General features: G+C 70.9%; 40 protein-coding genes (1 of these 40 running past the window's edge). 24 read left to right on the top strand and 16 right to left on the bottom strand.

Features of this window, described 5'->3' with window-relative positions; all coding sequences use genetic code 11:
- The 3 genes from ACFWYM_RS30750 to ACFWYM_RS30740 all read right to left on the bottom strand — a co-directional run.
- Positions 1 to 376 carry the 5' portion of an amidohydrolase gene (locus ACFWYM_RS30750; protein ID WP_384844566.1) on the bottom strand. Its footprint begins 1,508 nt before the window's first position, so 376 of the gene's 1,884 nt are visible here — the first part of the coding sequence; the start codon lies at positions 374 to 376; the stop codon falls past the left edge of the window.
- A gap of 97 nt (positions 377 to 473) precedes the next feature.
- Complete coding sequence (locus tag ACFWYM_RS30745) at positions 474 to 1,496, bottom strand: LacI family DNA-binding transcriptional regulator (protein ID WP_384844563.1); 1,023 nt, start codon at positions 1,494 to 1,496, stop codon at positions 474 to 476.
- 9 nt (positions 1,497 to 1,505) lie between these two features.
- The gene (locus tag ACFWYM_RS30740) at positions 1,506 to 1,943 is read right to left on the bottom strand and encodes a hypothetical protein (RefSeq protein ID WP_384844560.1); all 438 of its coding nucleotides are present in this window, start codon (positions 1,941 to 1,943) and stop codon (positions 1,506 to 1,508) included.
- A gap of 257 nt (positions 1,944 to 2,200) precedes the next feature.
- On the opposite strand from ACFWYM_RS30740, the gene acnA reads away from it, so the two are divergent.
- Complete coding sequence (acnA, locus tag ACFWYM_RS30735) at positions 2,201 to 4,915, top strand: aconitate hydratase AcnA (RefSeq protein ID WP_384844557.1); 2,715 nt, start codon at positions 2,201 to 2,203, stop codon at positions 4,913 to 4,915.
- An 89-nt stretch (positions 4,916 to 5,004) separates the two neighbouring features.
- Here the strand turns inward: acnA and ACFWYM_RS30730 are convergent, their stop codons facing one another.
- Positions 5,005 to 6,351, bottom strand: coding sequence for a flavin-containing monooxygenase (locus ACFWYM_RS30730; RefSeq protein WP_384844554.1), 1,347 nt, complete (start codon positions 6,349 to 6,351; stop codon positions 5,005 to 5,007).
- A gap of 115 nt (positions 6,352 to 6,466) precedes the next feature.
- On the opposite strand from ACFWYM_RS30730, the gene ACFWYM_RS30725 reads away from it, so the two are divergent.
- Positions 6,467 to 7,111, top strand: coding sequence for a MerR family transcriptional regulator (locus ACFWYM_RS30725; protein ID WP_384844551.1), 645 nt, complete (start codon positions 6,467 to 6,469; stop codon positions 7,109 to 7,111).
- A 10-nt stretch (positions 7,112 to 7,121) separates the two neighbouring features.
- Here ACFWYM_RS30725 and ACFWYM_RS30720 read toward each other — a convergent pair whose 3' ends face one another.
- Positions 7,122 to 7,925, bottom strand: coding sequence for a hypothetical protein (locus tag ACFWYM_RS30720; protein WP_384844548.1), 804 nt, complete (start codon positions 7,923 to 7,925; stop codon positions 7,122 to 7,124).
- Positions 7,926 to 8,053: 128 nt separating this feature from the next.
- The gene (locus ACFWYM_RS30715) at positions 8,054 to 8,443 is read right to left on the bottom strand and encodes a VOC family protein (RefSeq protein ID WP_384844546.1); all 390 of its coding nucleotides are present in this window, start codon (positions 8,441 to 8,443) and stop codon (positions 8,054 to 8,056) included.
- Between the two features lie 102 nt (positions 8,444 to 8,545).
- Here ACFWYM_RS30715 and ACFWYM_RS30710 point away from each other — a divergent pair, with 102 nt between their 5' ends.
- Positions 8,546 to 9,208, top strand: a complete 663-nt coding sequence (locus ACFWYM_RS30710) for a response regulator (protein WP_384844543.1) — start codon at positions 8,546 to 8,548, stop codon at positions 9,206 to 9,208.
- Between the two features lie 145 nt (positions 9,209 to 9,353).
- On the opposite strand, the gene ACFWYM_RS30705 is transcribed toward ACFWYM_RS30710, so the two are convergent.
- Complete coding sequence (locus ACFWYM_RS30705; RefSeq protein WP_384844540.1) at positions 9,354 to 13,223, bottom strand: GH92 family glycosyl hydrolase; 3,870 nt, start codon at positions 13,221 to 13,223, stop codon at positions 9,354 to 9,356.
- 199 nt (positions 13,224 to 13,422) lie between these two features.
- Here ACFWYM_RS30705 and ngcE (ACFWYM_RS30700) point away from each other — a divergent pair, with 199 nt between their 5' ends.
- From ngcE (ACFWYM_RS30700) to ACFWYM_RS30650, 11 genes are all read left to right on the top strand, one after another.
- Complete coding sequence (gene ngcE / locus ACFWYM_RS30700; RefSeq protein WP_384844537.1) at positions 13,423 to 15,978, top strand: N-acetylglucosamine/diacetylchitobiose ABC transporter substrate-binding protein; 2,556 nt, start codon at positions 13,423 to 13,425, stop codon at positions 15,976 to 15,978.
- Between the two features lie 437 nt (positions 15,979 to 16,415).
- Entirely contained in the window at positions 16,416 to 17,870 is a 1,455-nt protein-coding gene (gene ngcE, locus ACFWYM_RS30695) for an N-acetylglucosamine/diacetylchitobiose ABC transporter substrate-binding protein (protein WP_384844534.1), read from the top strand.
- A 41-nt stretch (positions 17,871 to 17,911) separates the two neighbouring features.
- On the top strand, positions 17,912 to 18,841 hold the full coding sequence (locus ACFWYM_RS30690) for a carbohydrate ABC transporter permease (protein WP_384844531.1): 930 nt from the start codon (positions 17,912 to 17,914) through the stop codon (positions 18,839 to 18,841).
- 14 nt (positions 18,842 to 18,855) lie between these two features.
- Positions 18,856 to 19,785 (top strand): carbohydrate ABC transporter permease, encoded by a 930-nt coding sequence (locus ACFWYM_RS30685; RefSeq protein ID WP_384844528.1) that lies wholly within the window; start codon positions 18,856 to 18,858, stop codon positions 19,783 to 19,785.
- A gap of 201 nt (positions 19,786 to 19,986) precedes the next feature.
- Positions 19,987 to 21,186, top strand: a complete 1,200-nt coding sequence (locus ACFWYM_RS30680; protein WP_384844525.1) for an ROK family transcriptional regulator — start codon at positions 19,987 to 19,989, stop codon at positions 21,184 to 21,186.
- Between the two features lie 121 nt (positions 21,187 to 21,307).
- Positions 21,308 to 22,393 carry a substrate-binding domain-containing protein gene (locus ACFWYM_RS30675; RefSeq protein ID WP_384844522.1) on the top strand — a complete coding sequence of 362 codons (1,086 nt, stop codon included), beginning with the start codon at positions 21,308 to 21,310 and terminating at the stop codon, positions 22,391 to 22,393.
- A gap of 246 nt (positions 22,394 to 22,639) precedes the next feature.
- Positions 22,640 to 23,428 carry an ATP-binding cassette domain-containing protein gene (locus ACFWYM_RS30670; protein WP_384844519.1) on the top strand — a complete coding sequence of 263 codons (789 nt, stop codon included), beginning with the start codon at positions 22,640 to 22,642 and terminating at the stop codon, positions 23,426 to 23,428.
- A 35-nt stretch (positions 23,429 to 23,463) separates the two neighbouring features.
- Positions 23,464 to 24,759, top strand: coding sequence for a sugar ABC transporter permease (locus tag ACFWYM_RS30665; RefSeq protein ID WP_384844724.1), 1,296 nt, complete (start codon positions 23,464 to 23,466; stop codon positions 24,757 to 24,759).
- Positions 24,760 to 25,031: 272 nt separating this feature from the next.
- The gene (gene dxs / locus ACFWYM_RS30660) at positions 25,032 to 26,963 is read left to right on the top strand and encodes a 1-deoxy-D-xylulose-5-phosphate synthase (RefSeq protein WP_384844516.1); all 1,932 of its coding nucleotides are present in this window, start codon (positions 25,032 to 25,034) and stop codon (positions 26,961 to 26,963) included.
- Positions 26,964 to 27,124: 161 nt separating this feature from the next.
- Complete coding sequence (locus ACFWYM_RS30655) at positions 27,125 to 28,618, top strand: amino acid permease (RefSeq protein WP_384844513.1); 1,494 nt, start codon at positions 27,125 to 27,127, stop codon at positions 28,616 to 28,618.
- 82 nt (positions 28,619 to 28,700) lie between these two features.
- Entirely contained in the window at positions 28,701 to 30,221 is a 1,521-nt protein-coding gene (locus tag ACFWYM_RS30650; protein WP_384844510.1) for an ArnT family glycosyltransferase, read from the top strand.
- A gap of 239 nt (positions 30,222 to 30,460) precedes the next feature.
- On the opposite strand, the gene ACFWYM_RS30645 is transcribed toward ACFWYM_RS30650, so the two are convergent.
- On the bottom strand, positions 30,461 to 30,874 hold the full coding sequence (locus tag ACFWYM_RS30645; protein WP_384844507.1) for an NTP pyrophosphohydrolase: 414 nt from the start codon (positions 30,872 to 30,874) through the stop codon (positions 30,461 to 30,463).
- Positions 30,875 to 31,019: 145 nt separating this feature from the next.
- Here ACFWYM_RS30645 and ACFWYM_RS30640 point away from each other — a divergent pair, with 145 nt between their 5' ends.
- Positions 31,020 to 32,144, top strand: a complete 1,125-nt coding sequence (locus ACFWYM_RS30640) for a hypothetical protein (protein ID WP_384844504.1) — start codon at positions 31,020 to 31,022, stop codon at positions 32,142 to 32,144.
- Between the two features lie 44 nt (positions 32,145 to 32,188).
- On the opposite strand, the gene ACFWYM_RS30635 is transcribed toward ACFWYM_RS30640, so the two are convergent.
- Positions 32,189 to 33,226 (bottom strand): LCP family protein, encoded by a 1,038-nt coding sequence (locus ACFWYM_RS30635; RefSeq protein ID WP_384844501.1) that lies wholly within the window; start codon positions 33,224 to 33,226, stop codon positions 32,189 to 32,191.
- Positions 33,227 to 33,491: 265 nt separating this feature from the next.
- Here ACFWYM_RS30635 and ACFWYM_RS30630 point away from each other — a divergent pair, with 265 nt between their 5' ends.
- The 6 genes from ACFWYM_RS30630 to ACFWYM_RS30605 all read left to right on the top strand — a co-directional run bounded on the left by ACFWYM_RS30630 (position 33,492) and on the right by ACFWYM_RS30605 (position 44,993).
- Complete coding sequence (locus ACFWYM_RS30630; protein ID WP_384844498.1) at positions 33,492 to 35,264, top strand: stealth family protein; 1,773 nt, start codon at positions 33,492 to 33,494, stop codon at positions 35,262 to 35,264.
- A gap of 8 nt (positions 35,265 to 35,272) precedes the next feature.
- Entirely contained in the window at positions 35,273 to 38,098 is a 2,826-nt protein-coding gene (locus tag ACFWYM_RS30625; protein ID WP_384844496.1) for a CDP-glycerol:glycerophosphate glycerophosphotransferase, read from the top strand.
- A gap of 10 nt (positions 38,099 to 38,108) precedes the next feature.
- Positions 38,109 to 39,644 carry a glycosyltransferase family 2 protein gene (locus ACFWYM_RS30620; RefSeq protein WP_384844493.1) on the top strand — a complete coding sequence of 512 codons (1,536 nt, stop codon included), beginning with the start codon at positions 38,109 to 38,111 and terminating at the stop codon, positions 39,642 to 39,644.
- 85 nt (positions 39,645 to 39,729) lie between these two features.
- Positions 39,730 to 42,462, top strand: a complete 2,733-nt coding sequence (locus tag ACFWYM_RS30615; protein WP_384844490.1) for a CDP-glycerol glycerophosphotransferase family protein — start codon at positions 39,730 to 39,732, stop codon at positions 42,460 to 42,462.
- Positions 42,463 to 42,482: 20 nt separating this feature from the next.
- A complete protein-coding gene (locus ACFWYM_RS30610; protein WP_384844487.1) occupies positions 42,483 to 44,072 on the top strand; it encodes a phosphodiester glycosidase family protein in 1,590 nt (529 codons plus the stop codon).
- A gap of 186 nt (positions 44,073 to 44,258) precedes the next feature.
- Entirely contained in the window at positions 44,259 to 44,993 is a 735-nt protein-coding gene (locus tag ACFWYM_RS30605) for a PIG-L deacetylase family protein (protein WP_384844484.1), read from the top strand.
- 89 nt (positions 44,994 to 45,082) lie between these two features.
- Here ACFWYM_RS30605 and ACFWYM_RS30600 read toward each other — a convergent pair whose 3' ends face one another.
- From ACFWYM_RS30600 to ACFWYM_RS30580, 5 genes are all read right to left on the bottom strand, one after another.
- A complete protein-coding gene (locus ACFWYM_RS30600) occupies positions 45,083 to 47,215 on the bottom strand; it encodes a 3-hydroxyacyl-CoA dehydrogenase NAD-binding domain-containing protein (RefSeq protein WP_384844481.1) in 2,133 nt (710 codons plus the stop codon).
- The gene (locus ACFWYM_RS30595; RefSeq protein WP_384844478.1) at positions 47,212 to 48,438 is read right to left on the bottom strand and encodes a thiolase family protein; all 1,227 of its coding nucleotides are present in this window, start codon (positions 48,436 to 48,438) and stop codon (positions 47,212 to 47,214) included. The genes ACFWYM_RS30600 and ACFWYM_RS30595 overlap by 4 nt, the downstream gene beginning before the upstream one ends.
- Before the next feature lie 254 nt (positions 48,439 to 48,692).
- Positions 48,693 to 49,970 (bottom strand): HRDC domain-containing protein, encoded by a 1,278-nt coding sequence (locus tag ACFWYM_RS30590; RefSeq protein ID WP_384844475.1) that lies wholly within the window; start codon positions 49,968 to 49,970, stop codon positions 48,693 to 48,695.
- Positions 49,971 to 50,048: 78 nt separating this feature from the next.
- Complete coding sequence (locus ACFWYM_RS30585) at positions 50,049 to 50,711, bottom strand: response regulator transcription factor (RefSeq protein WP_030687574.1); 663 nt, start codon at positions 50,709 to 50,711, stop codon at positions 50,049 to 50,051.
- A 211-nt stretch (positions 50,712 to 50,922) separates the two neighbouring features.
- On the bottom strand, positions 50,923 to 51,591 hold the full coding sequence (locus ACFWYM_RS30580; protein WP_384844472.1) for a DUF3000 domain-containing protein: 669 nt from the start codon (positions 51,589 to 51,591) through the stop codon (positions 50,923 to 50,925).
- 85 nt (positions 51,592 to 51,676) lie between these two features.
- On the opposite strand from ACFWYM_RS30580, the gene hemE reads away from it, so the two are divergent.
- Positions 51,677 to 52,750: a uroporphyrinogen decarboxylase gene (hemE, locus tag ACFWYM_RS30575; RefSeq protein ID WP_384844469.1), complete on the top strand. Its 1,074-nt coding sequence runs from the start codon at positions 51,677 to 51,679 to the stop codon at positions 52,748 to 52,750.
- 27 nt (positions 52,751 to 52,777) lie between these two features.
- On the opposite strand, the gene ACFWYM_RS30570 is transcribed toward hemE, so the two are convergent.
- Together ACFWYM_RS30570 and ACFWYM_RS30565 are read right to left on the bottom strand one after the other, a co-directional pair.
- Positions 52,778 to 54,163: an FAD-dependent oxidoreductase gene (locus ACFWYM_RS30570; RefSeq protein ID WP_384844466.1), complete on the bottom strand. Its 1,386-nt coding sequence runs from the start codon at positions 54,161 to 54,163 to the stop codon at positions 52,778 to 52,780.
- Between the two features lie 29 nt (positions 54,164 to 54,192).
- On the bottom strand, positions 54,193 to 55,203 hold the full coding sequence (locus tag ACFWYM_RS30565) for a DUF4349 domain-containing protein (protein ID WP_384844463.1): 1,011 nt from the start codon (positions 55,201 to 55,203) through the stop codon (positions 54,193 to 54,195).
- Between the two features lie 158 nt (positions 55,204 to 55,361).
- On the opposite strand from ACFWYM_RS30565, the gene hemG reads away from it, so the two are divergent.
- Positions 55,362 to 56,906 carry a protoporphyrinogen oxidase gene (hemG, locus tag ACFWYM_RS30560; protein WP_384844460.1) on the top strand — a complete coding sequence of 515 codons (1,545 nt, stop codon included), beginning with the start codon at positions 55,362 to 55,364 and terminating at the stop codon, positions 56,904 to 56,906.
- 4 nt (positions 56,907 to 56,910) lie between these two features.
- Positions 56,911 to 57,630, top strand: a complete 720-nt coding sequence (hemQ, locus tag ACFWYM_RS30555) for a hydrogen peroxide-dependent heme synthase (protein WP_384844457.1) — start codon at positions 56,911 to 56,913, stop codon at positions 57,628 to 57,630.
- Positions 57,631 to 57,671 lie beyond the last annotated feature (41 nt).

Genomic DNA, 57,671 nt, shown 5'->3' with positions numbered 1-57,671 from the left:
CGGTCTGTTCGGCGCCCGCGAGGGAGGGGCGCAGTGAGCGGCTCGCGGCGTCCATGGGGTGGGCGTGCCCGTCGTGGATCCCGCTCATCACGGTGCCGCCCTTGGCGTCCACCACCTCGGTGTCCCGCCCGGTCAGCCGGCGCACCTCCGCGCCGCCGACGCCGAGGATCCGCCCGTCCCTGCCGACGGCGACGGCCTCGGCGAGGGGCGCCCCGCGGACCCCGGTGAACACCCGGGCGTTGTGGACGACGAGCGCGGCGGACCGCCGCCCGTGCGGGGCCGAGGCCACGGCGGGGGCGCCCGCGACGGCGGCGAGACCGGTGGCGCCCGCGGCGGCGATGACGCCGCGCCGGGACAGGGGGGAGAGCGAACTCATGGGCACTCCAAGGGGGTTGGCTGTTGCCAGGGACCCTGGGTGAGTAACGGCTTAACCAGAAGCCGTCCCGGACGACGGAATCCGCAGCCCCCGGCCGCTACCGCCGCGAGGAAGCGCGCACCTTCAGGCCCGCGGGCACTGTGACCGGCCCCGTCGGCACCGCGGCCGTCCCCTCGGCCAGCGCGACCAGCAGCGCCACCGCCTCGCGGGCCGAGCGCTCCGGGGCGAGGGTCACCGTGGTGACCGGCGGGTCCGTGCGCTCGTACGCGGGATCCTCGCTCGCGCACACCAGGAGCAGCTCGTCGGGGACGCGCAGGCCGTGGCGGCGGGCGGCGGCGAGGAGTTGGTGGCCGCCCGGGTCGTACACGGCGTACACCGCGTCCGCCCCGGCGTCGAGCAGCCCGTCGAAGGCGTGGCCCGCCGCGTCGTCCCGGTCGAAGTCGACGACGAGCGCGGGCGCCCCCTGCTCGGCGCACCACTCCTCGTACGCGGCCCGGATCGCCCGGGCGTAGTGCTCGCCCCCGCTGCCCGCCTGGAGGACGATGCGCCGTGCGCCCGCCGCACGCAGGTGGCCGAGGACCTCCCGGGCCGTCGCGGTGTGGTCGTTGTCGACCCAGTGGTCGCCGGGGCGTGCGTCGCCGGGGGCGCCGTCGAAGACGAGGGGGACGCCGCGGGCGCGCAGGGCCCGCACCATCGGGTCGCCCGGCGGGCTGTCGATGACGAGCATCCCGTCGACGGCGAGGGTGTGCCAGGCGGCGTCCGCGACCCGGTCGGCGGGCAGCGTGGTGAGGGCGTAGCCGTGCGCGTGGGCGGCCGCGGTGGCGGCGGTGACGGCGCGCGAGAAGTAGGCGATCTCCGTGTAGTTCCAGGGCCCGGGGAAGGTGGTGACCGCGACGCCGAGGGTGCGGGTGGGGGCGGTGCGAGGGGCGCCGTAGCCGAGCGCGGTGGCGAGTTCGCGGACCCGCCGCCGGGTGGTCTCGCCGAGGCGTCCCGTGCCGTTCAGGGCGTGCGAGACGGTCGCGGTCGACACCTCGGCGGCGCGCGCGACATCGGCGATGGTCACGGGCGGCACGGCTGCGCGCCTCTCCGGCGGCACGGCTGCGCGCTTCTCTGGCGGCACGGCTGCACGCTACCGCGTGCGCAGATGCCCGAACCGCTCCTCGATGACCCCTTCCTCGTCCTGGACGCCGCCCGCCCTGATGTGGCCCGTGCCCCACGGAATGGCACAGGGCGAGGCGTGCTCGGGATCGGGGCAGGCGACGCGGGTGAGCCGGTCGCGCAGCTCCTCCATCTCCGCGTGCGTGACGACGACGCCCACCCGGATCTCGTGGTTCTCCCGCTCGCCCGGATCCTCGCCGGGATGCTCCACGCGCCACTGCTCGGGCAGCTCGTCATAGAACTCGGCGATCGACATCTCGCCCCCGCTCCACGCGGTCCCCGGCCCGGCGACCTTCAGCCCGTACGGCCGCCCCCGCTCCTCCAGGACACGGGTGCAGCCCTCGACGAGTCCGCGCAGTCCGTCCGGGGTGGCGAAGACGCCGAGATCGATTTCATAGAGATCTTCCACAGGGGTACCAACGACGACGGGGACCCTCGCGGTTCCGTGGTTCCGTTGCGGGGACGCCCGGGCACGCCTCGTCGCCCCGCGGCGTGATGTACTAGGGTTATCTCGACATCGAGATATCTGCCGAGGCGCACCGCAGCCACACGCATCCGTCGACCCTGAAGGTAAGGCAACCCTAACTAAGCCTTACCTTAGCGGATCGGCGGCGGGGCGTGGCGGCACGATGTGGTGGAACGCGCACATATATGAAGGAGACTGTCGTGTCGGCGAACAGCTTCGACGCCCGCAGCACGCTGCGCGTGGGCGACGAGTCGTACGAGATCTTCAGGCTGGACAAGGTCGAGGGCTCTGCTCGCCTTCCCTACAGCCTCAAGGTTCTGCTGGAGAACCTGCTCCGCACGGAGGACGGCGCGAACATCACCGCCGACCACATCCGTGCCCTCGGCAACTGGGACTCGCAGGCCCAGCCCTCCCAGGAGATCCAGTTCACGCCGGCCCGCGTGATCATGCAGGACTTCACCGGCGTCCCGTGCGTGGTGGACCTCGCCACCATGCGTGAGGCCGTGAAGGAGCTCGGCGGCGACCCGGCGAAGATCAACCCGCTGGCCCCGGCCGAGCTGGTCATCGATCACTCCGTCATCGCCGACAAGTTCGGCACCAAGGACGCGTTCGGCCAGAACGTGGAGCTGGAGTACGGCCGCAACAAGGAGCGCTACCAGTTCCTGCGCTGGGGCCAGACCGCGTTCGACGAGTTCAAGGTCGTCCCGCCCGGCACTGGCATCGTCCACCAGGTCAACATCGAGCACCTCGCTCGTACGGTCATGGTCCGGGGTGGCCAGGCGTACCCCGACACCCTCGTCGGCACCGACTCGCACACCACGATGGTCAACGGCCTGGGCGTCCTGGGCTGGGGCGTCGGCGGCATCGAGGCCGAGGCCGCGATGCTGGGCCAGCCGGTCTCGATGCTCATCCCGCGCGTGGTCGGCTTCAAGCTGACCGGTGAGCTGAAGCCGGGCACCACCGCCACGGACCTCGTGCTCACGATCACCGAGATGCTGCGCAAGCACGGCGTCGTCGGCAAGTTCGTCGAGTTCTACGGTGAGGGCGTCGCCGCCACCTCCCTCGCCAACCGCGCCACCATCGGCAACATGTCGCCCGAGTTCGGCTCGACGGCCGCCATCTTCCCGATCGACGGGGAGACGCTGAACTACCTGAAGCTGACCGGCCGCTCCGAGCAGCAGGTCGCGCTCGTCGAGGCGTACGCCAAGGAGCAGGGCCTCTGGCTGGACCCGGCCGCCGAGCCCGACTTCTCCGAGAAGCTGGAGCTGGACCTCTCCACGGTCGTCCCGTCGATCGCCGGTCCGAAGCGTCCGCAGGACCGCATCGTCCTCGCCAACGCCGCGCAGCAGTTCGCTCAGGACGTGCGCAACTACGTCTCGGACGACTCCGAGGCGGGCAAGGAGTCCTTCCCCGCCTCCGACGCCCCGGCCGTCTCCAACGGCGTCCCGTCGAACCCGGTCACCGTGACCGCCCCCGACGGCTCGACGTACGAGATCGACCACGGTGCGGTGACGGTCGCGGCCATCACCTCCTGCACCAACACGTCGAACCCGTACGTGATGGTCGCCGCCGCGCTCGTCGCGAAGAAGGCCGTCGAGAAGGGCCTGACCCGCAAGCCGTGGGTCAAGACCACCCTCGCGCCCGGCTCGAAGGTCGTCACCGACTACTTCGACAAGGCGGGGCTCACCCCCTACCTCGACAAGGTCGGCTTCAACCTCGTCGGCTACGGCTGCACCACCTGCATCGGCAACTCGGGCCCGCTGCCCGAGGAGGTCTCGAAGGCCGTCAACGACCATGACCTGGCGGTCACTTCGGTCCTCTCCGGCAACCGGAACTTCGAGGGCCGCATCAACCCCGACGTCAAGATGAACTACCTGGCGTCCCCGCCGCTGGTCGTCGCGTACGCCATCGCGGGCTCCATGAAGGTGGACATCACGCGCGACGCGCTCGGTGTCGACCAGGACGGCAAGCCGGTCCACCTCGCGGACATCTGGCCGACCGAGGCCGAGGTCAACGACGTCGTGGCGAACGCCATCGGCGAGGACATGTTCAACAAGTCCTACCAGGACGTCTTCGCGGGCGACGCCCAGTGGCAGGCGCTGCCCATCCCGACCGGCAACACCTTCGAGTGGGACGCCGAGTCGACGTACGTCCGCAAGCCCCCGTACTTCGAGGGCATGGAGATGGAGCCGGCCCCGGTCTCCGACATCTCCGGCGCGCGCGTCCTCGCCAAGCTCGGCGACTCGGTCACCACCGACCACATCTCGCCCGCCGGTGCCATCAAGGCCGACACCCCGGCCGGTCAGTACCTGACCGAGCACGGTGTCGAGCGTCGTGACTTCAACAGCTACGGCTCGCGCCGCGGCAACCACGAGGTCATGATCCGCGGCACGTTCGCCAACATCCGCCTGCGCAACCAGCTCGCGCCGGGCACCGAGGGCGGCTACACCCGCGACTTCACCCAGGCCGAAGGCCCGGTGTCGTTCATCTACGACGCCTCGCGCAACTACATCGAGCAGGGCACCCCGCTCGTCATCCTGGGCGGCAAGGAGTACGGCTCCGGCTCGTCCCGCGACTGGGCCGCCAAGGGCACCGCGCTGCTCGGCGTCAAGGCCGTCATCACCGAGTCGTACGAGCGCATCCACCGCTCGAACCTCATCGGCATGGGTGTGCTTCCGCTCCAGTTCCCGGAGGGGCAGTCCGCCGACTCCCTCGGCCTGACCGGCGAGGAGACCTTCTCCTTCACCGGCGTCGAGGAGCTCAACAACGGCACCACGCCGCGCACGGTCAAGGTCACCACCGACACCGGTGTGGAGTTCGACGCGGTCGTCCGCATCGACACCCCCGGTGAGGCGGACTACTACCGCAACGGCGGCATCATGCAGTACGTGCTGCGCTCGCTGATCCGCAAGTAAGCGGTCAGGGCGGGCAGTTGAGGGCCGCATCCCCCGGCGTCGACCGGGGGGTGCGGCCCTTTCGCCTGTCCGGGCACGGTTCACACGGTTCACACGGTGATGAGGGGCGCCGGTGAACCGGAGTGCATCACGTGGTCGACGTGGATCAGGCGGGCGATGAACCTGCCGTTCGCCACGTTCGCCTCGATGCCCACGGGGGCGAGCGAGTTCCCGTCCGGGAGCCCGGCGTAGTACAGGCCGGGGAGCGCGCCGAGGAGGCCCTTGTGCTGGACGGGGGCGCCGTTCGCGTCGAGGACGTGGCGCGGCAGGATGCCGTAGTCAGGGCCGAACCCGGTGCACCAGACGATGGTGGTGACGGCGTGGTGCGCCAGGTCGAGGGTCTCGCCGAAGGCGGTCACGCCGTCCAGGGGCACCCCGGGTGCCGGGTCCTCCTCCGGCACCGCGAAGCCGCGTTCCCGGATCGCGGTGTCGATCCGGTCGAGGGCCGTGCGGAACGACCGGGCGGACTCCTCGGCCAGCTCGACGACGTTGTCCTCGAGCAGGAGCCGTCCGCCGTCCGCGGCGCGCAGGGAGCCGACCAGGGTCACGCCCTTCGCGGCCAGCGTGCCGACGTTGAGGTCGCCGCTCTTGTCGTTCACGGCGGTCACCGGCAGGCCGGACAGGACAGGGCCGCCGTCGCCGACCGCCGCGCCGAACTCCTCGTACAGGGAGGGGAGTACGCGGAGCCACTCCTGGATGCCCCGGCCGCGGTAGTGGCGCGGCCATGCGCGATGGCGGCCGACCGCGAGGAAGGTGCGCCGCCCGGAGTCCGCCAGTTCGTCCGCGATCTGCTGGCCGCTGATGCCCGCGCCGACCACCAGGACGGCCCCGTCCGGCAGGGACCGGGGGCTGCGGTAGTCGCGGGAGTGGATCTGGTGGACGGCCGGGTCGACGTCGGCGGAAAGCGCGGGGGTGCGGGGAGCCGCGTAACCGCCCACCGCCGCGACGAGATTGCGGGATCCGATGACGCCGCCGGAGGCCAGGTGCGTCCTGAACCGCACATCGTCGCGGTCGGAGGCGTCCGGCGGGCACTCGACTTTCCGGACGGGCGTGTGCTGCCGTACGCGGAGGTTCCGCTCCGTCGCGTAGCGGCGCAGGACGCGGGCCAGTTCGGGGCCCGAAGGGCAGCCGTAGGGGTCGTCGCCGTCGTAGTCCCAGCCGGGGAAGCGGAGCGACTGGTTCCCGCTGCCGATGAGCAGGCTGTCCCAGCGTTCGTGGGCCCATGCCTGGCCGATCTCTCCCCGCTCCAGGACGAGCGCTTCCCGGCCCCGCTCCTGGAGGGCCCCGGCCACTCCGCACCCTTGTTGTCCGGCGCCGATGACGACGGTCTCCGTGTATTCGTCACATGCGTCGTGTGCGTCACGTGCGTCGTATGCGTCGTGCTCGCCTGCTGCCATGACCGAACCCTTCTGCTGCCCTGCCGCTCCGTCGCTCCGCTGCGAGGGCGCGGCTACTTAGGTTTACCTAAGTAAGACCTTGCCTTCTCAAGTCGCCTTGATGTCAACTGGGTTCATGGCGCGACAGGGTGCGGTCTCCATCGGTGAAGCGGCGGCTCTGTACGGCCTGGCGCCGTCCACGGTGCGGTGGTGGGAGCAGCAGGGCGTGCTCGAACCGCCCGCCCGCGAGGGCGGCAAGCGGCTCTACGGCGACACCGAGCTGCGCCGCATCGGCCTCGCCTATCTGTGCCGCGTGGTCGGGCGGATGCCGTTGGACCAGGCCGCCGTCGTCACCTCGGGGGAGACCACGCGCGACGCCTGGCAGCAGGCTGTCGACGCCCAGCTCGCGCAAGTGGAGCGGCAGATCGCGCAGTTGGAGGCGGCCCGGGGATATCTCCGCCACACGCTGGGCTGCACGGACGACGACATCGCGGGGAACTGCCCCGTCCTGGACGCCGAGTTGTCCGCGCACACCCCGCGCGGGCGCTTCCCGGGCTCCGACCTCGTCACCGCCGCCCGCGCCGGCCGTGCCGCCCGCGACGGCACGGAGGGCGGGCCGCCACGTGACGAAAACGTGGCGGCCCGCCCTCCGCGTGACGAAAAGCAGGCGCAGTGCCCCGGCTGCCGGGGGCCGGTCGCGCGGTCGTCGCGCGGACGGCCCCGGACGTACTGCTCACGCGCCTGCCGGCAACGCGCCTACCGCGCGCGTCATCACGAGTGATCAGCTCGGCTCAGCCCAGCGGGATGCTCCTGACGGCCGACAGGAGCGGGACGAGGACGTAGTCGCCGTTGCCGGAGCCGCAGGACGGGCTGGTCTCCTGGGTGTTGGAGACCTTCGTGCCCGTCGTGTACCGCGTGTCCGGCGCCGGCACCACGCTCGTCATATGGCTCTTGAGCCGCTCCGCGTAGTACACGCACTGGTGCAGGTTGAGGTAGCGGCCCGCGGTCAGGTCCAGGGGCAGGGAGCCCGAGAGACCGGGGTTGGGCACGTGGTTGCCGTTGCCCGGGCCGCATGTGGGCGTGGTCTCCCTGGTGTTGGAGACCTTCGTGCCGGTGGAGTAGCGTCCGTCGCCGCTCGGCGTCACCAGGGTGGTGAAGCGGTCGGTGCTCGCGCTCCGGTAGTAGTCGCACTGCTGGAGGTTGAGGTAGCGGCCCGCGGTGAGGTTCAGCGCCTTGACGCCGTGCAGGACCGGAACGGGTACGTGATTGCCGTTCCCCGCGCCGCAGGCCGCCGTGGTGTCGGCGGTGGCCGAGTGCTTGGTGCCGGTGGAGTAGCGTCCGTCGCCGCTCGGCGTCACGAAGGTGTTGAAGTGGTCGTCGAGGCTGCTCGCGTAGTACGCGCACTGGTGCAGGTTCAGATAGCCGGAGGCGGCTGCCTCGGCCTGCGGGGCCTTCTGGGCCGTCGGGGCCTGCTGGTCCTGCGCCGCCGGGTCCTGTCCCGCCGTGGCCTGTCCCGCCGTGCCGAGGAAGGTGCCCATGCCGACCGCGAGGGCGAGCAGCGGTCGCCACAGGCGCGTGGCCGTCCATCGCATCATTTCGTTGCTCCCGTTCGGGTGCGGGCTGCGCTCTGGAACCGTCCCGCACTTCGTACGAAGAAAGTCCCAGGGGCAACCCGCACCCCGGTATCCCGAAATTCAGGGATGGCGCCCGCGCCGGGCGGCCGCTACGCGGGGAAGCCGCCGTACGGCACCGTGATCAGCTCCATGGCGTGGCCCGCCGGGTCGAGGAAGTACACGCCCCGGCCGCCGTCGTTGTGGTTGATCTCGTCCGGCTGCTGCTGGTGCGGGTCGGCCCAGTGCCGGATGGAGCGTGACGTGATCTTCTCGTACGCGGCGTCGAACTCCGCCTCGGAGATCAAGAAGGCGTAGTGCTGCATCACGATCTTGTCCTCAGGGATCGAGGCGTAGTCCAGGGTGACGCCGCCCGCGAGCACGACGGGGATGAACGGGCCCCACTGGGCGCCCACTTCAAGGCCGAGCAGCTCCCCGAGGAAGTCGGCGGACTCCTGGGCGTCCCGGGCGTGCACGATGGTGTGGTTGAGCTGAACTGACATGGTCGAGTGCCTCCACAAGGCAGCTCCCGACACCTCCATGCCTCACCCAGCCGGTGACCGGCACGCGATGTCGCCGGTGATCCTATCGATAGACTGGTGTGCATGGCACGCGAAGTCGTAAAGGTGCTGGTCGTCGACGACGAACCCATGGTCTGCGCGCACTTGAGGACCATCCTCGGATCCGCCGACGACATCGACGTCGTCGACGCGGCCCACGACGGGGCGGCCGCGGTGGAGAGCGTGCTGCGCCACCGCCCGGACCTCGTCCTCATGGACCTCCGGATGCCCGGCGTCGACGGCCTCACGGCGATCGACGGCATCATGGAGCTCGACCGGCCCCCGAAGGTCGTCGTGCTCACCACCTTCGACGCCGACGAGTACGTGCTGCGGGCGCTGCGCGGCGGAGCCGTCGGGTTCCTGGTGAAGTCCACGCCCCCCGAGGACCTGATCGGTCTGGTCCGGGTCGCCGCCGACGGGCACATGGTGCTCTCGCCGGTGGCGATGCGCCGGATCGTGGCCGCGTCCGCCGGCGAGGACGCGGCGCGGGAGCGGGCCGAGCGCCTCATCGGGAAGCTCACGGAACGGGAGGCGGACGTGCTGACACGCCTCGGCGAGGGGCTCTCGAACGCCCAGATCGCCGCGCAGCTCTTCCTCAGCGAGGCCACCGTCAAGGGCCATGTCTCGCGGATGCTGGTGAAGCTGGAGTGCGCCAACAGGACGCAGGCCGGACTGCTCGCGTACGACGCGGGGCTGGTCGCCCGCTGAGATCCCGCAGATCCCGCAGAGGTCCGCTGAGGTCGTCGGTCCGGCCTTTGCTGCTGACGTCGTGGATCCCGTAAGGGTGCCCCGCCGCTCGGAGCGAGCGACGGGGCACCTTTCCGTGACGGGCATGATCCGCCAACCGGCTTGCTCAGCGCAGGAGTTCGACCTCGGCGAGCGTCGCGGGCCCGCCGTCGAGCACCAGCCGGTACTTCTTGTGCGCCCCGGGGTCGGCGATCGTGAACGCCCGGGTCTGCTGGTCCCAGGTGAAGGACTGGTCCGAGCGCCGGTCCAGGTCCGTCCACTTCTCGCCGTCGTCGGAGCCCTGCAGCACCCAGCCGCCCGGCGCCTTCGTGTGATCCGCCGACGTCAGGGTGTACTGCACGGCGCGCGGGCTCCCCTGCACCGGGAGCTCGGCCGACTCCGAAGTGGCCGTCGTGGCCGAGGAGTTGTCGAACAGTGGCCCCTCGCCCTCGATCGCGTCCGTGCGCGGCGACGGCACCTTGTCGTCCTGGGTGATGGAGGCGGGCGCCGCGTCCTTGCCGGTGCCCCACGACGACGGCTTCGGGCCCATCGAGAAGTCCAGGACCCCGCCGCGCGCGATCAGCTCGTGCGGCAGCGACGTCTTGTGCCACGCCTTGCCGTTGACCTTGAGCCCCTGCACGTACACGTTCTTCGCGCTGTTCCTCGGGGCCTTCACGACGAGGTCGCGGCCGTTCTCCAGGTGCACCGTCATCTTGGTGAACTGCGGTGAGCCGATGGCGTATTCACCGCTGCCCATCACCAGCGGATAGAAGCCGAGCGAGGAGAAGAGGTACCAGGCGGACTGCTCGCCGTTGTCCTCGTCGCCGTGGTAGCCCTGCCCGATCTCGCTGCCGGTGTAGAGGCGGGCGAGCACCTCGCGGACCTTCTCCTGCGTCTTGTACGGCTGCCCGGCCGCGTCGTACATGTACGCGATGTGGTGGGCGACCTGGTTCGAGTGCCCGTACATGCCCATGCGGACGTCGCGGGCCTCGGTCATCTCGTGGATGACGCCTCCGTAGGAGCCCGCGTACTCGGGGGACGCCGTCTCCGGAGTGGCGAAGAACGTGTCGAGCTTGTCGGCGAGCCCGGACCGGCCGCCGTACAGGTTCGCGAGGCCCCGCGAGTCCTGGGGCGCCGTGAAGGCGTAGCCCCAGGCGTTCGTCTCCGTGTAGTCGTAGCCCCACACGCGCGGGTCGAACTTCTCCGACGGGACGCGCCACACGCCCTTGCCGTCCTTGCCCTGGAAGAAGCCCGCCTTGGGGTCGAAGAGGTTGACGTAGTCCTGGGCGCGGTTGAGGAAGTACTCCGCCTCCTCCTTGTAGTGCTTCTCGCCCGTCTTCTTGTAGAGGGCCTGCCCCATGCGGGAGATCCCGTAGTCGTTCAAGTAGCCCTCAAGGGCCCAGGACAGGCCCTCCCCGGTGTCGGTGCTCGTATAGCCGAGGAAGGGGGACGTCGGCATGCCCTTGCGGCCCACGCCCGGGTTCGGCGGCACGACCGTCGCGTTCTTCACGGCCGCCTTGTAGGCCGCCTCCGCGTCGAAGTTGTCGACGCCCTTCACATACGCGTCGGCGAACGCCACGTCCGACGACGTGCCGGTCATCAGGTCCGCGTACCCCGGCGACGACCAGCGGGAGATCCAGCCGCCGTCCTTGTACTGCTGCACGAACCCGTCGACCAGCTCACCCGCCTTCTTCGGAGTCAGCAGCGAGTACGCGGGCCAGGTCGTCCGATACGTGTCCCAGAAGCCGTTGTTGACGTACGGCTTGCCCTCGACGATCTTCGCGCCGGTGTGCGTCGGGGTGTCCGGCCCGGGCATCGGCGAGAAGGGGGAGGCGTACTTGTACGTCCCCTTGCCGCCACCGCCACCGCCACCGCCACTGCCTCCGCCTCCGCCTCCGCCCTCCGAACGGACCTTCTCAAAGCCGGAGTTGGGGTACAGGTACAGCCGGTACAGGGACGAGTAGAGCGTGGTGAGCTGCCCCTCCGTGGCGCCCTCGACCTCCACCTTCTTCATCAGCCCGTCCCACTGGGCGCGCGCGGCGTCCCGTACGGAGGAGAAGGGCCGCGACTCCGGGAGCTCCTGCGCCAGGTTGTCCTTGGCCTGGTCGATGCCGATGAGCGAGGTCGCGAGCCGCAGCGTGACGGTGCGGTCCTTGCCCGCGTCGAACGTGAAGTGCCCCTTCACACCGGCGGATTCGGCCTCCTTCACGGGCCTGTCGAAGACCCCGTACACAAAGAGCCGCGTGGCCCCCGTCGAGAGCCCCGACTTCACGTCCGAGTACCCGCTGACGACCCGGTTCTCCTTGTCGAGGGTGAGCCCGCCCTGCTCGGAGACGTTGTCGAAGACCACGCTCGCGTCGTCGCCGGGATAGCTGAAGCGCAGCGCGGCGGCATGATCGGTGGGTGTCATCTCGGCCCGCACGCCGTTCTCGAAGCGCACGCCGTAGTAGTACGGCCGCGCCGTCTCGTTCCCGTGCTTGAAGGGCAGCGCGCGCCCCTTGCGGGAGCTGTCGACCTTCTCGGCCGCCGAGGGCATCAGCTGGAACGTCTGCCGGTCGCCCATCCACGGGCTCGGCTCATGGCTCGCCGCGAGGGCCTCCATGGTGGGCAGGTTGTCCGCGTTGTTGCCGCGCGCGTAGTCGTAGAGCCAGCTGGTCGAGGCCGCGTTGGTCACCGGCGTCCAGAAGTTGAAGCCGTGCGGGACGGCGGTCGCCGGGAAGGTGTTGCCGCGCGAGAAGCCGCCGCTGGAGTTGGTGCCGCGCCGGGTGTCCGCGTAGTCGCTCAGATGCGCCTTCGGCTCGGCGGGCGGCGCCTGCCGGACGGTCACGTCGTCGAGCCAGCCCCGGAACTTCGCGGGTCCCTCGGGGGAGTCGTAGGCGAGGAGGATCCGGTCGACGGTCTTGCCGGCGGCGACCCGCCCGAGCGCGGCGGAGACATGGTTCCACTGGTTGACGTACAGCACCTTGGCGTCGCCCTGGCCGCGCGGGGTGAGCGGAAACCCGTGCTGGTCCCGGGCGTTCAGCTCGCTCAGATAGGTGCCGTCGGTGAAGGCGAGGTCGACGGCGACGTTCGTGGCGTCGTAGTCACGGTCCCCGTCCGCCATGGACGGGAAGAGCCGGTAGGACAGCTCGGTGTCCCGGCGCACGGCGAGGTTGACGTCGAAGACCTTGTTGTACGAGTAGCCGCGCCCGTCCGCCGTGTGCGTGCCCGCGTAGCGCAGGGCGCGCTTGCCGGTGAACCCGGCGCGGGACTTGGCGGTGGGGGAGCCGCTCGGGCCCCGGTCGACGAGGCTCAGCATGTCCTCGGGTACGGGACTCTCGCCGCCGCCCACGGAGAGCTGCACATCGGCGAGTTGGAGGGCGTCGGAGGCGCCGTTGTTGGCGGTGAAGTCGATGCGGAAGTGGCGGTAGGCGGTGTCGTTGGCGAAGTCGTACGACGTGGTCTTGTGCCGTCCGTCGAAGGTCTCGCCGGTCCGCTCGTCGAGGACCTTCCAGTCCTTGCCGTCGGTGGAGCCCTTCAGCGTCCAGTCCTTGGGGTCGCGCTCGGCGTGATCATTGGCCGAAGTCAGCGCGTACGTCACGGCCTTGGCGGGCTCGTCCAGGTCGAACTCGGCCCAGCCGGTGGGTTCGAAGGTCAGCCACTTGGTGCTCGCCTCGCCGTCGACGAGGTTCTCCTTGCCCTCCCCGCCGCCGGTGTTCTCACCACTGGCCCGCACATCGGTGACGTGATCCATCACGCTTCCGGGGATGCCGGAACTGAACGCCCCGTTGACACCGGCGGCCTTCTTCTTCCCATCAGGGCCGGTCTCGACGGTGTTCAGCCAGGCGGGCGGCGGGTCCTGCTCCTCGAAGGAGGAGGCGAACTCCCGGTCGGCGCGCGGCGGCCGGTCGGGCTTCGCGGTGGCTGTGGCCTGGGCGGCGACGAGGGTGAGCGCGGTGAGCGCGACGACCGTCCCGGTCCTCGCGGAGCGGCGTCTGTAGCGGGCTCGGTGCCCCATACGTGAGTCCCTCCCTGCGGCTTGGACAACGTTGTCACTTAGCTTCGCAAGGTCCAGTAGGGAGTCAAGTGGGTAGAGGTGTCAAGGGTGTTGGGGCGTCATGGGGGTGCGTGCGGCGGGAAGGTATCCTCGCGCGGGCGGACCGGCGGGCAGGCCGGGACGAGGAGCGTGCTGAAGACCGGGGGAGGTGCGCGGCGCTGTGACGCGGGTGAATGCACTGGAGGCCGGGGACCCGGCGGAGATCGGCAGCTACGAGCTCCTGGGCAGGCTCGGCGTCGGCGGCATGGGCGAGGTCTTCCTGGGCCGGGGGCCGGACGGCGGGCTCGCGGCGATCAAGGCGGCGCGCACCGAGCTGGCCGGGGACCTGGAGTTCCGGCGGCGCTTCGCGCGCGAGGTGGACGCGGCGCGGAAGGTGGACGGGCGGTTCACGGCGGCGGTCCTCGGCGCGGATCCGCGGGCGCGGCGGCCGTGGCTGGCCACGGAGTACATCCCCGGCGTCTCGGTCACGGAGGCGGTCGCGAGCCGTGGCCCGCTCCCGGAGCCGTCGCTGCGCGCGCTGACGGCGGGCATCGCGGCGGCGCTCGCCGCGATCCACGCGGCGGGGCTCACGCACCGCGACCTGAAGCCGTCGAACGTGCTGCTCGCCGACGACGGGCCGCGCGTCATCGACTTCGGCATCGCGCGGTCGGTGGCGCATTCGCAGATCACGCGGACCGGTCAAGTCCCGGGCACACCGGGCTACATGGCGCCCGAGCAGCTGCGTGGCTCGGAGATCGGCTCCTTCACGGACGTGTACGCGCTGGGCGCGACGCTCGTGTACGCGGCGACGGGTGAGGGCCCTTTCGGTCACGGTGACGTCTTCGCGATGATCTACCGCACGATGGAGCAGGAGGCGAACGTCGAGGGCGTCCCCGGTGCGACACTGCGCCGCGCGGTGGCCCGCTGCCTCGCCAAGGACCCGGAGGCCCGCCCGACGGTGGCGGAGCTCCAGGCGGAGTTCTCCGTTCCGGCGACGCTGCGGACGGGGGAGCCGTGGCTGCCGTCCGGGGTGACCGCGTTGGTGGAGCAGCGGGGTGCGGATGGGGATGGGGAGGGCGGGCTCGGGGCGAGGGGTGGCGGCGATGGCATCGGGGCGGACGGCATTGACGCTGACGGCGCCGGAGTCGGTGGTGTCGGAGTCGATGGCACCGGAGTCGGTGGTGCCGGAGCCGAGGTGCCGCCTTCCGGTTCGTCCGGGACCGATGTTCCCTCGTCGGCCGAACTCGCCGCCCCGCCGGCCGGGCCTGCAGCGGGTGCGGAGCCCGAACCCGCCACCCCGCACGGCCAGTTCGGGACCACCACCGTCGTACCTGAAGAGCGCCCCCGCACCGGGGTCTCGCGGCGTGGGCTCCTTCGGTTCTCCGCGGCGGGGGTCGCCGCCGCTGCCGCCGGTGGTGTCTATGTCGCGTTGCGCGGAACCGGTGACGACGGCGGCTCGCCCCAGGGGAGGGGCAGAGGTGACGGCACGGGCACCGGCTCAGGATCGGATGCCGACCCCCTGGGCGTCACCGGCAAGGGTGCTCTCGACCTCGCCCTGTTCAACGGCGGATACGGGGCCGACTACCTCGACGACGCGATCGGCCTGTTCAAGAAGGCGCACCCGAAGGTCGAGGTGAACCCGCGGGCCACCCAGAAGATCCGGTCCCTGGTACAGCCCCGGCTCGGGTCCGGCAATCCGCCTGATCTGGTCGACAATGAGGGGACAGATCCCCTTTCCGTCATTGATCTCGTGAAGAAGGGGCAACTGGCCGACCTCACGCCCCTGTTGAATGCCCCCGCGCTCGGCAGCCCCGGCAAGACCGTGCGCGACACGGTGCTGCCCCAGGCCGTGGAGGCGGGCCGGATCCGAGTGGGCGGGAAGGAGGTGTACGCCCTCAACTACCTGCTGACCGTCTACGGATTCTGGTACTCGCGCAAGGCCCTGCGCGACCTCGGCACGGCCTACCCGAGGACTTGGGACGACCTGCTCGCCCTCTGTGCGGTGGCCAAGGACCAGGGCATGGCCGGACTGACGTATCCGGGGAAATATCCGTACTACCTCTGGTTCGCCGTCGCCGCGTCGATCGCCAAGCGCGGTGGCCGTGACGTCCTCGCGGCCCTCGTCGAGAACCGGCCAAGGGCCTGGCGGCAGACCGCCGTGCGCGAGACCTTCGAGGCGTACTACGAACTCGCGCTCAAGGGCCATGTGTTGGCGGGGTCCGGCGGCCTCGACCACATCGGGGCGCAGGCCGAGTGGGTCAAGGGGAGGGCCCTGCTGATCCCGAACGGGAGCTGGGTGGAGGCGGAGGCGGCCCCCAAGGAGAACTTCGACCTGGCCGTCGGGCCGCCCCCGTCCCTCGGTGCCGATGACGCGTTGCCCTTCGGGACGCTCGCCGTCGCGGCGGGCAATCCCTTCCTCGTGCCGAAGGAGGCCGAGAATCCCGAGGGGGCCATGGAGCTGCTGCGCTTCATGCTCGGCAAGGAGGGCGCGGCGCGCTTCGCGAAGAAGCACGGTGCGCTGCCGTGCGTGCGTGACTCCAGGGGGTGGGACCTCCCGCCAGGCTTGGAATCGGCTCGGGCCGCCTATGGGAAAGCCGGGGACAATGCGGTGCAATGGGGCGGTTTCGGGGAGGACTTGAAGGACGTCAGCGGTGTGGCGCTCGGCGACATGATGGCGAAGCGGGCGACTCCGGCCGAGGTCGTCGACCGCATGCAGAGCGCTGCCGACGAGGCGTAGTCGGCTCGGCGAGCGGAAGGGGCGCCGCCGCTCCCGGAAGCAGAAGTCCGGAAAGTCCATGTGCCTGGACGTAAAAGTCCACACTGTCCCGCGCCGTCGTGCGAGAGGTTTCGACTGAAGGCCCGGCAGGTCTCAACTCGGGAAAGACTGCAGCCCAAACCTGCATTCGATCTTGCCCACCGGAGCGTGAGTGGACTATACCTGTCGGCGTCCGCGCAGCCCCTCGAACGGTCGCGGGCCCGGGGGGGTGGTCAGAGCGGGGAGTGCCAGGTCAACTGCCGCGCCCCCACTGCTCGTTCCCGGGCATCCACAACAGCACGGCTCCATCAGCAGCACAGATCCATCGTTTCAACGCACGACCCCAGCTACACCATCACCGCGGTGCCGGGGAGGATCCGGTTCACCGCCTGAGTCCTGGAGAAGGCGAGGACTTGAGCATGGGATCCACCTCTGGAACGTCGGGAACCCCCCAAACCCCCAGCACGTCCGGAATCGGCCGTCGTGACCTGATCAAGCGGGCCGCCGCGCTCGGCATCGTCTCCGTACCGACCATGAGCGTGCTGTCCGCGTGTGCCTCGGGCGGCGGCAGTGACGACGACAAGGCGAAGAAGGGGAAGAAGACGAAGGACAACCCCTTTGGCGCCGGCAAGGGCAACGACCTTGATGTCTTCATCTTCAAGGGCGGGTACGGAGATTCGTACGCCAAGGTGTGGGAGGCGTCCTTCGAGAAGAAGTACGGCGGCGACGTCGCGCACACCGGTGAGCAGGACGTCACCGGCAAGCTGCAGCCCCGCTTCAACAAGGGCAACCCGCCGGACGTCGTCGACGACTCGGGCTCCAAGAAGCTGAAGCTGGACACCCTCTTCAAGGACGGCCAGCTCACCGACCTCACGCAGCTGCTCGACGCGCCCTCGGTCGACGACCCGTCCAAGAAGGTCCGGGACATCATGCTGCCCGGCACCATCGAGCAGGGCACCTTCGGCGGCAAGTTCCACGCGCTGTTCTACGTGTACGCGGCGTGGGGCGTCTGGTACTCCAACAAGCTCTTCAAGAAGCACGGTTGGAAGGCCCCCAAGACCTGGGACGACTTCATCGGGATCATGAAGGACGCCAAGTCCAAGGGCATCGGCGGCTTCGCCCACCAGGGCAAGTACCCGTACTACATGAACATCGTGATCATGGACCTCATCGCCAAGACCGGCGGCATGGACTCCGTGAAGAAGATCGACAACCTCGACCCCAAGGCGTTCGTGGGCAACCCCGCGGCCGAGCGTTCCATCGAGGCGATCTACGAGATCGTGGAGAAGGGCCTGCTGATGCCGGGCACCAACTCCCTTGAGCACACCGAGGCTCAGACCAAGTGGAACGAGTACAAGGCGGTGTTCATCCCCAGCGGCTCCTGGCTGGAGAACGAGCAGGCCAAGCAGACGCCGGCGGACTTCGAGATGACGTTCCTGCCGCTGCCGCTGCTGCCCGACAGCAAGATGAAGCTGCACGCGGTGCGCACCGGCGCCGACGAGCCGTTCGTCGTCCCGTCGAAGGCGAAGAACGTGGAGGGCGGCCTGGAGTTCCTGCGCCGCATGCTCTCCAAGGAAGGCGCCACCGCCTTTGCCAAGGAGGCCAGTTCGCTCTCGGTGCTCGGCCCCGAGTTCGTGGACAAGAGCGTCCAGCTGCGCCCCGGCATCAAGTCGGCCCTCGCGGCCGTCGACGCATGCCCGGTTCCCGAGCGCTTCAACTTCCGCTACCCCGAGTGGTACAGCGAGATGGACGTCGCCATCCAGAACGCCACCGGTGAGCTGATGGCCAAGCGCATCACGCCGAAGAAGTGGCTGGAGCGCGCCCAGAAGGCGACCGACGCCGAGGCCGAGAAGAACCCGAAGAACAAGCGCTAGGACCGGAAGTTCAGGGCTGACCAGGCCAGGAGCAGGGTGTTATGCATCGCAAAAAGTACCCGTTCATAGCGGGATTTCTCGTCCTCCCCGTCGGGCTGTACATACTGCTGGTGATCTGGCCGTACATCCAGACCATCAGCTACTCGTTCACCGACTGGAGCGGCGCCTCACAGAAGTTCAACTTCGTCGGCTTCGACAACTACAAGAACCTGGCGAAGGACGACGTCTTCCTGAAGGCGCTGGAGCACAACGCCCTGCTCCTGATCTTCGTGCCCGCGCTCACGATCCTGCTCTCGCTGTTCTTCGCCTTCATGGTGAACGTCGGCGGGCGCTCCGGCGCGGGCGGTGTGCAGGGCGTGCGGGGCTCGGGTCTCTACCGGGTGATCTTCTTCTTCCCGCAGGTCCTGTCCATCGCCATCCTCGCCATCCTCTTCAAGGCGGTCTACCGGGGTGACGACTCGGGCCTGATCAACGGCAGCCTCCAGGCCGTGGGGCTCGGCGACAAGAACAACCCCACGGAGTGGCTCAACGACCCGAACACGGTCCTGTGGTGCATCACGTTCGTGATGATCTGGGCCGGTGCGGGCTTCTACATGGTGCTGTTCTCGGCGGCCATGCAGTCCATTCCCAAGGACATCTACGAGGCGGCGCTCCTGGACGGGGCGAGCCGCTTCCAGACCTTCTTCCGTGTGACGCTGCCGCTGCTCTGGGAGACCATCCAGACGGCGTGGGTGTTCCTCGCGATCCTCTCCATGGACGCGTTCCTGCTGATCTCCACGCTGACGTCGCAGGACTTCGGCGGTGGCCCCGACCACCACAGCGAGGTCATCTCCACGTATCTGATGCGGAACTTCCAGACGTTCAGCAAGAGCGGATACGCCTGCTCCATGGGTGTGGTCATGCTGCTGCTCACCCTGATCGTGTCCATCGTGACGCTGCGGCTCAGCCGCCGCGACCGCATCGAGTTCTGAAGGAGGCGCGAGCGATGACGGCTCCTGCGACTCAACCTCCGGTCACCAAGGCCAAGTTGCCCCGCCAGCGCGGCGGCAACCGCGGTTCCGGCGCCCCGCGCGACGCGGAAGGCAAGACGTTCAACGCCTTCTCGCACGGCTTTCTGGTCCTCTGGTCGATCATGATCGTCCTGCCGCTCTTCTGGATCCTGCTCGGCAACTTCAAGACCGACTCCCAGATCAAGTCGAGCGCCTGGACCTGGCCCACGGAGTGGACCTTCGACGCCTTCCAGCGCGGCTGGGAGAAGGGTGTCGGCGACTATCTCCTCAACACCCTGATCGTCATGGTCTTCTCGGTGCCGCTCACGATGCTGCTCGGCGCGATGGCGGCGTACGTCCTGGCGCGCTACGACTTCGTGGGCAACCGCTTCATCTACTACTTCTTCGTCGCCGGTTCGATGTTCCCGGTGTTCCTGGCCCTGGTGCCGCTGTACTTCATGGTCGACCGCCTGGGGATGCTGAATACGTATCAGGGCCTGATATTGGTCTATGTCGCGTATTCCCTGCCGTTCACGGTCTTCTATCTCCACTCGTTCTTCAGAACGCTGCCGACGGCCATCCATGAGGCGGCGGTGATCGACGGGGCCTCGCACACCCGCGTCTTCTTCCAGATCATGCTGCCGATGGCCAAGCCGGGCCTGATCAGCGTCGGGATCTTCAACGTCCTCGGCCAGTGGAACCAGTACATCCTGCCGCTGACCCTCATGCAGAAGCAGAGCGGCAACGACCCCGACCGCTCGATGCTCGCGCAGGGCCTGGTGAGCCTGATGAACGCCGGCAACTACGAGACGGACCTGCCCGCCCTGTACGCGGGCATGACCATCTCGATGATCCCGGTGCTTGTGGTGTACCTGTCCTTCCAGCGGCAGGTGCAGTCGGGGCTCACGGCGGCCACCATCAAGTAGACGCACCTGTAGGCGCGTTGCGTACGTCCAGTGGCCCGTCGGCCTGTGCCGGCGGGCCACTGGTGTGTTCCGGCGCCCGCACCGGGGGCCGGATTCCCGTCAAGGACTTGACTGCGAGGTCAGCTACGACGGAGTTTGGAGTTCACAACTTGTACGGGCGGCACCGAGGCCGTACGGCATAGGGCAAAGGGTGGAGAGTCAATGGAGACTCCTGGGTCGCAGTCCTCGCTGCACCGGGCCAATCTGGAACGAGTCGTGCGCGCGGTACGGCTCGCCGGGTCGCTCACGCAGGCGGAGATCGCCAGGACGACGGGACTGTCCGCGGCCACCGTGTCCAACATCGTCCGGGAGCTGAAGGACGGCGGGACCGTGGAGGTCACGCCCACCTCGGCCGGGGGGCGGCGGGCCCGCAGCGTCTCGCTGAGCGGGGACGCCGGCATCGTCATCGGGGTGGACTTCGGCCACACCCATCTGCGTGTGGCCGTGGGCAACCTCGCCCACCAGGTGCTCGCCGAGGAGTCCGAGCCGCTGGACGTGGACGCCTCGGCCGCGCAGGGCTTCGACCGGGCCGAGCAGCTGGTGAGCCGCCTCATCGCGGCGACGGGCGTGGACCGGGCGAAGGTGGCGGGCATCGGGCTCGGCGTCCCCGGCCCCATCGACGTGGAGTCCGGCACCCTCGGCTCCACCTCGATCCTGCCGGGCTGGACCGGCACGAAGCCCGCCGAGGAGCTGAAGGAGCGGCTCGGCGTGCCGGTGCACGTCGACAACGACGCCAACCTCGGCGCGCTCGGCGAGCTCGTCTGGGGCAGCGGGCGGGGCGTGAAGGACCTGGCGTACATCAAGGTCGCGAGCGGTGTGGGCGCCGGGCTCGTGATCAGCGGGCGGATCTACCGGGGGCCCGGCGGCACCGCGGGCGAGATCGGGCACATCACGCTCGACGAGTCGGGGCCCGTCTGCCGCTGCGGCAACCGCGGCTGCCTGGAGACCTTCACCGCGGCCCGCTATGTGCTGCCGCTGCTGCAGTCCAGCCACGGGACGGATCTGACCATGGAGCGGGTCGTCGCGCTGGCGCGCGAGGGCGATCCCGGGTGCCGTCGGGTGATCGCCGATGTGGGGCGGCATATCGGGAGTGGTGTGGCGAACCTGTGCAATCTGCTCAATCCGAGCCGCGTGGTGCTCGGCGGTGACCTCGCCGAGGCCGGTGAGCTGGTGCTGAGCCCGATCCGGGAGTCCGTCGGGCGGTACGCGATCCCGAGTGCGGCGCGCCAACTGTCCGTACTTCCCGGGGCACTTGGGGGACGGGCCGAGGTGCTGGGGGCGCTCGCCCTCGCACTGAGCGAGATGGGCGATTCAACCCTTTTGGACGGAACGCTGCCTGCGGGTGCACCTGCCTTCACTTAGATAACGCATGGCACCGTTGTCATCTCGTTAAGGATTTACTCCTTGACGCTGCTGAGGCGGCCGAGTTGACTTCGAGCCACCTCGGCCGCAACGACGCGGCCACGTCAGGGAGGTCAGAAAAGTGAACACCCATCTGCGTCGTGCCGCGATAGCCCTGTCCGCTACCGCGATGGCCGTTTCCCTCGCCGCCTGTGGCGAGGCGGGGGGCGGGGACAAGGGCAGTGACGACAACAAGACGATCGGTCTGCTGCTCCCGGAGAGCCGGACCACGCGTTACGAGTCGTTCGACTACCCGCTGATCAAGGCGAAGGTCAAGGAGCTCTGCTCCGACTGCAAGATCAATTACAAGAACGCGTCCGAGAACGTCTCCACCCAGAAGCAGCAGTTCGACGACCTGGTCACCGCCGGGGTGAAGGTCATCGTCCTGGACCCGGTCGACTCCGGCGCCACCAAGTCCTGGGTCCAGAAGGCCAAGGACAAGGACATCAAGGTCGTCGCCTACGACCGGCTCGCCGAGGGCCCCCTCTCCGCGTACGTCTCCTTCGACAACGAGAAGATCGGCCGCCTCCAGGGCGAGGGCGTCGTCAAGGCCCTGGGCGACAAGGCCAAGGACGGCCGGGTCGTGATGATCAACGGCAAGGCGTCGGACCCGAACGCCGCGCTCTTCAAGAAGGGCGCCCACTCCGTCCTCGACAAGAAGGTCAAGAAGGTCGTCTACGAGCAGACCGGTGAGTGGGACGCGGGCATCGCCGGCAAGGCGATGGGCACCGCCATCACCAAGCTCGGCAAGGACGGCTTCGACGCGGTCTACTCGGCCAACGACGGCATGGCGGGCGGCGTCGTCGCGGCCCTCCAGTCGGCCAAGGTCTCGGGCATCCCGGTCGGCGGCCAGGACGCCGAACTCGCGGGCATCCAGCGGATCCTGAAGGGCACTCAGACCTTCACCATCTACAAGCCGTACAAGCCCGAGGCGGACAAGACCGCCGAGGTCGCGGTGAAGCTCCTCAAGGGCGACAGCATCGACTCGCTGCTGACGAAGAAGCTCGACAGCCCCAGCGACAAGGGCATCCCGTCGGCCCTGGTGCAGGCGTTCGTGGTGGACAAGAACAACATCAAGGACACCGTGATCAAGGACGAGCTCTACAAGACGAGCGAGATCTGCAAGGGCGAGTACGCCAAGGCTTGCGCGGACGCGGGCATCAAGTAGCCCGCAGCGCCCCAAAGGGCGGCGCCCGGTGGTGAGTTGACCCGGGTCCCCCCGCGAACCGGGCGCACGCGGAACTCGTACGGCGTCCTGGCTCCCTCTCTGTTCACCCCGCCGCCGGGAGCCGGGACGCTGTACGGAGCGAGCCGAACACCACCGCGTGCCCCACCCCTCATCCCACACGTCACATCCCGCCGTACGCCATCCCCGTACGGCGGTGCTCCGCCGTCCCCGCGGCGGACGAAGGAGATGGTTCACATGTCCGCCGCACCCGTGCTGGCGTTGCGCGGAGTCTCCAAGCGCTTCGGTGCCGTACAGGCGCTCACCGATGTCGATCTGGAAGTCCACGCGGGTCAAGTCGTCGCTCTCGTGGGCGACAACGGAGCCGGAAAGTCGACCCTGGTCAAGACGATCGCCGGGGTCCACCCCATCGACGAGGGCACCATCGAGTGGGGCGGCAAGTCCGTCACCATCGCGCGCCCGCACGACGCCCAGGGACTCGGCGTCGCCACCGTCTACCAGGATCTCGCGCTCTGCGACAACCTGGACGTCGTGGCCAACCTCTTCCTCGGCCGCGAGCTCGGCCGGGCCAAGGTCCTCGACGAAGTGAAGATGGAGAAGCGGGCCAAGGAGCTGCTCGACACGCTCTCCATCCGCATCCCCAGCGTGCGCATCCCGATCGCCTCGCTCTCCGGCGGTCAGCGCCAGGTCGTGGCCATCGCCCGCGCCCTGGTCGGCGAGCCCAAGCTGGTGATCCTCGACGAGCCCACCGCGGCCCTCGGCGTCGAGCAGACCGCGCAGGTCCTCGACCTCGTGGAGCGGCTGCGCGAGCGCGGCCTCGCCGTCCTGCTGATCAGCCACAACATGGCCGACGTCAAGGCCGTCGCCGACGAGGTGGCCGTCCTGCGCCTCGGGCGCAACAACGGTGTCTTCAGCGTCAAGGACACCACCAACGAAGACATCATCGCCGCGATCACCGGAGCCACGGACAACGCCGTGACCCGGCGCAAGGCGCGCAGCACGGAGGCCGCGAAGTGAGTGAGACCGTGAACACCTCCAAGGGATCCGCGAACGTGTCGAAGGAGTCCACGAAGGACGCCGAGCCCACCACGACCGTGGAGGCCGGGGCCGCGGCCGCCGACGCCATCCCCGCCGTCGACCCGCGCCTGCTCGTGCGCGAGCAGGGCTTCGCCGGCTACCTCACCGAGTTCAAGCGGAAGATCAAGGGCGGCGAGCTCGGGTCCATACCCGTGGTCACCGGACTGATCGTGATCTGGACGATCTTCGAGATCACCACGGGCCGCTTCCTCGACCCCGCCAACCTCAGCAACATCGCCCAGTACATCGTCGGCCCCGGCCTCATCGCCACCGGCATCGTCTTCGTGCTGCTGCTCGGCGAGATCGACCTCTCGGTCGGCTCGATCGCGGGCCTCACCTCCGCCGTCACCTCGGTCCTCGCCATCAAGCAGGGCGTCAACGAGGGCCTCGCCGTGATCATCGGCCTGGCCGCGGCGGCCGTGATCGGCTCCATCCAGGGCTTCTTCTTCGCCCGGGTCGGCGTGCCCGCCTTCGTCGTGACGCTGGCCGGCTTCCTCGGCTGGAGCGGACTCCAGCTCCAGGTGCTCGGCAACACCCTGAGCCTCAACAACATCTCCGACGGCATCGTCTACAAGCTCAACAACTACTACTTCAGCGACATCGCCGCCGCGTACGGCCTGGCGACCGTCGCCGTCGCCGGGTACGCCTTCTCGCAGTGGCGCGAGCACTCCCGCCGCAAGGCCGTGGACCTGCCGCACCGCCCGATCAGCGAGCTGACCCTGCGCACCGCGGTGGTGGCGGTCCTCGCGTTCGCCGCGGCCTGGACGCTCAACCAGCAGGACGGGCTGCCGCTCGGCCTGACCGTCTTCATCGGCGTCGTGGTCCTGGCCAGCTTCGTGCTGCGCCGCACCAACTACGGCCGCCAGGTCTTCGCGGTCGGCGGCGGCGTCGAGGCGGCCCGCCGCGCGGGCATCAACGTGGTCTGGATCCGGATCAGCGTCTTCACGATCTCCGGCTTCCTCGGCGGCCTCGGCGGCCTCTTCATCGCCTCCCAGTCGGGCGTCGCCGACTCCAACCTCGGCGGCGGCGACACCCTGATGCTGGTCATCGCGGCCGCGGTCATCGGCGGCACCAGCCTCTTCGGCGGGCGCGGCACCCCCTGGTCCGCGCTCCTCGGCATCCTCGTGATCCAGTCGATCATGACGGGCCTCTACATGGAGGGCAGCTCCAGCAAGGCGGTGCAGTCGATGATCACCGGTGCGGTGCTGCTGGCCGCAGTGGTGCTGGATTCCGTGTCGCGCAAGAGCCAGAAGGCTGCAGGTCGGGCGTAGGCGCCCACTGTTCGGCGGTTCTTCGGCCGCGGGCTCGTGTGGCTGGTCGCGCAGTTCCCCGCGCCCCTTACGGGGCCCGGCAGCGCACCCCCAAGGGAACATCCGTTCCCTTGGGGGTGCGCCCGTTCGTGTGACGTGGATCCCCCGGCCCGGACGCGGCCGTCAACGGCGGAACATTAGACTCGACAGACCCGGCAATGCTCGAACAGCACGCCGCCAGTTCTCAGCGAGGCTGGCGCAGCTCTACTCAGCTCTACTGCAAGGAGGCACGGGTGCCGCTGCTGACCCGCATCACGGGACCGCGCGATCTGGACCGGTTCACCCCGGAGCAGCTGAACCAGCTGGCGGGCGAGATCCGCACCTTCCTCGTCGACGCAGTCTCCAAGACCGGCGGCCACCTCGGCCCCAACCTCGGCGTGGTCGAGCTCACCATCGCCCTGCACCGCGTCTTCGAGTCCCCCAAGGACCGGGTGCTCTGGGACACCGGCCACCAGGCGTACGTCCACAAGCTGCTCACCGGCCGCCAGGACTTCGGCAAGCTGCGCAACAAGGGCGGCATCTCCGGCTACCCCTCGCGCGCCGAGTCCGACCACGACGTGATCGAGAACTCGCACGCCTCCACCGTCCTGGGCTGGGCCGACGGCCTCGCCAAGGCCAATGAGGTGCGCCGCAAGGACGACCACGTCGTCGCCGTCATCGGCGACGGCGCGCTCACCGGCGGCATGGCCTGGGAGGCGCTGAACAACATCGCGGCCGCCAAGGACCGCCCGCTCGTCATCGTCGTCAACGACAACGAGCGCTCCTACGCCCCCACCATCGGCGGACTCGCGAACCACCTGGCGACGCTCCGCACCACGGACGGCTACGAGCGCTTCCTGGCCCGTGGCAAGGACCTCCTGGAGCGCACCCCCGTCGTCGGGAAGCCGCTCTACGAGACGCTGCACGGCGCCAAGAAGGGCCTCAAGGACTTCATCGCCCCGCAGGGCATGTTCGAGGACCTCGGCCTGAAGTACGTCGGCCCGATCGACGGCCACGACATCGAGGCCCTGGAGTCCGCGCTGCAGCGCGCCAAGCGCTTCGGCGGCCCCGTCATCGTGCACTGCCTGACCGAGAAGGGCCGCGGCTACCAGCCCGCCGAGGAGGACGAGGCCGACCACTTCCACGGCATCGGCCCCATCCACCCCGACACCGGTCTGCCGATCGCCGCGGGCGGCATGGACTGGACGTCCGTCTTCGGCGAGGAGATGGTCAAGCTCGGCCGCGAGCGCGAGGACATCGTCGCGATCACCGCCGCGATGCTGCAGCCGGTCGGCCTGAAGAAGTTCGCCGAGGAGTTCCCCGACCGGGTCTACGACGTCGGCATCGCCGAGCAGCACGGCGCGGTCAGCGCGGCCGGGCTCGCCACCGGCGGCCTGCACCCGGTCTTCGCCGTGTACGCGACGTTCCTCAACCGCGCCTTCGACCAGCTCCTGATGGACGTGGCGCTGCACAAGTGCGGCGTCACCTTCGTCCTGGACCGGGCGGGCGTCACCGGCACGGACGGCGCCTCGCACAACGGCATGTGGGACATGTCGATCCTCCAGTGCGTGCCCACGCTGCGCATCGCCGCCCCGCGCGACGCCGACCAGGTCCGCCTCCAGCTGCGCGAGGCCGTCGAGGTCGACGACGCCCCGACCGTGGTGCGCTACTCCAAGGGCGCCGTCGGCCCGGCGGTCAAGGCCGTGGGCACCGTCGGCGGCATGGACGTGCTGCGCCGGCCCGACACCACCAAGCCGGACGTCCTGCTGGTCTCCGTCGGCGCGCTCGCGCCCATGTGCCTGGAGATCGCGGACCTGCTCGACAAGCAGGGCATCTCCACGACCGTCGTCGACCCGCGCTGGGTCAAGCCGGTCGACGAGGCGATGGCGCCGCTCGCCGAGCAGCACCGCGTCGTGGTCACCGTCGAGGACAACTCCCGTGCGGGCGGCGTCGGTTCGGCCGTCGCCCAGGCCCTGCGGGACGCGGGCGTCGATGTGCCGCTGCGCGACTTCGGCATCCCGCCGCGCTTCCTCGACCACGCCTCGCGCAAGGAGGTCATGACCGAGATCGGCCTGACCGCCCCGGACATCGCGCGCCAGGTGACCGGCCTGGTCGCCAAGCTCGACGGCCGCTTCGAGCGGTCCACGGCGGCCGCCGTGGACTCGGTGGAGCCCGCCCGCGACTGAGGCCGCTCCCCGACGTCAACCCGCCTGGCCGATGGGCCGGTCCGCGCACCCTGTACGGGTGGTCGGACCGGCCCATCCGCGTGAATAGGTCCGTGCCGGGGCATGCCGGGTACTCGTCCTCTCGATCATGTCGGGGACGAACCAGCGTGGGAGGTACGCCCGTGAGCAGCACCCTCTTCCGGACGAAGAGCGTCGAGCAGTCCATCAGGGATACCGAGGAGCCGGAGCACGCGCTCAAGAAGTCGCTGTCCGCCCTCGACCTCACGGTCTTCGGCGTCGGCGTCATCATCGGCACCGGGATCTTCGTTCTGACCGGAAAGATCGCCAAGGAGTCCGCGGGCCCGGCCGTCGCGCTCTCCTTCGTCGTCGCGGGTCTCGTGTGCGCGCTCGCGGCGCTCTGCTACGCCGAGTTCGCCTCGACGGTCCCGGTGGCCGGGTCCGCGTACACGTTCTCGTACGCGTCTCTCGGTGAGTTCCCCGCCTGGATCATCGGCTGGGACCTGATCCTCGAACTCGCCCTCGGCTGCGCGGTGGTCGCGGTCGGCTGGTCCGGCTATCTGCGCTCGCTCCTGGAGACGGCGGGCTTCCACATGCCGCAGGCGCTGAGCGGCACCCACGAGGGGAAGTTCGGCTTCGACCTGCTGGCCTGTGTCCTCGTGCTGGTCCTCACCGCCATCCTCGTCGCCGGGATGAAGCTCTCCTCGCGCGTCACGAACGTCATCGTGGCCGTGAAGGTCACCGTCGTGCTGCTCGTGATCATCGTCGGCGCCCTGTACATCACCGGCTCCAACTACGACCCGTTCATCCCGCCGTCGCAGTCCGCGGGCCCCGACAGCAACACCCTGACCGCGCCGCTCGTGCAGCTCATGTTCGGCTTCACGCCCTCGCACTTCGGCGTGATGGGCATCTTCACCGCGGCGGCCGTCGTCTTCTTCGCCTTCATCGGCTTCGACATCGTCGCCACGGCGGCCGAGGAGACCCACAACCCGCAGCGCGACGTGCCGCGCGGCATCCTCGGCTCGCTCTTCGTCTGCACGGTCCTCTACGTCGCCGTCTCGCTCGTCGTGACCGGCATGCAGAAGTACAGCGAACTCTCCACGGACGCCCCGCTCGCCGATGCCTTCAAGGCCGTCGGGCACCCCTTCTGGGCGGGCCTCATCAGCTTCGGCGCGGCCGTCGGCCTCACCTCGGTCTGCATGATCCTGCTCCTCGGCCAGACCCGGGTGTTCTTCGCGATGAGCCGCGACGGGCTGCTGCCCAAGGGCTTCTCCAAGGTCCACCCCAGGTTCGGCACCCCGTACCGCTCGACGGTCCTGCTCGGCGTGATCGTGGCCGTCGTCGCGGGCTTCACCTCCATCGACGAGCTCGCCGAACTCGTCAACATCGGCACCCTGTTCGCCTTCGTCGTGGTCGCGCTCGGCGTCATCATCCTGCGCAGGAAGCGCCCCGACCTGCCGCGCTCCTTCCGCACCCCGCTGGTGCCGTACGTGCCGGTCCTCTCCGTCCTCGCCTCGCTCTGGCTGATGCTGAACCTGCCCGCCGAGACATGGATCCGGTTCGGGGTCTGGATGGCCCTCGGAGTGGTCGTCTACTTCGTGTACGGGCGTGCGCACAGCAGGCTGCAGCGCGGTGCGGCCGAGGAGTTCGCGGAGTAGCTTTCCGTAACCGGCGACTTGATCTTCCGGCCCCGTATGTCCCGCTCTGTGGGGGACTGCGGGGCCGGATAGCGTGCACGGTATGCATGCCCCGCCCACCCAGTCACCACGCTCGGTAAGCGCGACGCGGGCCCGGGACCCGTTCCGGGTGCCCGGCCCGCGTACGGAGTACGTGCCCGGTGCACCGGCCGCCTCGCACTACTGGCCGCGGCTGCTGCCGGTCCTCGCCGCGCTCGCCTGCGTGACGAGGATTCCTTCCTTCCTGCGCCCGCTGTGGAACCCCGACGAGGGCTATCTCGCCGTCCAGGCACGGATGTTGGCGGACGGCGGCGCGCTCTACGAGACGGTCGTCGACCGCAAGCCACCGCTCGTGCCCTGGCTGTACGAGGGCGCCTTCGCGCTCTTCGGGTCCGGCACCCTGCTGCCCCTGAAGGTGCTCGCGGTCGCGGCGCAGCTGCTCACCGCCGTGCTCCTCGCCGCGCTCGCCCGGCGCCGCTGGGGCGACGAAGCGGGCCGCACGGCGGGCGTCCTCCACCTCCTGGTGTCGGTGGGCCTCAACCCCGAGGACGCGCAGGCCGCCGGGTTCGAGGTGTTCATGCTGCCCTGCACGGCGGCCGCCATGTGGTGCGCGGACCGGCGCCGTTGGGGGGCGGCGGGGGCCGCGGTGGCGGGGGCGTTCCTGGCGAAGCAGACGGGGGGTGCGGTGCTGCTGCCGGTGGCGTGGCTGCTGTGGCGCGAAGGGTGCGAGGGTTCGCGCCGAACGGACCTGCTGAGGCTGGGGGTTGGGGCTGCCGGCCCGGTGCTCGCCGCCGCCGTCGCCACCGACCCGTCCGGCTTTCTCTTCTGGACGGTGACCGGGTCCGGCGCGTACGCCTCCTTCACCGGCTCCGAACTCCACGTGCTGTGGCGGGGGTTGGCCAACGCGGCGCTCCTGGGCGCGGCCTGTGCGGGGATCCTGCCGCCGGTCGTACGGGTCCTCCGGGTCGCCCGGACGGGCTCCGCGGACCTGTGGCTGTGGCTGGCCGCGTCCGCCGCCGCGGTCCTGCTCGGCTTCCACTTCTTCGGCCACTACTACCTGCAACTCATGCCGCCGCTCGCCCTGTTGGGCACGGCGGCGCTGCAGATCCTGCCGTGGGAGCGGACCGTGACGGCGGTCCTGGCGTCGGCGGTGTCGTGCGGCCTCTTCGTGGCGTGGGGGGTGCTGGCGCCCCGTCCCGAGCTCGCGCACGCGGAGCGGCTCGCGGAGGTGGTGCGGGCACGGACGGCGCCGGACGAGCGGGTGCTGTTCTGGGGGATGCACCCGGAGGCCTACTGGCTCGCGGACCGGGCGCCCGCGAGCCGCTTCCTCACGGCGGGGCTGCTCACGAACTACAGCGGGGGGCGGAACGGGCCGCAGGTGGGGGAGCGGTACGGGGTGCCGGGGGCGTGGCCGGTGTTCCGGGCGGAGCTGGCTCGGCGGGCGCCGGTGGTGATCGTCGACGATTCCCGGGGGAAGCCGTTTGCGCCGGGGCGGGTGGCGTCGTTGGGGCGGGTGCTGCGGGAGGGGTATGAGCCGGTGGGGAGGGTGGAGGGGGCGGTGATTTATGGGCGGGTGGGGTGGTGAGAGGCGGGTGCCTCCGGAGGTTCTTCCCCGATCCCGCCCCTTCCCGAATCCGCTGACGCGGCTCGTCCTCAAGCTCCGGCCCACCCGCCCATAGGGATAGCCCGTCCGGCGCTTGAGGACGAGGCCGTCCAGGCCGAAAAGGGGGTCTAGGGGCAAAGCCCCAGGACGGGTGCCCCAGGGGCGACGGAGTCGCCGTTTCGGGAAGGGGCGGGGTTGGGGAAAGAACCGCCGGAGGCCCGTCAGCCGCCGTACACCGTCCGCGGCCCCACACACTCCGCCCCCAACTCGCCCACGCGCCGCCGCAGTTCGCGATCCGCCGTCACCACGACACACGCCCGCGACACCGCCCCCGCCTCCCCGGCCAGCTCCACGATCCGGTCGTCCCCACTCCCCGGCGCCTCGTCCACCCGGACGCCGTCGACCGCCTCCACACCCCGCGCCCGCCCCTCGACGACCAGGACAATGGCCAAGGGCCCGGGGTGGCCCGCCACCCCCTCCGTGGCGTACGGCACCAGCGCGTCACGGACCCGCTCCGCAGCCGCCCGCCGGTCCCGCCACCAGCCGTCCGGGACGGAACCCATGACATTGGCGGCGTCGACGATGAGCAGAGTGGGCAGAGTGAGCGGAGCGGGTACGGAGGGCGGGGGGTTCATGGGGGCAAGCCTGGCACAGAGCCCTGGTCGGTTCCGGTTTGCGGCAAACGTAGACTAATAAGCCAAAGCAAAGCGGTCCCGTACGGAGACGAGTCCCGTACGCGCACGGACCCCGTACCCACACGAAGAAAGGGTGACGCCGAGCATGCCGCCGAGGTCCGCCCGTAAGCCCGAGCGGAGGACCCCGCCTCCCGGTCGTCCCCACACCTCCGACCGCCTCGCGACCGGCACCCCCGCCACCGGCCGCTGGCTGCTGCGCGGCAAGGACGGCAGGCTCACCGCGTACGCCCGCACCCCCGGCGGGCTGCTCCGCTGGACCGAGACGCGGATGGGCGGCCCCGACTGGAGCGGCCCCGACTTCTTCGCGGCGCCCGACATCACGTATCTCACGCTGGCCCAAGGAGCCGACGGGTACGTGCACTTCCTCGGGCGGAGGGAGCGCGTCGACGGCGACGGGGCGAAGACCGTCGACCTCGTGCACAACGTCCAGTACCAGACCGGCCGCCCCCTCATGGAATGGCGCTCGCTCGGCAACCCCCACACCAAGCGCCTGGACCGGGCGCCCTCCCTCGGCGTGCCCTGCGGCGCCGTGGACGGAGCGGGCTCCGTGCACGTCTTCGTGCGCGACGCGGTCGGCAGTGTCCGGATGCGCCGCGAGGGCAAGGGCGGCAAGTGGGAGGGGTGGACCGACCTCAAGGGCAGCCAGTGCCTCGACGGGCTCACCGCCGTGGCCACCTCGACGGGCCGCGTCGAGCTCGTCGCGCCCGCCCGCAACGGCATGCTGCGCTGGACCCAGGAGGAGCCGGGCGGCGCGTTCCGGCGTGCGGACGACATGGCCATGACCCCGGCGGCCGGGTGCGTCACCGCCCTGGAGACGGCGCCCGACCGCATCACGTACTTCGCGGGCGACATCATCGGCACCGGCGTCCTCGCCCACCGCCCCGGCGACGACGGGCCGACGGAGCTCGGCTCCACCCCCGACGACAACCCGGGCTCGGCCCTGCGTACGAAGATCGAGGGGCACGACTGCACCGTCCTCGCCCACCGCACCCTCACCGGACGCCCGGTCATCGCCGCGTACCCGACACAGGACGAGGAAGCGGGCGTGTGGTGGACCGCGACCGGTGAACCCTGCCTGGGCTCCCCGGCGTTGGCGCTCGACGGCCGCGGCCGGGTGGTGATGGCGGCGGTCGGCACGGACGGGACGCTGCGGGTGGCCCGTCAGAAGGCGGAACCCGGGCTCGCGCTCGCGGCGTGGGCCCGGGTCTGACGCCGTTCCGGCTCGGAGGGTGTGACGGACTCCCGCCGCGCCAGTTACGAACTCCCGCCGCGCGCGGGGGACTTGCGGGCCGCCGCCGGCACCGGCTGGTCCGCCCGCAGGGCGTTCCACAGCTCCGTCGCCTGCGGCTGTGCGGCCACCACGCGGTTCGGGTCCTTCTTGTCGTACTCGACCGGGAGCATCAGCGTCTGCATGGTGCTCGGGTCGAGCTTGTTGAGGCTGCGGGCGAAGTCCGCGAGGTCGGTGAGGGAGCCGAGGCCGGAGTCGGTGGTCAGCGCCTTCGTCGCGGCGTTGGCGATCTTGTAGAGCTTGGCCGGGTTGCTGAGCGTGCCCTGCTGCTTGATCTCGGAGAGCGCCGCCAGCATGAACTTCTGCTGGAGCCCGATGCGGCCGAGGTCGCTGCCGTCGCCGATGCCGTGCCGGGTGCGCACGAAGGCGAGGGACTCGGTGCCGTTCAGCTTGTGCGTGCCCGCGTCCAGATGCAGGCCGCTGTCCTTGTCGTTGATCGGCTTGTCCGTGGTGATGGTCACCCCGCCGAGCGCGTCCACCAGGTCCTTGAACCCGGCGAAGTCGATCTCCACGTAGTGGTCCATGCGGATGCCCGTCATGGACTCGACGGTCTTCACGACGCAGGCCGGACCGCCGCTGGTGTACACGGAGTTGAACATCACCCGCTGGGCCTCGGGCAGCTTCTTGCCGGAGTCCGTGGTGCACTGCGGCCGGGTCACGAGGGTGTCGCGGGGAATGCTCACCGCGGTCGCCTTGGCGCGCCCCGCGGGCAGGTGGACCACCATGGCGGTGTCCGAGCGTGCGGTGCCGCCGGTGTCGCCGCCGGCCAGGCCCTTGTTGTCGCCGGAGCGGGAGTCGGAGCCGAGGACGAGGATGTCCTGCGAGCCGTTGTCGGTGTCGGCGGGGCGGTCCTTGCCGAGCGCCGCGTCGATGTCGACGCTGCTGAGGTTGCCGTTGAGGTGCTGGTACGCGACGAAGCCGAGGCCGCCGCCTACGACGATGATTCCGGCGAGCGTCCAGCACACGACTCGGCGGATCTTCCGTCCGCGGGGTTTCCTGGCCATGGGTTTCTGTTTTCTGCTTTCCGATGTTCGTGAACCCGAAGTCTTGAGGGCTCCAGGAACGTGATCAAGGGAAGTCATACGACTCCCCGTTCAATTCGACGGCGTCGCGGCGCAATGCGTTCTGGGACGAAAGTCCCGACTATCTGTCCAAAAGTCCTCAGTGATCATGAAATTGCCGGTTTAGGCTTCTCATCGAATTCTTAAAAGCAGAGGCACGGACGGGGAAGGCAGTGCGCAGGCCGTGACGGTGACGCAGCCATCGACCATGAGCGTGGTGACCCGGGCAGAGGGTTCCCGTCTGGTCCGGACGTACCGTCGCGTCGCCCCCGTGGCGCTGCGCCGGTTCATCGCGGCGGCCGTACAGCCCGAGACCCGCAACCGCATGCTGCTGCGCATGGCCGCCGTCCGCTCCGGGGTCGGCCGCGAGGCCGCCTGCCGCGCGTTCGTGGGGCTGCGCGAGCGGCGCTGGGCCCGGGGCACCTGGACCGCGGTGCGCGCCGCCGGACAGGTCCGGGTGGCGCGCGTCGACCCGGCGGCCACGCCCCTCTCCGTACGGCAGTACAACGGCGACCTCGCCCGGCGCGCGCTCGGCGCCGCGGGCGTCGAGTTCTTCACCGTCCGCGGCTCCTCGCCGTCCCGCACCGTCCTCGGCGTCTCCGCCGAGCACCGCGGCCGGGTCCTGAAGGCCCTCGCCGAGCTGGCCCGCAAGCTGCCCGGGTACGCCCGCGTCATCGACGAACTCACCGGCGCGGCACGGCCGTTGCAGCCCCTGGCGCGCGCGGCGTCCGCCAAGCGGTTCCGGGACGCCGGGGTGGTGCGCCTCGTCTGGTACGTCACGACGAGCCGGGGCGGGCCGGTCTTCGGCGACATGTACGGCTGCGAGATCGAGTTCTGGGAGGTGCGCCGCGACGAGCTGGCCGCGCCCCGCCGCAACACCGTCACCCAGCGCCTGCCCCGCCACGACGCCACCGTCATCGTGCCCGGCGAGCTGTTCTGCCCGCTCGCCTCGGTGCACCGGCCCGTGCTGCCGCAGGAGCCGACGCGGGCCCAGTTCGCCGCGTACTTCGTCGACGACGTGCTCTTCCCCATCGACGTCGTCTACACCTGGGTCGACGGCGGCGACGCCCAGTGGCGGGCGCGCAGGGACGCGACGCTCGCACAGGTCTCGGGCGCGCGCGAGGTCAACGCGCACGCCGCCAGCGACGCCCGCTACGAGAACCGCGACGAGCTGCGCTACTCGCTGCGCTCCCTCGACCTGTACGCGCCCTGGGTGCGCCGGGTGTTCCTGGTCACCGACCGCCAGGTGCCCGACTGGCTCGACCTGTCGAACCCGCGGGTCACCGTCGTCGACCACACCGAGATCTTCGGCGACCCCGGCTGTCTGCCGACCTTCAACTCGCACGCCATCGAGAGCCAGCTGCACCGCATACCGGGCCTCAGTGAGCACTTCCTCTACATGAACGACGACGTGTTCCTGGGCGCGGCGCTGACCCCGCAGACCTTCTTCCACGCCAACGGCGTCGCCAAGTTCTTCCGCTCGCCCTCCCTCGTCGACATGGGCACCCCGAGCGTCGCGGACTCGCCGGTGGTCGCCGCGGGCAAGAACAACCGGCAGCTGATCGCCGAGTCCTTCGGCCGGGTCCTCACCCAGAAGATGAAGCACACCCCGCACCCGCTGCGCCGCAGCGTCCTGCAGGAGCTGGAGGACCGCTACCCGGGCGCGCACGCCGAGACCGCGGGCCACCGCTTCCGCCACCCTGGCGACGTCTCGGTGACCTCGTCCCTGCACCAGTACTACGGCTACTTCGCGGGCCACTGCGTCCCGGGCGAACTCGACTACGCCTACGCCGACCTGGCGCACCGCAACACCCCGCGGCGGCTCACCAGCATGCTCGCCCGCCGCGACAAGGACGTCTTCTGCCTGAACGACACCGGCACGGAGTCCGGGGCCGACCCCGCACGCCGGGAGCAGCAGACGGCGATGCTGCGGCAGTTCCTCGAGGGCTACTTCCCCGTCCCCAGCTCGTTCGAGAAGTGACACAGCCCATGTCCGTGTCCCTCTCCGCTGCCGGGTCGTCCCCTTACCGGGTGACGCTCGTCGTGCCCGTGTACGACGTCGAGCCCTACCTCCAGGAGTGCCTGGACTCCCTCGCCGCGCAGACGATGTTCGGCCGCATCCAGGTGTTCCTCGTCGACAACGGCAGCCGGGACCGCTCGTACAAGATCTGCCAGGAGTTCGCCGCGTCCCGCGCGAACGTCGAGGTCCTCTACCGGCGCGGCGGCGGCGCGGGCGCGGCGCGCAACGCGGCCCTGGAGCGGGCCACCGCCCCGTACGTGACCTTCTGCGACTCCGACGACATCCTGCCGCCGGGGGCGGTCGAGCGGATGTGGACGGCGGCCGTCGAGACGCGGGCGCAGGTCGTCGTCGGCGCCATGGAGACGTTCCCGAAGAGGACCGACTGGCCCTGGCGCGCGTACTTCGGGCACGGCGACCGCACCTTCACGGACCTCGCCGAGCTACCCGAGCTGGTGCACAGCGCGAGCGCCTGCAACAAGCTCTTCGCCCTCGACCACATCCGCGCCCACCGCATCGCCTTCGCCGAGGACACCCACTTCGAGGACGCGTACTTCGCGGTGCCCGCGCTGCTCCTCGCCGACCGCCTCACCCTCGTCGACGCCTGCGTCTACCGCTACCGCAAGCGCGCCGCCGCCGACTCCACGATGGACTCCCTGTGGACGCGCCCGCGCAACTTCCACGACCACCTGGCCCTGGAGGAGTATCTGCGGCGCATGCGGCCGCGGCTGCCCGCGCACCGGCAGGAGGTCCTCGACCGGTTCCTGGTCCGCAGCTACCAGGGCTTCGCGCTGCGCGCGCCCGGCCTCTTCGGCGAGGCGGAGCTGCGCGGGCTCTTCGCGCGCTGCCGGGCGGTGTACGCGGGCGTGGACCCGGCGACGATCGTGGCGAGCACCGCCGACAGCAGGCACCGCGTGGCCTATCTCGCCTTCCTCACCGGCGACTTCACGCTCTTCGCCGACCCGCAGGCGGCCCTGCGCGGCCCGCGCGCCGAGGACGGCCGCCTCTTCCTGGAGACCGTCCGCGAGGTGCCGGACGCGCTGCGCCCGCTCACCGAACTCTCCCCCCTGGAAGCCCACTTGGAGTGCGTACGGCGCATCAAGGGCACCGGCGACATCGAGCTCGCGGGCCGCTTCGAGCTGCCCGGCCTCCCGGTCACCGCCGAGCTGCCGGGCCGCCTGTCCCTGCGCGTACGGGGCTGCCGCCTCACCGTGCCCGCCCGGCAGGTGCGCCGCCGTGACCTCGCCGCGCGCCGGGCCGACCTGGAGTGGGCGGGCTTCACGGCACGCGTGCCCCTCGACGCGCTGCGCCCCGGCGCCCACGGCGTGCGGCTCGTGCTCGACCTCGACGGCGGCCGGGCAGACGGCGGCCAGGCAGACAACGGCCGGGCAGACGGCGGCCAGGGCGGCGCGCAGGTGAGCGCCGAGTGCCGGGTGGACGCCGGTTTCCTGCGCGGCGCCCGCGCCCTCTCCGACGGCCGCACCCGGGTCCTGCCGCACTGGCGCGGCGGCAACCGCGCGGTCCTCGTGACGGCCGCCGAGGGCACGCTGCCCCGGCGGGTGCGGTCCTGGCGCATGCTGCTCGCCAAGGACGCCAAGCAGGCCGTGCGGCGCCGCTCCTTCTGGCGGGCCCGCCTCATCCGGCTCGCCACGCTGCCGCTGTTCGCGCGCCGCGACATCTGGCTGTTCGGCGAGCGGCCCGACACCGCGCAGGACAACAGCTGGCACCTGTTCCGGCACGTCCGCGCCGTCGAGCACCGCCGGGGCGCCTACTACGTGATCCGCGCGGACAGCCCCGACCGGGCCCGCCTCAAGGGACTCGGGCACGTCGTCGCGCACAGCTCCTGGAAGCACAGGCTCCTGATGCTGCACGCCACGGTCCTCGTCAACGCGTACGACATCGACGCCTACATGCTCCCCGACGGCTGGGACCGCACCTCGTACCTGAAGCACCTCAACTGGCGGGTGGGGGCGCGGCGGGTGTTCCTGCAGCACGGGGTCACCGACAAGGACGTCAGCCGCGGCCTGCACCGCAACCGCACCGGCCTGGACCTCGTCCTCGCCGCCGGGGACCGCGAGGCCCGCTATCTCACCGAGCACCTCGACTACCAGGACGAGGTGAAGGTCCTCGGCTTCCCGCGCTTCGACGCGCTGCGCCGCGAGCGGGGCCACCGCAGCATCCTGTTCATGCCGACCTGGCGCGCCCGTCTGACCGCGCCCTCCTACCAGCGGCCCGGGGAGCGCGCCGCGTCGGCGGCGGCCGCCCGGGAGCGCTTCGCCGGCTCCACGTACCGGGAGTTCCTCACCCGCCTCCTGCACGACCCGCGGCTGCGCGCGGCGCTGCGCCTGCACGACTACGTCCTGGAGTTCCTGCCGCACTACGAGATGCGGGACACCGCCCGCGACGTGCTGCCCGCCGACGACCGCGTCGTCCTGCTCGACCAGCGCGAGACCGGCGTGCAGGACGCGCTGCGCCGCTGCGACCTGTTCGTCACCGACTGGTCGTCCACCGCCTTCGACGTCGCCTACCTCGGCACGCCCCTCGTCCACGCCCAGTTCGACCCCGACGAGTACGGGGCGGGCCACTACCCCAAGGGCTGGTTCGACGCGCGCAGGGACGGCTTCGGGCCCGTGTGCGCCACGGTCGACGAGGTGGTCGACGAGCTCGTCCGCTACCTGGAGAACGGCTGCGTACGAGAGCCCGAATACACCCGCCGCGCCAAGGAGTTCTTCGCCTACCAGGACCGCGACAACTGCTCCCGGGCAGCCGCCGCCATCGCCGAACTCGCCCACACCTGAGCCGCCCTCCATGACTGCCACGGGAAGCCATCACATGCCGCACGCCACCGCGAACGCCCCGACCGCCCCGACCGCGCCCTACGACGTCACCGTCGTCGTCCCCGTCCTCAACGTGGAGAAGTACCTCCGCGAGTGCCTCGGCTCCCTCGCCGCGCAGACGATGTTCGAGCGCACCCGGGTCGTGCTCGTCGACAACGGCAGCGCGGACCGCTCCGTCGAGATCGCCCAGGGCTTCGCCGCGCGCTACCCGAACGTCGACCTGATCTCCTGGCCGCGGGGCCGCGCGGGCGGCGCGCGCAACGCGGGCATGGACCTGGCCGACACCCGCCACATCGCCTTCTGGGACGCCGACGACGTGGCCCCCGCGGGCGCCCTCGAACTCCTGTGGAGCGAGCTGGTGAAGACCGGCGCCACGGTCGCCGTCGGCCGGGCCGAGCGGTTCCCGCAGGCGGCGTCCTGGGCCTGGCAGAAGAGCTTCGGCACCGGCAACAAGGTCGTCACCAACGTCGCCGACGTGCCCGACCTCATCCACTCGGCGGCCTGCTGGAACAAGATGTTCGACCTGGAGTTCCTGCGCTCCTGCTCGATCCGCTTCGCCGAGGACGTGCACTTCGAGGACGCCTTCGTGGCGCTGCCCGCGCTGCTGTTCTCGCGCCGCATCGCGCTCGTCGACGCCCTCGTCTACGAGTACCGGATGCGCGGCGACGGCACCTCGGTCACCGACACCCAGTGGCAGCACCCGCAGAACTACTGGGACCACCTCCTGCTCGTCGAGCAACTCGCCGCGCTGCGCCCGCAGTTGTCCCCGTACCACCAGGAGACCCTGGACCGCTGGCTGGTCGCCGCCATGCAGGGCTTCCTGCTGCGCGCCCCGCGGGTCCTGGACGAGGAGGCGCTGCGCGTCTACTTCGAGCGGAGCCGCGCCGTCTACCGGGGCATCACCCCCGAGCAGCTCGCCCGCGCCACCCACAACACCCGCCACCGCCTGCCCTACCTCGCCCTGTGCGCGGGCGACTTCGAGCTGTTCGCCCGCCCCGAGAACGCGGTCCGCGGCGTCTTCGGGCGCCAGAGCGACCTGTACCTGGAGTACGGGGCGGGGGCGTGGTCGCTGCCCCTGACGAAGGTCAGCGGGGTGCTCGCCCGCGTCGAGCGGCTCACCCCGGTGCCGGGCGGCGTCGAGGTGCGCGGCACCGTCGACATCAGCGGGCTGCCCCAGGCCCGGCTCGACTCCGTCGCCCTGAAGCTGTGGCCGGAGCGGAGCGGAAGGACCTTCGACGCCCACAACCTCGGCCGCCCCGAGGGGCTCGCCGCCGGGCACACGGCGGTGGCGTTCTCGGCGGTGGTGGACCTGGACGGGGTGCGGGAGGGGGAGTTCCCGCTGCGGCTGGTCGTGTGCACCGAGGGCCGGGACGTCTCCCGGCCGTGCACCGTCGCCGCCGGGGCGGACCGGGACGGCCCCGTGACCGCGGGCGGCAGGCAGGTCCGGGTCCGCGCGGAAGGACAGCACGCCGTCCTCGCCGCGGCGGGCGCCTTCGCCGCCGTATGACATCCGTGACATCAGCGAGATCCGTGAATTCCCTCCAGAAATGGAGCAGTCAGCAGGATTCAGAGAACAGAAGCAGGAGCCGAGAATGTACGAGCCGGTCTACGACGTCGCGATAGTCGTCCCCATCTTCAACGTCGAGGAGTACTTGCAGGAGAGCCTCGAATCGCTCGCCGCCCAGACGATGTTCGACCGCTGCCAGGTCATCCTCGTCGACAACGGCAGCAGCGACAGCTCCCCGCAGATCGCCGCGGCCTTCGCCGAGCGGCACCTCAACGTATGGGCGTACACCTACCCGTACGGGAAGGCGGGCGGCGCCCGGAACGCGGGCATGGACGTGGCCAGCGCCCATTACATCGCCTTCTGCGACTCCGACGACATCCTGCCGGACACGGCCATCGAGACGCTGTGGCGCACGGCCGCCAAGGAGCGGGCGCCGCTCACCATCGGCCGGATGGAGACGTTTCCCGCGCCGACCGAGTGGCCCTGGCTCAAGTACTTCGGCAGCGCCCCCCAGGTGTACCCGGGCATTGAGAACATCCCGGACATGATCTACGCGGCGGGCCCCGCCCACAAGCTGTTCGATCTCGACTTCATCCGGCGCAACAACCTGCGCTTCCAGGAAGGCGTGCACTTCGAGGACGCCTTCTTCGTCGTGCCGTCGATGCTGCTCGCCGACCGGATCGCCGTGGTGCCCGAGACCGTCTACCAGTACCGGAAGCGGGCCACCGGCGACTCCACCATGGACCACCTGTGGGACCGCAAGGAGAACTACTGGGACCACCTCGCCCTGGAGGAGCACGTCCTTGCCCTGCGGCCCCGGCTCTCCGGGCACCGCCAGGAGGTCGCGGACCGCTTCCTCGTCCGCACCTACCAGGGCTTCGCGCTGCGCGCCCCCGACGTCATGACCGACGACGAGCTGTGGCAGCTGTTCGAGCGGTGCCGGAACATCTACGCCCGCATGACACCCGACACGATCATGCGTTCCACCATCGACACCCGCCACCGCGTCCCCTTTCTCGCCCTGTACCTGAACTCCTTCGAACTCTTCGCCCGCCCGGGAGAGGTGGTCCGCGGCGTGTACGGGCGCGGCACCGACCTGTACCTGGACGTCCCGGTCCCGGGTGAGCTGCTGCCGCTCGCCAAGGTCACGGCCGCGCATGTGCACTTGGAGCGGGTGCGGGCCGTGAAGGCGGCCGGCGGCCTCGTGGTCTCCGGCCGGTTCGCGGTCAACGGGCTGCCGCTGAACCGTCCGCTGCACAACCAGCTCAAGCTGTGGATCGAGAACAGCGGCCGCACCGTCCCCGCCCGGGTGATGCGCCGCGGCGATCTGCTGGCCACCCGCGAGGACCTGGAGTGGGGCGGCTTCGAAGCGGTCGTCCCCGTCGGCGAGTTCAAGGACGGGGAGTTCCCGCTCAAGCTCGTCTTCTGCACACAGGGCCGTGACGTCTCCCGGCCGTGCATGACGACCACGGCGCTGCTGCGGGGCGCCCGAAGCACCCGGGTGGCCGACCGCCGGGTGCTGCCCGTGGTCCGGGGCAAGAACCACGCGGCGCTCGTCGTCCGCGACGCCACCACCCCCGCCAGCCGCAAGGCATGGCGCTCCCTGATCCGCTCCATGGACCGCGACCAGCGCAAGCGCAGGGCCCCGTTCTGGCGCGCCCGCCTCATCCGGCTCGCGACCCGGCCGCTGTTCGCGCGCCGCGAGGTCTGGCTCTTCGGCGAGCGCAAGGACACCGCGCAGGACAACGGCTGGCACCTGTTCCGCTACGCCCGCCAGGTCGAGAAGCGCCGCGGCGCGTACTACGTCATCGACAAGGACAGCCCCGACCGCACCAAGCTGAAGAAGCTCGGCCACGTCGTCGCGCACAGCTCCTGGAAGCACAAGCTCCTGATGCTGCACGCGAGCGTGCTCATCAACGCGTACGACATCGACGCCTACATGATCCCCGACGACTGGGACCGCACCTCCTACCTGCGGCACCTGAGCTGGCGGGTCGGCGCCCGCCGCGTCTTCCTCCAGCACGGCGTGCTCAACGAGGACGCCAGCAAGGGCCTGCACCGCAACCGCACCGGCGTCGACCTCGCCCTGGCCAGCAGCGTCGAAGAGGGCCGCTTCTTCGCCGAGTACATGGACTACAGGGACCAGGTGCAGGTCCTCGGCCTGCCCCGCTTCGACGCGCTCCAGCCCGACCGGGGCCACCGCAGGATCCTGTTCATGCCGACCTGGCGCAGCTACCTCGCGGCACCCTCGTACGTGAAGGACGGCGACGAGGACGCGGCGCGTGCCCGCTTCGAGGCGTCGCACTACCGGGAGTTCCTGGTGGGCCTGCTGCACGACCCGAGGCTGCACGCGGCCCTGGAGCGGCACGACTACGTCTTCGAGTTCCTGCCGCACTACGAGATGCGGAACATGGTCGACGGCGTGCTGCCCGAGCAGGGCCGGGTGCGCCGCCTGGACCAGCGCGAGACGGGCGTCCAGGACGCGCTGCGCGGCTGTGACTTGTTCATCACGGACTGGTCGTCGGTGATGTTCGACGTGGCGTACCTCGGAACGCCGCTCGTGCACGCCCAGTTCGACCCCGACCAGTACTGGGGCGAGCACTCCCGCAGGAGCTGGTTCGACGCGGAGCGCGACGGGTTCGGGCCGGTGTGCGGGAGCGTCGACGAGGTGATCGACCAGGTGATCCGCTACCTGGAGTCCGGCTGTGTCCGGGAGCCCGAGTACACCCGCCGCGCCCAGAAGGTCTTCGCCTACCAGGACCGCGGCAACTGCGCCCGCGCCAGCCGGGCCATCGCCCAGCTGACCCGGGCCGCGTGACGGGGGTGCCGCGGCGGCGAGTGCTGAAGGCTCTCGGGCTCGGTGCCGCGGTGACGCCGCTGCTGCTGCGCGGAGGCCGCTGGCTGCCGCCGCCCGCGGGGGAGTTGCCGCTCGGCCCCGCGGGCCTCACCACCCGCGAGGGACCGGTCCAGGAGGTCGCACCCGGCGTCGTCCTGCGCTCCTTCACGCGCGGGCACGCCTCCGGCCACTGGACGGTCGCGGTGCACACCGGGGACACCCTGCTCGCGCCGGACGCCGATGCCGCCGACGCCACTGCGGCCGGGCTGCACCGGCAGGGCTTCCCCGCGCGGGTACGGGAGCGCGTGGCGCCTCAGTCCGCTGACGCGCGCGGCGGGACCGTCGGCTACGACGTCTGGTCGGGCTCCTACGCGGCCCGCGCCGACGCCGAACGGGCGCTGCGGCGCCTGGAGTCGGCGGGCGCCGCGGCCGAGCTCACCCACACCGCGGCCGTGGGCACCGCGTCCACCGGCCCCTGGAGCGTGTGCGTCGTCGAGGCACAGCCCTGGGCGGCTGTCCGGGCCCGGAACCTCGGCAGCGGGAACATGGCCGTCGCCCGGACGGTACGGGAGCTGGCCCACGACCACGACGCGCTCGCCGCGGTGAACGCCGCGTACTTCGACATCCGTACGAACGCGCAGTTCGGCGGGTACGAAGGCGATCCGCTCGGCATCCTCATGGACCGGGGCAGACTGCTCAGCGAGGCGAACAACGGCAGGACGGCCGTGCTGTTCGGGGCCGGCCCAGCGGACACCCGGATCGCCGAACTGAGCACCGACTGCGCCGTGTTCACGCCCGACGGGCGGCGGTACCCCATCGGCGGGATCAACCGCGTGCCGGGGCGGATCCTCGGCTGCGGCTCCGCTGGGGGCCGCTCCCCGGTCGAGGGCGCCGACCCGAGTCAGCCGCAGAACTTCGTGCTCTGCACGGACCCGGACGACCTGGTCCTCTTCGACGACGCCTGGGGCACCCGCACGCCACGCGTGGCGGACGACGCCGTCGAGGTGGTCCTCGGCACCGATGGCACCGTCCGCGAGCAGCGCGTCCCGGCAGGCGGCCCAGTGCCCTCCGGCGGCCGCGTCCTGAGCGGTATCGGCGCCGCCGCCCGCCGGCTGCGCGAGATCGCGCCGACCGGTACGCGGCTCACCGTGACCACCGGAGTACGCGACGCCCGGGGCCCCGTGGCGGTCGGCCCCGACACCTCGATCGTGGCGGGCGGCCCGGCACTGCTGCGGCACGGGGACACCTGGATCAACACCCGGGCCAATGGCATGGTCGTCCCGGCCACCGGCGGCCCTTCGACGGTGCTCACCGAGCGCCTGCCGCGCACCGCCGTGGGCACGGCCCCCGACGGGCGGCTCGTCCTGGTGGCCGTCGACGGGCGCAGCCCCGGCCACTCCGTCGGTGCCACGCTCCATGAACTCGCCGGTGTCCTGCGGTGGTTGGGCGCCACGGACGCGCTCGCCCTGGACGGCGGGGGATCCACCACGATGATCGCCGACGGTGAGCTGGTCAACCGCCCGACCGGTGACTGGGGCGGCGAAGTCGGCGAACGCGAGGTGGCCACGGCCCTCGCACTCACAAAGACGTGACGGACGAAACTCCGGGGAATTCGAAGAAGTAATTACCGGAATTGGTGAGGGGAGTTGGGAAAGGTTCAGGGACTTTGGTCCCGAATTCACTGAGTCTTTCGCCTCCGAAACCTTTCAAAGAGCTGTGTAAGGTGAACGCTGATGTTTTTCAATGAAGTAGGGGAAATCGGCGACAGCACCGGGGAGATGGACGGAATGTTGTACAGCGTGGACGCGCCGGAGATCGACCGCGATCCGTCGGCTCCCGCGCGCAGCGGCCGCACCGTTCTCGCCGTCGGCGCCCACCCCGACGACATCGAGCTCGGCTGCGCCGCCACCCTGCGCGCGCACGTCCTCGCGGGCGACCGCGTCGTCATGCTCGTCCTCACCGACGGCTGCAACGGCCCCGGCGCGGGCGCCGCACTGCGCCGCGCCGAGCAGCAGCTCGCGGCCCGCAGCATCGGCGCCGAGCTGCGCTGGGGCGGCTTCCGCGACGGCGAGCTGGGCGACGGCCTGGAGACCATCCGTACGATCGAGGGCGTCCTCAAGGAGACCGGCGCGACCACCGTGTACACGCACGGCCACGACGACACCCACCAGGACCACCGGGCCGCCTCGCGCGCCGTCGCCTCGGCGGCCCGCCACGCGGAGCGGCTGCTCTTCTTCGAGTCGCCCTCGTCCGTGAACTTCCAGCCGCAGCTCTACATCGACGTGAGCGGCTGCGCCGAGACGAAGCTCCAGTCGCTGCGCGCGCACGCCTCGCAGGTCTCCGGGAGCCGCAAGGTGGACCTGCGGGCGGTGGACGCGCTGCTGCGCGTACGGGGCTTCCAGTCCGGCGTCGAGGAGGCCGAGGGCTTCCGGGTGCGGCGCTTCGTGTACGACCCGCGCGCCGACGCCCGCCTCCCGCTGGCCGCCGAGGCGGAAGCCTCCGTGCTCGCCTAGGGCCCTGATCGGGGCGAGCCCTCAACGCCGTTGCCCGGCACACCAGTCGGTGTGCCGGGCAACGTTCGTACGGAAGGGGCGAGGAAGCGTTACGCCGGGACGCTCGCCACGCCCTGCGCCAGGAACCGCTTCCCGTTGACCCGCTCGGACACGCCCGCGCGGTCCAGGTACGGCGTGACGCCGCCCAGGTGGAAGGGCCAGCCCGCGCCGGTGATCAGGCAGAGGTCGATGTCCTGCGCCTCGGCGACGACACTCTCCTCCAGCATGAGCCCGATCTCCTGCGCGACGGCGTCCAGGACGCGGTCGCGGGTCTGCTCCTCGGTGAGGACGACGTCGCCCTGCTTCAGCAGCGCCGCCACCTCCGGGTCGAGCTCCGGCTTGCCGCTGTCGTAGACGTAGAAGCCGCGCTTGCCCGCCTCCACGACCGCCTTCAGGTTCGGGGAGACCGTGAAGCGGTCCGGGAAGGCGCCGTGCAGCGTCTCCGAGACGTGCAGGCCGATGGCCGGGCCGACCAGCTCGAGCAGCACCAGCGGCGACATCGGCAGACCGAGCGGCTCGACGGCCTTCTCGGCGACCTCGACCGGGGTGCCCTCGTCGATGACGTTCTGGATCTCGCCCATGAAGCGGGTGAGGATGCGGTTGACCACGAACGCGGGCGCGTCCTTGACCAGCACAGCCGTCTTCTTCAGCTTCTTGGCGACGCCGAACGCCGTGGCGAGGGACGCCTCGTCGGTCTGCTCGCCGCGCACGATCTCCAGGAGCGGCAGGATCGCGACCGGGTTGAAGAAGTGGAAGCCGACGACCCGCTCCGGGTGCTTCAGCTTCGACGCCATCTCGGTCACCGACAGCGAGGAGGTGTTGGTGGCGAGGATCGCGTGCGCCGGGGCGACCGCCTCGACCTCCGCGAACACCTGCTGCTTGACGCCGATCTCCTCGAAGACGGCCTCGATGATGAAGTCCGCGTCCGAGAAGCCCTCGGCTTTGTCGAGGACACCGGTGACCAGCGCCTTCAGACGGTTGGCCTTGTCCTGGTTGACGCGCCCCTTGAGCAGGAGCTTGTCGATCTCCTCGTGGACGTAGCCGACGCCCTTGTCCACGCGGGCCTGGTCGATGTCCGTGAGGACGACCGGGACCTCGAGGCGGCGCAGGAAGAGGAGGGCCAGCTGCGAGGCCATCAGACCGGCGCCGACGACGCCGACCTTCGTGACCGGGCGCGCCAGGTCCTTGCTCGGCGCACCGGCCGGGCGCTTGGCGCGCTTCTGGACCAGGTTGAACGAGTAGATGCCGGCGCGGAGTTCGCCGCCCATGATCAGGTCGGCGAGGGCGAGGTCCTCGGCGGCGAACCCGGCCTCCAGGTCACCGTCCTTGGCGGCGGCGATGATGTCGAGCGCGCGGTAGGCGGCCGGGGCCGCGCCGTGCACCTTCGAGTCGGCGATGGCCTTGCCGCGCGCGACGGCGGCGTCCCACGCCTCACCGCGGTCGACCTCGGGGCGCTCGACCGTGACGGAGCCCTTGAGGACGGACGCGGTCCAGAGCAGCGACTGCTCCAGGAAGTCCGCGCCCTCGAAGATCGCGTCCGCGATGCCGAGTTCGAAGACCTGCTTGCCCTTGAGCTGACGGTTCTGGTTGAGCGAGTTCTCGATGATGACCGAAACCGCACGGTCCGCGCCGATCAGGTTCGGCAGCAGCGCACAGCCGCCCCAGCCCGGCACGAGGCCCAGGAAGACCTCGGGCAGCGAGAACGCGGGCAGCGCCTTCGACACCGTCCGGTACGCGCAGTGCAGACCGACCTCGACGCCACCGCCCATGGCGGCACCGTTGTAGTAGGCGAAGGTCGGCACGGCGAGCCCCGAAAGCCGCTTGAAGACGTCGTGCCCGCCCTTGCCGATGGCGAGCGCGTCCTCGTGCTTCTTCAGGATCTCGACGCCCTTGAGGTCGGCGCCGACGGCGAAGATGAAGGGCTTGCCGGTGATGCCGACACCGACGATGGTGCCCTCGGCCGCCTCCTTCTCGACCTGGTCGATCGCGGCGTTGAGGTTCGCGAGCGAGCCGGGCCCGAAGGTGGTGGGCTTCGTGTGGTCGAAGCCGTTGTCAAGCGTGATGAGCGCGAACCGGCCCGCCCCGTACGGGAGATCGAGGTGACGCACCTGCGCGGACGTCACGACCTCGTCGGGAAACAGCTCAGCCGCACCCTTCAACAACTCAGTGGTGGTGGTGCTCACTTGTCGCCTCCGGCGTCCTTGTGGTGCGGGTTCTCCCAGATGACCGTGGCGCCCATGCCGAAGCCGACGCACATGGTGGTGAGGCCGTAGCGGACCTCGGGCTGCTCCTCGAACTGCCGCGCCAGCTGCGTCATCAGGCGCACACCGGAGGACGCGAGCGGGTGGCCGAACGCGATGGCGCCGCCGTACTGGTTGACGCGCGCGTCGTCGTCGGCGATCCCGTAGTGCTCCAGGAAGGCGAGCACCTGAACCGCGAACGCCTCATTGATCTCGAAGAGGTTGATGTCCTCGATCGAGAGCCCCGCCTTGGCGAGCGCCTTCTCGGTCGCGGGGATCGGGCCGTAGCCCATGACCTCGGGCTCCACACCGGCGAAGGCGTAGGACACGAGCCGCATCTTCACCGGGAGGTTGTTCTCGCGGGCGAAGTCCTCGGAGGCGATGATCGAGGCGGTGGCACCGTCGTTGAGACCGGCGGCGTTGCCGGCGGTGACGCGCCCGTGCGTACGGAACGGCGTCTTCAGCCCGGCGAGGCTCTCCAGCGTGGTCCCCGGCCGCATCGGCTCGTCGGCCGTCGCGAGACCCCAACCGGTCTCGCCCACCTCGGCGTTGGTGTTGCGGATCGAGATCGGCACCAGGTCCTGCTGGATCTTGCCGTTGGCGTACGCCTTCGCGGCCTTCTCCTGCGAGCGCACCGCGTACTCGTCGGCACGCTGCTTGGTGATGCTCGGGTAGCGGTCGTGCAGGTTCTCGGCGGTCATGCCCATGAACAGGGCGGACTCGTCGACGAGCTTCTCGCTCACGAACCGCGGGTTCGGGTCGACGCCCTCACCCATGGGGTGACGGCCCATGTGCTCGACACCACCGGCGATGACGGCGTCGTACGCACCGAAGGCGATGGAACCGGCGGTGGAGGTGACGGCGGTCAGCGCACCGGCACACATCCGGTCGATGGAGTAGCCCGGCACGGACTGCGGCAGGCCCGCGAGGATGCCCGCCGTCCGCCCCAGAGTCAGCCCCTGGTCACCGATCTGCGTGGTCGCGGCGATGGCGACCTCGTCGATCTGCTTCGGGTCGAGGTCCGGGTTGCGGCGCAGCAGCTCCCGGATGGCCTTCACGACGAGGTCGTCGGCCCGGGTCTCGTGGTAGATGCCCTTCGGGCCCGCCTTGCCGAACGGGGTGCGGACGCCGTCGACGAAGACGACGTCCCTGACGGTACGAGGCACGATGGCTCTCCTCCAGGGTGCGGGTGCGCTGCGCCTTCGGCGCGCTTCCTGGAGTCATGCTACTTGTCGGTAACTAAACGGCCAAGGGGCACCCACCAGAGGCGAACGTCACACTTGGCCCCTGCCGTGCCGGTGATGGCACCCCCCTGCGGGCAGGCGTGCCGCACGGCGGCTCCCGACCCACGGAGAGGGCACTCCGTGCAGGGGCAGGCCGAGCCGCACGGGGCACCGGCCGAAGGCGGTGCCCCTGCCCGTCAGCTCAGCGCAGCGGTGAGTACCGGCGCCACCTGTTCGATCTGCCACCGCCGGGCCCCGTGGCCGGCCAGTGCCTCCGCGACCGACTCGGGGGTCGCGGGAGCCGGCGGCTCCCAGCACACCCGCCGCACCGTGTCCGGCGTGATCAGGTTCTCCTGCGGCATGTTCAGCTGCTCGGCGAGCGCCGAGACCGCCGTGCGCGCGGCCGAGAGACGCGACGCGGCCGCCGGGTCGCGGTCCGCCCAGGACCGCGGCGGCGGCGGACCGCTCACCGCCTGCCCCGGCTGCGGGAGTTCGGCGTCGGGCAGCGCCTTGGCCCGGTCCACCGCGGCCTGCCACTGCTCGAGCTGACGGCGCCCCATGCGGTGCCCGAAGCCGGAGAGCCCGGCGAGCGCGTGCACGTTGGGCGGCAGCGAGAGCGCGGCCTCGACGATCGCGCCGTCGCTGAGCACCTTGCCGGGCGAGACGTCCCGGCGCTGGGCGACCTTGTCCCGGGCGGTCCACAGCTCCCGTACGACCGCCATCTGCCGTCGCCGCCGGACCTTGTGCATGCCCGAGGTGCGGCGCCAGGGGTCCTTGCGGGGCGGGGCGGGCGGCGCCGAGGCGATCGCGTCGAACTCCTGCAGCGCCCAGTCGAGCTTGCCCTGCCGGTCGAGCTCCTTCTCCAGGGCGTCCCGCAGGTCGACGAGCAGCTCGACGTCGAGCGCCGCGTACCGCAGCCAGGGCTCGGGCAGCGGCCGGGTCGACCAGTCGACGGCGGAGTGCCCCTTCTCCAGCACATAGCCGAGCACGCTCTCGACCATCGCGCCGAGACCGACCCGCGGGAACCCGGCGAGGCGCCCGGCGAGCTCGGTGTCGAAGATGCGGCTGGGCACCATGCCTATCTCGCGCAGGCAGGGCAGGTCCTGGGTGGCGGCGTGCAGCACCCACTCCACACCGCCGATGGCCTCGCCGAGCCCGGACAGGTCGGGGCAGGCGACGGGGTCGATCAGCGCGCTGCCGGCCCCCTCGCGGCGCAGCTGCACCAGGTAGGCGCGCTGGCCGTAGCGGTAACCGGAGGCACGCTCGGCGTCGACGGCGACGGGGCCCGTGCCCGCGGCGAAGGCGGCGATCACTTCGGCGAGCGCGGAGTCGTCCGCGATCACCGGAGGGATGCCGTCACGAGGCTCGAGCAACGGGATCGGCGCCGCTTCGGGAGCGAGTCCGTCGTCGTCCGGAGGAGCGCCTCCGGTGGTTCGCAGTGAACTGTCTGCTGCGGTCTCTTGGGCGTCGGTCACCTGTCAAGGGTATAGGTGTATGCACGGCGCCCGTCGACGGAACGTTCCGTCGACGGGCGCGCGAGGGCTGTAAATCGGTCAGTGGATGATTCCGGTGCGCAGCGCCACCGCCACCATCCCGGCCCGGTCGCCCGTGCCGAGCTTGCGCGCGATGCGGGCGAGGTGGCTCTTCACGGTGAGGGCCGAGAGCCCCATGGAGACGCCGATCGCCTTGTTCGACTGCCCCTCGGCGACGAGGCGCAGCACCTCGACCTCACGGCCCGACAGCTCGCGGTAGCCGCCCGGGTGGCTCGGGGCACCCGGGGGGCGGCGGTGCATGCGGGCCGCGGCCGAGCCGATGGGGGCGGCGCCGGGGCGGGTGGGGAGACCGACGTTCGTACGGGTGCCGGTGACGACGTAGCCCTTGACGCCGCCCGCGAGGGCGTTGCGCACGGCGCCGATGTCGTCGGCGGCGGAGAGGGCGAGCCCGTTGGGCCAGCCCGCGGCGCGGGTTTCGGAGAGGAGGGTCAGGCCGGAGCCGTCGGGGAGGTGGACGTCTGCGACGCAGATGTCCCGGGGGTTGCCGATGCGGGGACGAGCCTCCGCGATCGACGAAGCCTCGATGACGTCGCGCACACCGAGCGCCCACAGATGGCGGGTGACGGTGGAGCGGACGCGGGGGTCGGCCACGACGACCATGGCGGTCGGCTTGTTCGGGCGGTAGGCGACCAGGCTTGCGGGCTGCTCGAGGAGAACGGACACCAGGCCTCCTGGGGTGCGGGACGGGGACCGGCTCTGGGGATGAAGCCGGGACGAACCGTGCTTTCAAGGTCACAGACGTCTTCGGCACCAAACGCGCCCGCCTTTAGAGAATGATCACGATTTGGTGAGTAACAATTGGGGCGATTCGGTCACGTGATCGATCATCCGAAGATCGAACCGAGTGGCGGGCGTGGATTTCACCCGCCCCGGGTCACGGTGTGTGCGGGCCCCTGCGCTGGGGCAGCGAGACCACCGAGCCGTCCGCCGGGCCCGCGGGCGGCAGGCCCGCGATCTGGCAGAGCAGGTCGCACCACGCGGCGAGGTGCGCCGCCGTGTCCGGCACGCCGCCCGCGCCCTCGCGCGGGGTCCAGGACGCGCGGATCTCGATCTGGGAGGCGGCCGGCCGCTCGCTCATGCCGCCGAAGTAGTGCGAACTCGCGCGCGTGACCGTGCCGCTGGGCTCGCCGCAGCTCAGGCCGCGGGCCTGCAGGGCGCCGGTCAGCCAGGACCAGCAGACCTCGGGGAGCAGCGGGTCGGCGGCCATCTCCGGCTCCAGCTCCGCCCGCACCAGGGTCACCAGACGGAACGTGCCGCGCCAGGCGTCGTGCCCGGCCGGGTCGTGCAGCAGGACCAGGCGGCCGTCCGCGAGGTCCTCGTCGCCGTCGACGACCGCCGCCTCCAGGGCGTACGCGTGCGGGGCGAGCCGCTGGGGCGCGCGGGTCGGGTCGATCTCGATCTCCGGCCGCAGCCTCGCTCCGCGCAGTGCGTCGACCGCAGCGCGAAACGGCACAGGAGTCGAATCCGCCACCTTCGTCCCTGACCCTTCCGTCTCGTCCATCTCTCCAGCGCCGTCCGACTGTTGTCCCAGAACCGCAGCCATGCGGGGAAGATTAAGGGGAACGGCGGCTTCGTGCAGGGAGAGACACCCGTGCGGGGGGACCTGGAGGGCGTGGCAGACTTTCGGGGTGACCGCCAACAGCCCGACGGGCCCGCAGAACGCAGTGACGCACGACGTCAAGGAATCAGCCTTCCTCAAGGCGTGCCGGCGCGAGCCCGTGCCGCACACGCCGGTCTGGTTCATGCGGCAGGCAGGGCGCTCCCTCCCCGAGTACCGCAAGGTCCGCGAGGGCACCGCGATGCTGGAGTCCTGCATGCGGCCCGAGCTGGTCACGGAGATCACGCTGCAGCCGGTGCGGCGGCACAAGGTGGACGCCGCGATCTACTTCAGCGACATCGTCGTCCCGCTGAAGGCCATCGGCATCGACCTCGACATCAAGCCGGGCGTCGGGCCGGTCGTCGCGAACCCGATCCGCTCGCGCGCCGACCTCGCTCAGCTGCGGGACCTCACGCCGGACGACGTCTCCTATGTCACCGAGGCCATCGGGATGCTCACCGGTGAGCTCGGGTCGACGCCGCTCATCGGCTTCGCGGGCGCGCCTTTCACTCTCGCGAGCTACCTCGTCGAGGGCGGTCCGAGCCGTAACCACGAGCACACCAAGGCCCTGATGTACGGGGACCCGCAGCTCTGGGCCGATCTGCTCGACCGGCTCGCGGAGATCACCGCCGCCTTCCTCAAGGTGCAGATCGAGGCGGGCGCCAGCGCCGTGCAGCTCTTCGACTCGTGGGTGGGCGCCCTCGCTCCCGCCGACTACCGGCGGTCCGTCATGCCCGCGTCGGCCAAGGTGTTCGACGCCGTGGCCGGGTACGGGGTGCCGCGGATCCACTTCGGTGTCGGCACCGGTGAGCTGCTCGGGCTCATGGGCGAGGCGGGCGCGGACGTCGTCGGCGTGGACTGGCGGGTGCCGATGGACGAGGCGGCCCGCCGCGTCGGACCCGGCAAGGCGCTGCAGGGCAACCTCGACCCGGCGGTCCTCTTCTCCACGCCCGGGGCCGTCGAGGAGAAGGCCCAGGAGGTGCTCGACGCCGCCGCCGGTCTCGAGGGGCACGTCTTCAACCTCGGCCACGGCGTCCTGCCGACCACCGACCCGGACGCCTTGACCCGTCTCGTGGAGTACGTGCACACGCGCACCGCGCGCTGAGCCGAGGCCCGGCGCGGGGCGGCGGGCTCAGGAGCCCGCCGCCCGCACCGCCGACACCGCCTTGCGCGCGGCCACCAGGACCGGGTCCCACACGGGTGAGAACGGCGGTGCGTACCCGAGGTCCAGGGCCGTCATCTGCTCCACCGTCATGCGCGCCGTCAGCGCCACCGCCGCGATGTCGACCCGCTTCGCCGCCCCCTCGCGGCCCACGATCTGCACCCCGAGCAGCCGTCCCGTCCGGCGCTCGGCGAGCATCTTCACCGTCATCAGGGCCGCCCCCGGGTAGTAGCCGGCGCGGCTCGTCGACTCGATGGTGACCTTCTCGAAGCGCAGGCCCGCCGCGTGCGCGTCCTTCTCGCGCAGACCGGTGCGGGCGATCTCCAGGGAGCAGACCTTGCTCACCGCCGTGCCCACGACGCCCGGGAACGTCCCGTAGTCGCCACCCACGTTGGCCCCGATGATCTGGCCGTGCTTGTTCGCGTGCGTGCCGAGCGCGATGTGGCGCTCGCGGCCCGAGACCAGGTCGAGCACCTCCACGCAGTCGCCGCCCGCCCAGATGTCGTCGTAGCCGCGCACGCGCATCGCCAAGTCCGTGAGCAGACCGCCGTGTTCCCCCAGGGGCAGGCTCGCCGCACGCGCGAGCGAGGTCTCCGGGCGTACGCCGATGCCGAGCACCACCACGTCCGCCGGGTACTCGGCGTCCTCCGTGGCCACCGCGCGGACGCGGCCGTCCTCGCCGGTGAGGATCTTCGTCACCTCGGCGTCGTTCACCATCGCGATGCCCATGCCCGACATCGCCTCGTGGACCAGGCGGCCCATGTCCGGGTCGAGCGTGGACATCGGCTGCGCGCCGCGGTTGACGACCGTGACCTCATAGCCGCGGCTGACCAGGGCCTCGGCCATCTCCACGCCGATATAGCCCGCGCCGACGACCACGGCCCGGCGGCCCGTCGTCCGGGACAGGGTGTCGAGCAGGGCCTGGCCGTCGTCCAGGGTCTGCACGCCGTGCACGCCCGGGGCGTCGATGCCGGGCAGCTGCGGGCGGACCGGGCGGGCGCCGGTGGCGATGACGAGCTTGTCGTACGCCGTCCACTCCTCGGCGCCCGTCTCCAGGTCCCGGCTGCGCACCCGGCGCCCGGCCGGGTCGAGCTCCACGACCTCCGTGCGCATCCGCAGGTCGATGGCGCGGGCCCGGTGCTCCTCGGGCGTGCGCGCGATCAGCTGGTCCCGCTCCGGGACGTCGCCCCCCACCCAGTACGGGATGCCGCAGGCCGAGAACGAGCTGAAGTGCCCGCGCTCGAACGCGACGATCTCCAGCTCCTCGGGGCTCTTCAGCCTGCGGGCCTGGGACGCGGCGGACATCCCCGCCGCGTCGCCACCGACGACCACCAACCGTTCCAGTGCAGCGCTCATGAGGACACGCTACGGCGCGGCACCGACAGTCACTTCTCCGGAGCCTGCGAAGTCGCGGGCGCTTCGGGCGCATTGGGGTCCGCGGCCTCCCCGGCGGGCCCCGCCGCGGGCTGCGGACGGCGCGCCAGGCGCGGGCCCGCGAACCGCCGCCACGTCACCACCAGGAGCGCCGCGAGCGCCGCGAACGGCAGCACCGCGCCGAGCGCCACGGCCAGCCAGCGCAGCATCGCGAGGAACGCGCCCCAGCCGCCCGACAGCGCGTCCACGAACGTCGGGTCGTCGTCCTCCACCCCGTCCGCCGGTGCGGACGTCTCGCGCAGCGTGAGCGTGATCGTGGCCATGGTGGTGCGGTCCTTCAGCGCGTCCCGCTGGGCGAGCAGCGCCTCCAGGTCGGCCTGACGGGTGCTCAACTCGCCCTCCAGGGACACCACGTCGCTCAGCTTGGTGGCCTGGTCCATCAGCTCCCGCACCCGTGCGACGCTCGCCCGCTGCGACTTCACGCGGCTCTCCACGTCCACGACCTGGTCGCTGACGTCCTGCGCCTTCGCGGTGCGGCTGAGGAGCTTCCCGGTGCCCTGGAGGTCGGCGAGGACCTCCTTGTACGCGTCCTGCGGGACGCGCAGGACGACGCGGGAGCGCTCGTGGCCGCGGGAGTCGCGGTCCGTGGACTCGTCGCCCACGAAGCCGCCCGCGCCCTCGGCCGCCGTGCGCGCCTCGTCCAGGGCCTTCGGGACGTCCTTGACGCGGACGGTCAGGTGCGCGGTCCGGATGACGTGCGCGCCCAGCACCTTCGGGGGTTGGCGCGCACCGCTCTTGTCCGCGCCGCCGTCGGCCCCCGTCCCGTCGGCCGCGCCCGTCCCCTGGTCCTGGTCCTGGTCCTGGTCCGCCGCGCCGCCCTCCGGGGCCGCCGGCCTGCCGCCCCTGCCGGCGCTCTTGGCATCGTCGTCGCCGCCCGTCCCGCCGCACCCCGCGAGGGCGAGCGCGACGGCGAGCAGAATGCCCGCGCCCCAGCGGGCGGAACGGTGCCTGGACGTCCTCATCGCATGCATCTCGCCGTACTCCCCGAGGTCATGAAGTGGGTGCTGCCGTTTGCTCCTTCGACGCCGGGGGAGGGCGGTTCGATGGTCGCCGAGCGGTCCCGATGGGGTCACGTTCGGGACTCGTCGGCGGTCCGCGCGCGGTCTGAGAGAGTGGAGGCATGCGCGAAACGGACACTCGTACGAGCCCCGCGGGGCGGCCCCACGTCGTCGTCATCGGAGGCGGGATCGCCGGTCTCGCCGCCGCGCACCGATTGCTCGGCACCGGGGCCCGGGTGACCGTCCTGGAGGCGTCCGGGCGGCTCGGCGGCAAGCTGCACGCGGGCGAGATCGAGGGCGTACGGGTCGACCTGGGCGCCGAGTCGATGCTGGCCCGCCGCCCCGAGGCGGTCGCCCTGGCCCGCGAGGTGGGTCTCGCCGACCGGCTGCAGGCCCCGGCCACCGCGACCGCCGCGATCTGGACCCGCGGCGCCCTGCGCCCCATGCCGAAGGGCCACGTCATGGGCGTGCCCGGCGACGCCTCCGCCCTCTCCGGAGTCCTCTCCGACGAGGGCCTGCACCGCATCGAGCGGGACCGCGAGCTGCCGCCCACCGAGGTCGGCGACGACGTCGCGGTCGGCGAGTACGTGGCCGCCCGCCTCGGCCGCGAGGTCGTCGACCGGCTCGTGGAGCCGCTCCTCGGCGGGGTCTACGCCGGGGACGCGTACCGCATCTCGATGCGCTCGGCCGTGCCCCAGCTCTTCGAAGCGGCCCGCACCCACGACTCCCTCACGGAGGGCGTCCGCGAGATCCAGGCCCGCGCGGCGAAGAACCAGCAGACCGGGCCCGTCTTCATGGGCATCGAGGGCGGCGTCGGCCAACTCCCGCTCGCGGTCGCGGAGTCACTCCGCGCGCGGGGCGCGGAGGTTCTCACGGGCATGCCCGTGACGGGGCTGCGCCGCGCCCCGCTGGGGGCGCGGGGAACCGCGCAACCGGCCGAGACGGGCCTGCAGTCCGCGGCCGGGGCGGAGTCCCCTGGCGCCGTCGAACAGTGGCACGTCGTAGCAGGGAACAAGACCTTCGAGGCCGACGCCGTCGTCGTGGCTCTGCCCGCCGGGGCAGCGGCGGACCTGTTGACGGCAACTGCCCCCGCCGCCGCGCAGGAGCTCCGCACCGTCGAGTACGCCTCCATGGCGCTGATGACCCTCGCGTACAAGAGGAGCGACATCCGCCTCCCCGAAGGCAGCGGTTTCCTCGTCCCGCCCATCGACGGGCACACCATCAAGGCGTCCACCTTCGCCTCCCAGAAGTGGGGCTGGATCGCCGACGAGGACCCGGACCTGCTCGTCCTGCGCGCCTCGGTCGGCCGCTACGGGGACACCAAGGACCTGGAGCGCGAGGACGCCGAGCTCGTCGACGTCTCGCGGCACGACCTGCGCGCGGCGGTCGGCCTGGACGCCGCCCCGGTCGCCGCCCTCGTCACCCGCTGGACCGACGGTCTGCCCCAGTACCCCGTCGGCCACCACGCGCGCGTGGCCCGCATCCGCGAGCACGTCGCCCGGGTGCCGGGGCTCGCGGTCTGCGGAGCGGCGTACGACGGGGTGGGCATCCCGGCCTGCATCGCCGGGGCCTACGCCGCCGTGGATGACCTGGGCGGGGACCGTGCCGGGATGGATCAGCTGAGCGAGAACCCGGTGCAGAGTCTGCACGGCGGCGCGGGACAATAGCCCCATGACTGACGACGCTCCCGCCAAGACCCCCAACGCCGGCAAGAAGGCCAAGGACCTCAACGAGGTCATCCGCTACACGCTGTGGTCCGTCTTCAAGCTGCGCGACGTGCTCCCCGAGGACCGCACCGGCTTCGCCGACGAGGTCCAGGAGCTCTTCGACCAGCTCGCCGCCAAGGACATCACCGTGCGCGGCACGTACGACGTGTCGGGTCTGCGCGCCGACGCCGACGTCATGATCTGGTGGCACGCCGAGACCGCGGACGAGCTCCAGGAGGCGTACAACCTCTTCCGCCGCACCAAGCTCGGCCGCGCCCTGGAGCCGGTCTGGTCGAACATGGCGCTGCACCGCCCCGCCGAGTTCAACAAGTCGCACATCCCGGCCTTCCTGGCCGACGAGACGCCGCGCAACTACGTCTCGGTCTACCCCTTCGTGCGCTCCTACGACTGGTACCTGCTGCCCGACGAGGACCGCCGCCGCATGCTCAAGGACCACGGCATGATGGCCCGCGGCTACCCGGACGTGCGCGCCAACACGGTCGCGTCGTTCTCCCTCGGCGACTACGAGTGGCTGCTCGCCTTCGAGGCCGACGAGCTGTACCGCATCGTCGACCTGATGCGTCACCTGCGCGGCTCCGAGGCCCGCATGCACGTCCGTGAAGAGGTGCCGTTCTACACGGGCCGCCGCAAGAGCGTGGCGGACCTGGTGGCCGGGCTGGCCTAGCGTCCGGCTTCACCGGTGCCGATCTGTCGAACGTGCTGAAC

The sequence above is a fragment of the Streptomyces sp. NPDC059009 genome (genome assembly GCF_042740175.1).
GTDB lineage: Bacteria > Actinomycetota > Actinomycetes > Streptomycetales > Streptomycetaceae > Streptomyces.
The sequence above is the reverse complement of the archived record's forward strand: the minus strand, read 5'-3'. Positions and strand labels throughout refer to the sequence as shown.

What these genes read in the sequence shown, in the direction of transcription:
- ACFWYM_RS30730 (WP_384844554.1), bottom strand. Translation starts at nt 6,351, where the DNA reads ATGGCAGCAGGCGAGCACGACGCATACGACGCACGTGACGCACACGAC.
- ACFWYM_RS30725 (WP_384844551.1), top strand. Translation starts at nt 6,467, where the DNA reads ATGGCGCGACAGGGTGCGGTCTCCATCGGTGAAGCGGCGGCTCTGTAC.
- ACFWYM_RS30720 (WP_384844548.1), bottom strand. Translation starts at nt 7,925, where the DNA reads ATGATGCGATGGACGGCCACGCGCCTGTGGCGACCGCTGCTCGCCCTC.
- ACFWYM_RS30715 (WP_384844546.1), bottom strand. Translation starts at nt 8,443, where the DNA reads ATGTCAGTTCAGCTCAACCACACCATCGTGCACGCCCGGGACGCCCAG.
- ACFWYM_RS30710 (WP_384844543.1), top strand. Translation starts at nt 8,546, where the DNA reads ATGGCACGCGAAGTCGTAAAGGTGCTGGTCGTCGACGACGAACCCATG.
- ACFWYM_RS30705 (WP_384844540.1), bottom strand. Translation starts at nt 13,223, where the DNA reads ATGGGGCACCGAGCCCGCTACAGACGCCGCTCCGCGAGGACCGGGACG.
- ngcE (WP_384844534.1), top strand. Translation starts at nt 16,416, where the DNA reads ATGGGATCCACCTCTGGAACGTCGGGAACCCCCCAAACCCCCAGCACG.
- ACFWYM_RS30690 (WP_384844531.1), top strand. Translation starts at nt 17,912, where the DNA reads ATGCATCGCAAAAAGTACCCGTTCATAGCGGGATTTCTCGTCCTCCCC.
- ACFWYM_RS30685 (WP_384844528.1), top strand. Translation starts at nt 18,856, where the DNA reads ATGACGGCTCCTGCGACTCAACCTCCGGTCACCAAGGCCAAGTTGCCC.
- ACFWYM_RS30680 (WP_384844525.1), top strand. Translation starts at nt 19,987, where the DNA reads ATGGAGACTCCTGGGTCGCAGTCCTCGCTGCACCGGGCCAATCTGGAA.
- ACFWYM_RS30670 (WP_384844519.1), top strand. Translation starts at nt 22,640, where the DNA reads ATGGTTCACATGTCCGCCGCACCCGTGCTGGCGTTGCGCGGAGTCTCC.
- ACFWYM_RS30650 (WP_384844510.1), top strand. Translation starts at nt 28,701, where the DNA reads ATGCATGCCCCGCCCACCCAGTCACCACGCTCGGTAAGCGCGACGCGG.
- ACFWYM_RS30645 (WP_384844507.1), bottom strand. Translation starts at nt 30,874, where the DNA reads ATGAACCCCCCGCCCTCCGTACCCGCTCCGCTCACTCTGCCCACTCTG.
- ACFWYM_RS30640 (WP_384844504.1), top strand. Translation starts at nt 31,020, where the DNA reads ATGCCGCCGAGGTCCGCCCGTAAGCCCGAGCGGAGGACCCCGCCTCCC.
- ACFWYM_RS30635 (WP_384844501.1), bottom strand. Translation starts at nt 33,226, where the DNA reads ATGGCCAGGAAACCCCGCGGACGGAAGATCCGCCGAGTCGTGTGCTGG.
- ACFWYM_RS30630 (WP_384844498.1), top strand. Translation starts at nt 33,492, where the DNA reads ATGAGCGTGGTGACCCGGGCAGAGGGTTCCCGTCTGGTCCGGACGTAC.
- ACFWYM_RS30625 (WP_384844496.1), top strand. Translation starts at nt 35,273, where the DNA reads ATGTCCGTGTCCCTCTCCGCTGCCGGGTCGTCCCCTTACCGGGTGACG.
- ACFWYM_RS30620 (WP_384844493.1), top strand. Translation starts at nt 38,109, where the DNA reads ATGACTGCCACGGGAAGCCATCACATGCCGCACGCCACCGCGAACGCC.
- ACFWYM_RS30615 (WP_384844490.1), top strand. Translation starts at nt 39,730, where the DNA reads ATGTACGAGCCGGTCTACGACGTCGCGATAGTCGTCCCCATCTTCAAC.
- ACFWYM_RS30605 (WP_384844484.1), top strand. Translation starts at nt 44,259, where the DNA reads ATGGACGGAATGTTGTACAGCGTGGACGCGCCGGAGATCGACCGCGAT.
- ACFWYM_RS30580 (WP_384844472.1), bottom strand. Translation starts at nt 51,591, where the DNA reads ATGGCTGCGGTTCTGGGACAACAGTCGGACGGCGCTGGAGAGATGGAC.
- ACFWYM_RS30570 (WP_384844466.1), bottom strand. Translation starts at nt 54,163, where the DNA reads ATGAGCGCTGCACTGGAACGGTTGGTGGTCGTCGGTGGCGACGCGGCG.
- ACFWYM_RS30565 (WP_384844463.1), bottom strand. Translation starts at nt 55,203, where the DNA reads ATGAGGACGTCCAGGCACCGTTCCGCCCGCTGGGGCGCGGGCATTCTG.
- hemG (WP_384844460.1), top strand. Translation starts at nt 55,362, where the DNA reads ATGCGCGAAACGGACACTCGTACGAGCCCCGCGGGGCGGCCCCACGTC.
- hemQ (WP_384844457.1), top strand. Translation starts at nt 56,911, where the DNA reads ATGACTGACGACGCTCCCGCCAAGACCCCCAACGCCGGCAAGAAGGCC.